The 50,772-nt window shown below is 65.0% G+C and carries 48 protein-coding genes, 1 tRNA gene and 1 pseudogene (1 of these 50 cut by a window edge); 26 read left to right on the forward strand and 24 right to left on the reverse strand.

Features of this window, described 5'->3' with window-relative positions:
• Both GPJ75_RS22700 and GPJ75_RS22705 read left to right on the forward strand, forming a co-directional pair.
• Nucleotides 1-358, forward strand: the final stretch of a protein-coding gene (locus GPJ75_RS22700; RefSeq protein ID WP_425483184.1) for a lytic transglycosylase domain-containing protein. 1,700 nt of this gene lie to the left of the window's left edge; 358 of the gene's 2,058 nt are visible here — the last part of the coding sequence; the start codon falls outside the window, past its left edge; the stop codon is at nucleotides 356-358.
• A gap of 150 nt (nucleotides 359-508) precedes the next feature.
• Nucleotides 509-1,396 (forward strand): alpha/beta fold hydrolase, encoded by an 888-nt coding sequence (locus GPJ75_RS22705; RefSeq protein ID WP_163271625.1) that lies wholly within the window; start codon nucleotides 509-511, stop codon nucleotides 1,394-1,396.
• Nucleotides 1,397-1,451: 55 nt separating this feature from the next.
• Here GPJ75_RS22705 and GPJ75_RS22710 read toward each other — a convergent pair whose 3' ends face one another.
• The gene (locus GPJ75_RS22710) at nucleotides 1,452-2,600 is read right to left on the reverse strand and encodes a porin (protein WP_163271627.1); all 1,149 of its coding nucleotides are present in this window, start codon (nucleotides 2,598-2,600) and stop codon (nucleotides 1,452-1,454) included.
• A gap of 500 nt (nucleotides 2,601-3,100) precedes the next feature.
• On the opposite strand from GPJ75_RS22710, the gene GPJ75_RS22715 reads away from it, so the two are divergent.
• The 4 genes from GPJ75_RS22715 to GPJ75_RS22730 all read left to right on the forward strand — a co-directional run bounded on the left by GPJ75_RS22715 (nucleotide 3,101) and on the right by GPJ75_RS22730 (nucleotide 7,137).
• A tRNA-Ser gene (locus GPJ75_RS22715) sits at nucleotides 3,101-3,191 on the forward strand.
• Between the two features lie 210 nt (nucleotides 3,192-3,401).
• Nucleotides 3,402-4,367: a porin gene (locus GPJ75_RS22720; protein ID WP_163271629.1), complete on the forward strand. Its 966-nt coding sequence runs from the start codon at nucleotides 3,402-3,404 to the stop codon at nucleotides 4,365-4,367.
• Nucleotides 4,368-4,759: 392 nt separating this feature from the next.
• Nucleotides 4,760-5,719, forward strand: coding sequence for a tyrosine-type recombinase/integrase (locus tag GPJ75_RS22725; protein ID WP_163271631.1), 960 nt, complete (start codon nucleotides 4,760-4,762; stop codon nucleotides 5,717-5,719).
• Nucleotides 5,720-6,024: 305 nt separating this feature from the next.
• The gene (locus tag GPJ75_RS22730; RefSeq protein WP_163271633.1) at nucleotides 6,025-7,137 is read left to right on the forward strand and encodes a pyridoxal phosphate-dependent aminotransferase; all 1,113 of its coding nucleotides are present in this window, start codon (nucleotides 6,025-6,027) and stop codon (nucleotides 7,135-7,137) included.
• Nucleotides 7,138-7,341: 204 nt separating this feature from the next.
• Here GPJ75_RS22730 and GPJ75_RS22735 read toward each other — a convergent pair whose 3' ends face one another.
• Nucleotides 7,342-8,463: an AI-2E family transporter gene (locus tag GPJ75_RS22735; RefSeq protein WP_163271636.1), complete on the reverse strand. Its 1,122-nt coding sequence runs from the start codon at nucleotides 8,461-8,463 to the stop codon at nucleotides 7,342-7,344.
• Nucleotides 8,464-8,586: 123 nt separating this feature from the next.
• Between GPJ75_RS22735 and GPJ75_RS22740 the strand changes: the two genes are divergently transcribed.
• Entirely contained in the window at nucleotides 8,587-8,892 is a 306-nt protein-coding gene (locus tag GPJ75_RS22740; RefSeq protein WP_163271638.1) for an ElaB/YgaM/YqjD family protein, read from the forward strand.
• A gap of 11 nt (nucleotides 8,893-8,903) precedes the next feature.
• Complete coding sequence (locus tag GPJ75_RS22745) at nucleotides 8,904-9,356, forward strand: hypothetical protein (RefSeq protein ID WP_163271640.1); 453 nt, start codon at nucleotides 8,904-8,906, stop codon at nucleotides 9,354-9,356.
• Between the two features lie 285 nt (nucleotides 9,357-9,641).
• Here GPJ75_RS22745 and GPJ75_RS22750 read toward each other — a convergent pair whose 3' ends face one another.
• Entirely contained in the window at nucleotides 9,642-9,878 is a 237-nt protein-coding gene (locus GPJ75_RS22750) for a hypothetical protein (protein WP_163271642.1), read from the reverse strand.
• A 146-nt stretch (nucleotides 9,879-10,024) separates the two neighbouring features.
• On the opposite strand from GPJ75_RS22750, the gene GPJ75_RS22755 reads away from it, so the two are divergent.
• From GPJ75_RS22755 to GPJ75_RS22770, 4 genes are all read left to right on the forward strand, one after another.
• Nucleotides 10,025-10,621, forward strand: a complete 597-nt coding sequence (locus tag GPJ75_RS22755; RefSeq protein ID WP_163271645.1) for a TetR/AcrR family transcriptional regulator — start codon at nucleotides 10,025-10,027, stop codon at nucleotides 10,619-10,621.
• A gap of 16 nt (nucleotides 10,622-10,637) precedes the next feature.
• A complete protein-coding gene (locus GPJ75_RS22760) occupies nucleotides 10,638-11,801 on the forward strand; it encodes an isovaleryl-CoA dehydrogenase (protein ID WP_163271647.1) in 1,164 nt (387 codons plus the stop codon).
• Nucleotides 11,802-11,861: 60 nt separating this feature from the next.
• Nucleotides 11,862-13,469 carry a carboxyl transferase domain-containing protein gene (locus GPJ75_RS22765; protein WP_163271648.1) on the forward strand — a complete coding sequence of 536 codons (1,608 nt, stop codon included), beginning with the start codon at nucleotides 11,862-11,864 and terminating at the stop codon, nucleotides 13,467-13,469.
• Between the two features lie 104 nt (nucleotides 13,470-13,573).
• A complete protein-coding gene (locus GPJ75_RS22770; protein WP_163271650.1) occupies nucleotides 13,574-14,326 on the forward strand; it encodes a DUF5131 family protein in 753 nt (250 codons plus the stop codon).
• Here the strand turns inward: GPJ75_RS22770 and GPJ75_RS22775 are convergent.
• The 6 genes from GPJ75_RS22775 to GPJ75_RS22800 all read right to left on the reverse strand — a co-directional run bounded on the left by GPJ75_RS22775 (nucleotide 14,281) and on the right by GPJ75_RS22800 (nucleotide 20,019).
• Complete coding sequence (locus GPJ75_RS22775) at nucleotides 14,281-15,198, reverse strand: three-Cys-motif partner protein TcmP (protein ID WP_163271652.1); 918 nt, start codon at nucleotides 15,196-15,198, stop codon at nucleotides 14,281-14,283. The genes GPJ75_RS22770 and GPJ75_RS22775 overlap by 46 nt on opposite strands.
• A 156-nt stretch (nucleotides 15,199-15,354) precedes the next feature.
• The gene (locus tag GPJ75_RS22780; RefSeq protein ID WP_163271654.1) at nucleotides 15,355-15,966 is read right to left on the reverse strand and encodes a DUF922 domain-containing Zn-dependent protease; all 612 of its coding nucleotides are present in this window, start codon (nucleotides 15,964-15,966) and stop codon (nucleotides 15,355-15,357) included.
• A 98-nt stretch (nucleotides 15,967-16,064) separates the two neighbouring features.
• On the reverse strand, nucleotides 16,065-16,499 hold the full coding sequence (locus GPJ75_RS22785) for a hypothetical protein (protein ID WP_163271656.1): 435 nt from the start codon (nucleotides 16,497-16,499) through the stop codon (nucleotides 16,065-16,067).
• Nucleotides 16,500-17,193: 694 nt separating this feature from the next.
• Nucleotides 17,194-18,006, reverse strand: a complete 813-nt coding sequence (locus GPJ75_RS22790; RefSeq protein ID WP_163271658.1) for an ABC transporter ATP-binding protein — start codon at nucleotides 18,004-18,006, stop codon at nucleotides 17,194-17,196.
• Complete coding sequence (locus GPJ75_RS22795; RefSeq protein ID WP_163271660.1) at nucleotides 17,999-19,039, reverse strand: FecCD family ABC transporter permease; 1,041 nt, start codon at nucleotides 19,037-19,039, stop codon at nucleotides 17,999-18,001. Before GPJ75_RS22795 ends, GPJ75_RS22790 begins: the two co-directional genes overlap by 8 nt.
• Complete coding sequence (locus GPJ75_RS22800) at nucleotides 19,036-20,019, reverse strand: FecCD family ABC transporter permease (RefSeq protein ID WP_163271662.1); 984 nt, start codon at nucleotides 20,017-20,019, stop codon at nucleotides 19,036-19,038. The genes GPJ75_RS22795 and GPJ75_RS22800 overlap by 4 nt, the downstream gene beginning before the upstream one ends.
• Nucleotides 20,020-20,134: 115 nt before the next feature.
• Between GPJ75_RS22800 and GPJ75_RS22805 the strand changes: the two genes are divergently transcribed.
• Nucleotides 20,135-21,043 (forward strand): ABC transporter substrate-binding protein, encoded by a 909-nt coding sequence (locus GPJ75_RS22805; RefSeq protein WP_205602613.1) that lies wholly within the window; start codon nucleotides 20,135-20,137, stop codon nucleotides 21,041-21,043.
• Nucleotides 21,044-21,157: 114 nt separating this feature from the next.
• Here the strand turns inward: GPJ75_RS22805 and GPJ75_RS22810 are convergent, their stop codons facing one another.
• Nucleotides 21,158-24,958 carry a TonB-dependent receptor gene (locus tag GPJ75_RS22810; RefSeq protein ID WP_246249213.1) on the reverse strand — a complete coding sequence of 1,267 codons (3,801 nt, stop codon included), beginning with the start codon at nucleotides 24,956-24,958 and terminating at the stop codon, nucleotides 21,158-21,160.
• Between the two features lie 460 nt (nucleotides 24,959-25,418).
• Here GPJ75_RS22810 and GPJ75_RS22815 point away from each other — a divergent pair, with 460 nt between their 5' ends.
• Nucleotides 25,419-27,374 (forward strand): acetyl/propionyl/methylcrotonyl-CoA carboxylase subunit alpha, encoded by a 1,956-nt coding sequence (locus tag GPJ75_RS22815; protein WP_163271664.1) that lies wholly within the window; start codon nucleotides 25,419-25,421, stop codon nucleotides 27,372-27,374.
• A 102-nt stretch (nucleotides 27,375-27,476) separates the two neighbouring features.
• Here the strand turns inward: GPJ75_RS22815 and GPJ75_RS22820 are convergent, their stop codons facing one another.
• On the reverse strand, nucleotides 27,477-27,743 hold the full coding sequence (locus GPJ75_RS22820) for a sel1 repeat family protein (RefSeq protein WP_163271666.1): 267 nt from the start codon (nucleotides 27,741-27,743) through the stop codon (nucleotides 27,477-27,479).
• A gap of 414 nt (nucleotides 27,744-28,157) precedes the next feature.
• On the opposite strand from GPJ75_RS22820, the gene GPJ75_RS22825 reads away from it, so the two are divergent.
• Nucleotides 28,158-28,499 carry a DUF2147 domain-containing protein gene (locus tag GPJ75_RS22825; RefSeq protein ID WP_163271668.1) on the forward strand — a complete coding sequence of 114 codons (342 nt, stop codon included), beginning with the start codon at nucleotides 28,158-28,160 and terminating at the stop codon, nucleotides 28,497-28,499.
• A gap of 12 nt (nucleotides 28,500-28,511) precedes the next feature.
• On the opposite strand, the gene GPJ75_RS22830 is transcribed toward GPJ75_RS22825, so the two are convergent.
• Nucleotides 28,512-29,267 carry a pyridoxine 5'-phosphate synthase gene (locus GPJ75_RS22830; RefSeq protein ID WP_163271670.1) on the reverse strand — a complete coding sequence of 252 codons (756 nt, stop codon included), beginning with the start codon at nucleotides 29,265-29,267 and terminating at the stop codon, nucleotides 28,512-28,514.
• A gap of 139 nt (nucleotides 29,268-29,406) precedes the next feature.
• On the opposite strand from GPJ75_RS22830, the gene GPJ75_RS22835 reads away from it, so the two are divergent.
• Nucleotides 29,407-29,814 (forward strand): SpoIIAA family protein, encoded by a 408-nt coding sequence (locus GPJ75_RS22835; RefSeq protein WP_163271672.1) that lies wholly within the window; start codon nucleotides 29,407-29,409, stop codon nucleotides 29,812-29,814.
• 129 nt (nucleotides 29,815-29,943) lie between these two features.
• Here the strand turns inward: GPJ75_RS22835 and GPJ75_RS22840 are convergent, their stop codons facing one another.
• The 7 genes from GPJ75_RS22840 to GPJ75_RS22870 all read right to left on the reverse strand — a co-directional run bounded on the left by GPJ75_RS22840 (nucleotide 29,944) and on the right by GPJ75_RS22870 (nucleotide 34,936).
• On the reverse strand, nucleotides 29,944-31,071 hold the full coding sequence (locus GPJ75_RS22840) for an ATP-dependent DNA helicase (RefSeq protein WP_163271674.1): 1,128 nt from the start codon (nucleotides 31,069-31,071) through the stop codon (nucleotides 29,944-29,946).
• Between the two features lie 53 nt (nucleotides 31,072-31,124).
• Nucleotides 31,125-31,460, reverse strand: coding sequence for a type II toxin-antitoxin system PemK/MazF family toxin (locus tag GPJ75_RS22845; protein ID WP_163271676.1), 336 nt, complete (start codon nucleotides 31,458-31,460; stop codon nucleotides 31,125-31,127).
• Nucleotides 31,438-31,746: an AbrB/MazE/SpoVT family DNA-binding domain-containing protein gene (locus GPJ75_RS22850; protein ID WP_163271678.1), complete on the reverse strand. Its 309-nt coding sequence runs from the start codon at nucleotides 31,744-31,746 to the stop codon at nucleotides 31,438-31,440. The genes GPJ75_RS22845 and GPJ75_RS22850 overlap by 23 nt, the downstream gene beginning before the upstream one ends.
• A 64-nt stretch (nucleotides 31,747-31,810) precedes the next feature.
• Nucleotides 31,811-32,383 (reverse strand): acetolactate synthase small subunit, encoded by a 573-nt coding sequence (ilvN, locus tag GPJ75_RS22855; RefSeq protein ID WP_163271680.1) that lies wholly within the window; start codon nucleotides 32,381-32,383, stop codon nucleotides 31,811-31,813.
• A 21-nt stretch (nucleotides 32,384-32,404) separates the two neighbouring features.
• Complete coding sequence (locus GPJ75_RS22860; protein WP_163271682.1) at nucleotides 32,405-32,803, reverse strand: type II toxin-antitoxin system VapC family toxin; 399 nt, start codon at nucleotides 32,801-32,803, stop codon at nucleotides 32,405-32,407.
• Nucleotides 32,784-33,074: an AbrB/MazE/SpoVT family DNA-binding domain-containing protein gene (locus GPJ75_RS22865; protein WP_163271684.1), complete on the reverse strand. Its 291-nt coding sequence runs from the start codon at nucleotides 33,072-33,074 to the stop codon at nucleotides 32,784-32,786. The genes GPJ75_RS22860 and GPJ75_RS22865 overlap by 20 nt, the downstream gene beginning before the upstream one ends.
• A 59-nt stretch (nucleotides 33,075-33,133) precedes the next feature.
• On the reverse strand, nucleotides 33,134-34,936 hold the full coding sequence (locus tag GPJ75_RS22870; protein WP_425483182.1) for an acetolactate synthase 3 large subunit: 1,803 nt from the start codon (nucleotides 34,934-34,936) through the stop codon (nucleotides 33,134-33,136).
• 320 nt (nucleotides 34,937-35,256) lie between these two features.
• Here GPJ75_RS22870 and GPJ75_RS22875 point away from each other — a divergent pair, with 320 nt between their 5' ends.
• On the forward strand, nucleotides 35,257-35,811 hold the full coding sequence (locus GPJ75_RS22875) for a GNAT family N-acetyltransferase (RefSeq protein ID WP_163271686.1): 555 nt from the start codon (nucleotides 35,257-35,259) through the stop codon (nucleotides 35,809-35,811).
• Between the two features lie 91 nt (nucleotides 35,812-35,902).
• Nucleotides 35,903-37,669: an ATP-binding protein gene (locus tag GPJ75_RS22880; RefSeq protein ID WP_163271688.1), complete on the forward strand. Its 1,767-nt coding sequence runs from the start codon at nucleotides 35,903-35,905 to the stop codon at nucleotides 37,667-37,669.
• Nucleotides 37,670-37,705: 36 nt separating this feature from the next.
• Here the strand turns inward: GPJ75_RS22880 and GPJ75_RS22885 are convergent, their stop codons facing one another.
• The gene (locus tag GPJ75_RS22885; RefSeq protein ID WP_163271690.1) at nucleotides 37,706-38,407 is read right to left on the reverse strand and encodes a glutathione S-transferase family protein; all 702 of its coding nucleotides are present in this window, start codon (nucleotides 38,405-38,407) and stop codon (nucleotides 37,706-37,708) included.
• 172 nt (nucleotides 38,408-38,579) lie between these two features.
• Between GPJ75_RS22885 and GPJ75_RS22890 the strand changes: the two genes are divergently transcribed.
• Both GPJ75_RS22890 and GPJ75_RS22895 read left to right on the forward strand, forming a co-directional pair.
• Nucleotides 38,580-38,774, forward strand: a complete 195-nt coding sequence (locus GPJ75_RS22890; RefSeq protein ID WP_163271692.1) for a hypothetical protein — start codon at nucleotides 38,580-38,582, stop codon at nucleotides 38,772-38,774.
• A gap of 46 nt (nucleotides 38,775-38,820) precedes the next feature.
• Nucleotides 38,821-40,317: an AMP nucleosidase gene (locus tag GPJ75_RS22895; RefSeq protein WP_163271694.1), complete on the forward strand. Its 1,497-nt coding sequence runs from the start codon at nucleotides 38,821-38,823 to the stop codon at nucleotides 40,315-40,317.
• Between the two features lie 900 nt (nucleotides 40,318-41,217).
• On the opposite strand, the gene GPJ75_RS22900 is transcribed toward GPJ75_RS22895, so the two are convergent.
• Entirely contained in the window at nucleotides 41,218-42,633 is a 1,416-nt protein-coding gene (locus tag GPJ75_RS22900) for an FAD-binding oxidoreductase (RefSeq protein WP_205602614.1), read from the reverse strand.
• Nucleotides 42,634-42,738: 105 nt separating this feature from the next.
• On the opposite strand from GPJ75_RS22900, the gene GPJ75_RS22905 reads away from it, so the two are divergent.
• The 3 genes from GPJ75_RS22905 (at nucleotide 42,739) to GPJ75_RS22915 (ending at nucleotide 45,947) form a co-directional block, all read left to right on the forward strand.
• Nucleotides 42,739-43,437 carry a winged helix-turn-helix transcriptional regulator gene (locus tag GPJ75_RS22905; RefSeq protein ID WP_163271696.1) on the forward strand — a complete coding sequence of 233 codons (699 nt, stop codon included), beginning with the start codon at nucleotides 42,739-42,741 and terminating at the stop codon, nucleotides 43,435-43,437.
• A 549-nt stretch (nucleotides 43,438-43,986) separates the two neighbouring features.
• The gene (locus GPJ75_RS22910) at nucleotides 43,987-44,889 is read left to right on the forward strand and encodes a LysR substrate-binding domain-containing protein (protein WP_163271698.1); all 903 of its coding nucleotides are present in this window, start codon (nucleotides 43,987-43,989) and stop codon (nucleotides 44,887-44,889) included.
• Between the two features lie 62 nt (nucleotides 44,890-44,951).
• A complete protein-coding gene (locus tag GPJ75_RS22915) occupies nucleotides 44,952-45,947 on the forward strand; it encodes an endonuclease/exonuclease/phosphatase family protein (RefSeq protein WP_163271700.1) in 996 nt (331 codons plus the stop codon).
• A 73-nt stretch (nucleotides 45,948-46,020) separates the two neighbouring features.
• On the opposite strand, the gene GPJ75_RS22920 is transcribed toward GPJ75_RS22915, so the two are convergent.
• Both GPJ75_RS22920 and bluB read right to left on the reverse strand, forming a co-directional pair.
• Nucleotides 46,021-47,703, reverse strand: coding sequence for an electron transfer flavoprotein-ubiquinone oxidoreductase (locus tag GPJ75_RS22920; RefSeq protein ID WP_163271702.1), 1,683 nt, complete (start codon nucleotides 47,701-47,703; stop codon nucleotides 46,021-46,023).
• 277 nt (nucleotides 47,704-47,980) lie between these two features.
• Nucleotides 47,981-48,655, reverse strand: coding sequence for a 5,6-dimethylbenzimidazole synthase (gene bluB / locus GPJ75_RS22925; RefSeq protein WP_163271704.1), 675 nt, complete (start codon nucleotides 48,653-48,655; stop codon nucleotides 47,981-47,983).
• 198 nt (nucleotides 48,656-48,853) lie between these two features.
• Between bluB and GPJ75_RS22930 the strand changes: the two genes are divergently transcribed.
• Nucleotides 48,854-49,444 carry a hypothetical protein gene (locus tag GPJ75_RS22930; protein WP_246249217.1) on the forward strand — a complete coding sequence of 197 codons (591 nt, stop codon included), beginning with the start codon at nucleotides 48,854-48,856 and terminating at the stop codon, nucleotides 49,442-49,444.
• A gap of 204 nt (nucleotides 49,445-49,648) precedes the next feature.
• Here the strand turns inward: GPJ75_RS22930 and GPJ75_RS22935 are convergent, their stop codons facing one another.
• Nucleotides 49,649-49,822 carry a hypothetical protein gene (locus GPJ75_RS22935; RefSeq protein ID WP_163271707.1) on the reverse strand — a complete coding sequence of 58 codons (174 nt, stop codon included), beginning with the start codon at nucleotides 49,820-49,822 and terminating at the stop codon, nucleotides 49,649-49,651.
• A 32-nt stretch (nucleotides 49,823-49,854) separates the two neighbouring features.
• Between GPJ75_RS22935 and GPJ75_RS22940 the strand changes: the two genes are divergently transcribed.
• Both GPJ75_RS22940 and GPJ75_RS22945 read left to right on the forward strand, forming a co-directional pair.
• Nucleotides 49,855-50,460 carry a DUF1194 domain-containing protein gene (locus GPJ75_RS22940; RefSeq protein WP_163271709.1) on the forward strand — a complete coding sequence of 202 codons (606 nt, stop codon included), beginning with the start codon at nucleotides 49,855-49,857 and terminating at the stop codon, nucleotides 50,458-50,460.
• A gap of 88 nt (nucleotides 50,461-50,548) precedes the next feature.
• A pseudogene (locus GPJ75_RS22945) lies at nucleotides 50,549-50,772 on the forward strand (uracil-DNA glycosylase); the annotation flags it as partial.

A 50,772-nucleotide genomic window follows, 5' to 3' on the forward strand; every position in this document is an offset into this window, starting at 1 on the left:
CAAGGCCATGGCGCGGAAGGCGGGCCTTGCCTACTCCGCCCCCCGGCTCACCACCGACGCCGGCTACAACGCGACGCTCGGCTCGGCCTATCTCAGCGAGCAGCTCGGCCGCTTCGACGGCTCCTATATCCTCACTTTCGTCGGCTACAACGCCGGCCCGCGCCGCGCCGAGGACTGGATGGAACGCTACGGCGACCCGCGCGGCGCACCGCTCGACGAAGTGGTGGACTGGATCGAGCGCATCCCCTTCACCGAAACGCGCACCTATGTGCAGCGCGTGATGGAGAACTACCAGGTCTACAAGATGCGGCTGACCGGCCGCTTCGACATCGAGGAGGATCTGGTGAAGGGACGGTGAGGCGGGGATTTCAGGAAACCGCCTGAAATGCCTGCGCCCCATCGCCATCCGCAAGTATCAGAATATCGCGCGCGAGAGGACTTGCCCTCCACCATATTTCCCATGAAGCTCCACACCTCTTGAAAGACCAACACGGGCGGGAGCGAGGCTTTGCAGGACGGTTTTTCCGACTTCTTCTACACCTCCAGCGATGGGCTGAGGCTCCACGCGCGCGTCTACGGCAAATCGCGGGACGGCAGGCTGCCTGTCGTCTGCCTGCCCGGCCTCACCCGCAACGCCGGCGATTTTCACGCGCTTGCCCTGCTCCTTGCGGGCGATGAGAAGACGCCGCGCCAGGTCATCGCCTTCGATTATCGCGGCCGCGGCCGGTCGGCGTATGACCGCGCCTGGCGCAACTACAATATTGCGACCGAGGCCGCCGACATCTCGGCCGGGCTGACGGTGCTGGGCGTGGAGCATGCCGCCTTCATCGGCACCTCGCGCGGCGGGCTCATCATCATGGCGCTGGCGGCGATGCGGCCGGCGGCGCTGGGGGCCGTGGTGCTGAACGATATCGGCCCGGTCATCGAGGGGGCGGGCTTGGCGCATATCCGCAGCTATCTGGAGAACGCGCCGAAGCCGCAAAGCATCGAGGAGGCCGTCCGCCTGCAGAAGGCGGCGCACGGGCAGGCCTTCTCCGGGCTTTCTAAGGCGGATTGGGAACGCCAGACGCGGGCGCTCTACCGCATCGAGGACGGCCGCCTTACCGCCGACTTCGACCCGCGCCTCGTCAAGACGCTGAGAACGATCGACCTCAGCCTGCCTCTGCCGGCCAACTGGCCGCAATTCGAGGGGCTGGGAGGCGTCCCGCTGCTGGCGATCCGCGGCGCCAACTCGGCGCTGCTTTCGGCCGAGACCCTCGCCGAGATGGCACGCCGGCATCCGCGCCTCGATTCCATCACCGTCGAGGGCCAGGGCCACGCCCCGCTTCTGGAGACCGGCGATCTGCCGCGCCGCATCGGCGCTTTCCTGACGCGCGCTGAAAGGGCGCGGATATAGAAAAACCCGGCGGGCAAGCCCGCCGGGTCCTTTCAAGCTGCTCTTCCAACCGCGATTAGAAGTTGCGATCGAAGCGCAGGAAGCCGTGCCACTGGTCGGGATTGTGCAAGCTGCCCGCCACGCCATCGACGACAAAAGGAACATCGCCATCGAACTTGGTGTAGTTGATGGCCAGCTTGGCGTTGAAGTTCTCGACGATCTCGTAGTCGATGGTAGCGCCAACCTTGATCGCGTCGAGGTCATCCCCGAAGAGCGGGTCGTGCCCGACATTGCCGAAGTACTGCGCACCGATCGAGGCCTTGAGACGCGGGTTGATGTGGTAGCCGACGAGACCGCCAGCGCTCCACTCGGCACCGACACGCGGGTGGTCGTCGAGATCATCCGTGAAACCGTGGCCGATACCGCCGAACGGATCAACCGAGTAGTAGCTGATGCCGCTTTCGTAGGTCGCGATGGCCTCGGCGAAGAAGGCGGTGCCGGGATCGTACGCCACGATCGCCTTGGCGGCCCACTCTTCGGCCGTGGCGTCGTAAGCGCCCCACAGGTTCGCGCTGCCCCAAGCCTGGGAGACACCGACGTTGCCGACCACGTTCGGCGTCCAGTCGTAGGCGTCGTCCACCTCTTCGAGCGCCACCGACACGAACATACCGTTGGCGGTATCGAAGGTGTAGCGGACGAAGTTGACGCGGTCGCCGCCGCCCTGGTCGAACTCACCCGAAAGACCGGCGTCATAGAGCGTGTCGGACACACCCATAGAGAGGCCGCCGAGCGAGAGGATCGCCTGCTGGACTCGAGACGTCGAGGAATTAAGGCCCTGCGAAAGGTGATCCCCCTCGTTGATCCCCGGGATAAAGACCGGATCAGTGCCCGTCGACTGCAGACGCAACTCGATGAAGCCGCCGAGCGTGCCGTATTCGGTCTCCGAGCGGGCGTCGAACGTGACCGTGGCACGGGCAAGCTTATCCCAGCCATCGGCGTCGCCGAAGTCACCGCTCGTGTAGCCCATCTCGTAACGGACATAGCCGCCGATCTTGAGGCAGGTCTCGGTGCCGGGGATGTAGAAGAAGCCGGCGCCGTAGACGTCGCAGACGCGGACATATTCCATCGGCTCCGGCTCGGGAACGAAGATGGCGTCGGCCGCCTGGGCGCCCGTAGCGGCGACCGTGGCGGCCGCGGAGCCAATGAGAAGGCTCTTAATGTTCATTTTCTGACCTCCAGTCAAAAGTTCTAAATACGGGTCTGGGTATTTTGCTGAAGGACAGCTTTCCCTGCCCCATCCCCACGGTACGAAAAAGTTGCGCCCCCGGCGCTCCTTCTTCCAAGCCGACATTACTCACGCCGGGCCGGGGATCAACCGCGATTGCCGCACCTTCGCCGTCACGCACACGCTATCGACGGCACCTGTTGCACAAAAGCCACGATTGAGCGGGCTACGGTAATGGATCGTTAAGGTTACGGGGCGGCTACGGTAGGAAACGCCGGAGATTTTTTCTCTTTTCCACACCGCAGCTCGGCGCGAAAGGGCGAATCGTGCGCATTGAATTCACGTTTGCCGGCGCCCATCTGCGCCTTTATGGCCGGCGCGATTCGTGGCGCGGCCGGACAGTGGAGGAGGCGCCTTGCGCGCTACGGTGTCATTAGTATGCGCGAAGCATGCAAGACATGTTGATTGTGCCGCCGCTTTTCTTTATCCAGCCTTGCCACGGAGAGGTGGCCGAGTGGTCGAAGGCGCTCCCCTGCTAAGGGAGTAGGCCCCAAAAGGGCCTCGTGGGTTCGAATCCCATCCTCTCCGCCAGCCTTCGCCCTGCGGGCTTCGGCTTGCAGGCCACCCGTCTCCCGAAGCCATGGCGAAGGCGGCTGCCAGACCGTTCCGCCGTTCGCGAACGCTCTTTTTCCTCGAGACGCAGTCTTCCCCTGACAGCGCGGAATCTTCATTCCGATTCGCTTTCCAAGCAAAATCAACCACTTCCGCCCTCCGGCCGCGATTCAGACTGGAGGTCAGAAAATGAACATTAAGAGCCTTCTCATTGGCTCCGCGGCCGCCACGGTCGCCGCTACGGGCGCCCAGGCGGCCGACAGCGTCTGCGACGTCTACGGCGCCGGCTTCTTCTACATCCCCGGCACCGAGACCTGCCTCAAGATCGGCGGCTATGTCCGTTACGAGATCGGCTTTGACGAGGACGACGACGGCTGGCGCAAGCTCGCCCGTGGCACGCTGACAGTCGACGCCCGCTCGGAGACCGAGTACGGCACGCTCGGCGGCTTCATCGAGCTGCGCGGCGACGTCAAGAGCGGCAGCGTCGGCAACCCCGACGACAACAACTGGATCCGCGTCCAGCAGGCGATCATCTCGCTCGGCGGCTTCTCCATGGGTCTGTCCGACACGCTGTACGACGCCGCCCTTTCCGGCGAGTTCGACAACGGCGGCGGCGACCGCGTCCACTTCATGCGCTACACCTTCGATGCCGCCAACGGCGTCTTCGTCACGATCGCCCTCGAAGAGGCCGATTACAACGAGGACTACACGCCGAACGTGGTCGGCAACGTCGGCATCGCGCAGGGCTGGGGCAGCTTCAACGTCTGGGGCGCCTACGACGCCACGGCCGAAGAGTGGGCCGCCAAGGCGATCGCCAAGATCAAGGCCACCGAGCAGCTCACGGTTGAGCTCATGGGCACCTACGAGTCCGACGAGAGCTTCTACTCGGTCTCGAAGGACGGCTTCGGTGGCTATGAGTGGACGGCCGGCGGCTACCTGAAGTACGCCGCGACGCCGAAGCTGTCGGTCGGCTTCGGTGGCCAGTACTTCGCCGACGCCCACTTCGATAGTGCCGACAACTACGCCCTCGGCGCTGTGGTCGATTACGAGCTGGTCGAGAACTTCAACACGAAGCTCGCGGTCAACTACTTCGACGGCGACAACTACGACGACGGCCACGTCGGCGGCTTCCTGCGCTTCGACCGCAACTTCTAAGCGGTCAACTCTTGCGCCCGGTGACTTCGGTCACCGGGCGTTGCATCTCCGTTCAATCCCAAGTAAAGCCCTCTTATCGAATATAACCACACATCATATTGTGTGACCGGGGCTGGCGCTAAGGGGGGACTGAATGGTGGTTCAGGGCGAAAAAGGGTGGTCTGTATTTTTCCCGTTGGGGAAGGGTGTAAATGCAGAAGAGCACAGCCATAGCTCATCAAAAAACTTCAGGGCTGGTGCCTTTGAAATAGCGGCTTTTATGGCCGGCAAGGCCAGACGAACGGTTCTATGGCTGCAAGGGATGGAGATGCATCGCATACCGCGGACACGGTCCGTGGCGGCGATAAACTGCTGATAAAGTTTAGTTTCTACAGCAGAGCGTCTCGATCGTTATGCCTCATGATCTGCATGCCGTTGGCAGCAACAATGATGAATGGGTCACGAGCCCGGTAGCCGAGTATTCGGTGACGTTCGGCACCACGCCGTTGCGGGTTGTCGATACGTTCAGCCTCAAGGAACTCTTCGCCAAGTTCGGCGACGTTCTCTGGGAACCCGGACGACACAAATACAACGTCACCTCATTCATCGGCGAACTGGATGAACTGCTGCTAGCCAGGCGCTTCAGCGCCTTCGATCAGGAAACGCTCGACGACCTGATCGGAAAATTACGCTCCCGCGGGAACAGCAACGCGACCATCAACAGAAAGATGGCGGCGCTGAGCAAGTTGCTGCGGAAGGCATATAAGATGGGATGCATCCACAGTCTGCCGGAATTCCGGCGGCAGAAGGAGAGAGCGGGGCGGATCCGTTTCCTCGACATGGAGGAGGAGACGAGGCTGTTCACCGCCATCCGCGCGCGCAGCGAAGACGCCTACAGGCTGTGCATTTTCCTGGTGGACACGGGCTGCAGACTGGGCGAGGCGATCGGGCTGACCTGGAACGACGTGCAGGGCGGGCGCGCCAGCTTCTGGATCACCAAATCCGCGCGCAGCCGCACCGTTCCCATGACCGCCCGCGCGCAACGCGCCGTGAAAATCCCGAAAAACGGGCATAAGGGCCCCTTCGCCATGCTGCAGCAGGCGCCTTTCCGCGCCATCTGGAACGAGGCCAAGGCCGAGGTCGGCCTCGGGACCGACACCCAGGTGGTGCCGCACGTCCTGCGCCACACCTGCGCCTCCCGCCTGGTGCAGGGCGGGATCGACATGCGCCGCGTGCAAATGTGGCTCGGCCACCAGACCCTGCAGATGACAATGCGCTACGCCCACCTGGCGACAAGCGACCTCGACCCCTGCGTCGACGTACTGGAAATGACCTGCCGCAAGCAGGCAAAGAGGGCGGGCGCGGCGGCATAGGGCGAGCGTCTTTGGGGCGCCCGCGCCCTTCGCGCCCCCCTCTGTCCTGCCGGACATCTCCCCCACGAGGTAGGAGATTGCGCCGGCCGCTTGCGCCGGCACCTGTTCTGCGATGTCAGCGATTGGCGAAAGTCGCCGCGGCAGCCAATCTCCCCCCGTGTGGGGGAGATGTCCGGCAGGACAGAGGGGCGCGAAAGGGCACCGGCATCTCCATCCCTTCCAAGTAAGCAACACCCCACCCACTTTGCACCAGGCGCCCGCGGCCTTAAAGAAGACCGACGACACCTTCAAAAGCCGAAACGCCCATGCCCCAGCGCCCTCCCCTCACCCCGCTTGTCGACAGCCTTCCCGCCACCGTGCCCTTCGTCGGACCGGAAACGCAGGAGCGCAATCGCGGGCGGCCCTTCCGCGCCCGGCTCGGCGCCAACGAGAACGGCTTCGGCCCCTCGCCCAAAGTGGTCGAGGCGATGCGGGCGGCCGCGCCCGAGATGTGGAAATATGGCGACCCGGAGAGCCACGACCTCAGGCACACGCTCGCCGCCCTTCACGGCGTGGCACCGGAAAACATCGTTGTCGGCGAAGGCATCGACGGGCTGCTCGGCCTCATCGTGCGGCAGTATGCGGAGCCGGGCACGCCGGTCGTCACCTCGCTCGGCGCCTACCCCACCTTCAACTATCATGTGGCCGGCTTCGGCGCGCGGCTCGTCACCGTACCCTACGAGGACGACCGGGAGAGCCTCAACGGGCTGCTTGAGGCCGTGCGGCGCGAGAAGGCGCGCATCGTCTACCTCTCCAACCCGGACAATCCCATGGGCACCTGGTGGGAAGCGGACGAGATCGCCCGCTTCATCGCAGCGCTCCCCGAGACCACTATGCTGGTGCTCGACGAGGCCTATTGCGAGACCGCGCCCGCCTCCGCCCTGCCGCCGCTCGAGCCGGCGCGGCCCAACGTCCTGCGCATGCGCACCTTCTCCAAGGCCTACGGGCTGGCGGGGCTCAGATGCGGCTATGCGATCGGCGAGGCGGAGGCGATCCGCGCCTTCGACAAGGTGCGCAACCATTTCGGCATGACGCGCATGACGCAGGCGGCCGCCCTTGCCGCACTCAACGACCGGGCGCATCTTGAGTGGGTGGTCGAGGCCGTCGACGCCTGCCGGCAGCGCCTCACGGCGGTCGCCGGCGCGCACGGGCTTGCCGCCCTCCCCTCGGCGACCAATTTCGTCACCATCGACTGCGGCGGCGACGGCGCCTTCGCCATGCGGGTGCTCGAAGCGCTCGGCGCGCGCGACGTCTTCGTGCGAAAGCCCATGGCCCCCGGCCTCGACCGCTGCATCCGCGTCAGCGTCGGCCCGGAGCCCGAGATCACCGTCTTCGAGGCAGAGCTGGGGGCAGCGCTGGAGAAGGCACGGCGAGGCTGACACTTGGAGCCTGACCTAAAAGGCTCCGTCTCTAGAGTATGATCTCCAAAAACGGATACCGGTTTTTGGAAAAGATCATACTAAAACAAATAGTTAGATCATGACGACAATTCAACGAAGCGACATCATGACCTAGGGACTGTTGAGATTCAGGATATGGCTGTGGCGATAGCCCACTCCGCGCCTCATGAATCTCAACACACCTTAGGGCAAGCGCGAATACTGCTGGCGCCTTTCTTTCGGAAAGCCCCATTCGAAGCCGGGGACGATGTTGCGAACAATGGCGAGGAGTGTGAGGAGCGCTGGTATGGCGATGAAGCCTCCCACCGGTCCCCAGAGCCACAGCCAGAACGCCACTGCCAGGAACACCAGGAAGGGATTGAGTGTCATCCGGCGGCCAATCGTCATGGGAGTGACGAACTGAGCCTCGACGGCGTTGAGCGCAAGATAGGCGACCGGCGGCAGGAGGCCGCCTAGAAAGGTGTCGAAGCTCGCAAGTCCTACGCCGAAGAGGATCGCGGCCATCACCGCCGGGCCGATATAGACGATGAAATTCAGGATGCCGGCCAGCGCTCCCCATAGCGGTGCCGAAGGCACGTCCAGGAACCAAAGGGCGATGCCGACGGAAAGACCGAGCATGGCATTGATGAGGGTGATCGCCGCGAGATAGCTGGAGATCAGATCCTCGACATCGCGAAAGATGTGGGCGACGCGCCAGCGCAGCCGCCGGCCGGTGCACAGCTTCAGAGTCACCAGCCGTGTGTCGTGCCGCGTGGCGATGAAGAAGTAGAGGCTGGCGAGAAAGATCAGGACCTGCGCGATCAGTGCCGGTGCCAGGGTGGCCACGTTCTCCATCGCCGAGCCCTCTTCGACCGAGACGGTGACGCCCGAACCGCCCGCTGCGGCGCGGATTTCCTCGCGCACGCTCCTGATGATGGCAAGGGGTTCCGAGAGGCTTGTCAGCTGAAGCTGCAACTTGTTCCAGATCTGCGGCACTTGGCCGGCCCAGGATGCGAGCGGCGTCGCGATCGCGGCACCAAGAGAGCTGACCACCACGATGAAGATGGCCACGGCTGCAGCCGCGGAGAGGCTCGGAGGCACGCCCCGCTTCTCCAACTGCAAGGCGGCAGGGCTCAGCATTAGCCCGATGGTGACGGCAAGCGCGACCGGAGCGAGCAGGAAGCGTCCTGCCTGGAGCGCAACCACGAGGCCGAGGAAGCCAAGGAACAGGATGGCCACCTGCGCGCCACGCGTCAATGCGAGTTCCAGGTTGGATTTCGGCGGCAGGCGTATGACGGGTGGTTCTTTCAGGCCTTTGATGCGCATCAATCGGCTTTCCGGGTGGAAAGCGTATCAACGGGTACGGCGCACGTCAGTTCCTGGGCGGTGCCGAGAACCTTACCCCCCGATCTCGCGTTGGGGGAGTTGCAATGAAACGAGGAGAAGATCATGGCCACGACCCGCGCAAAGGCAACGAATAAGGATGCGGACCCGCAGTCGGGCGCACCGGATCTGACGGCCGACATCCGGCAGTTGCGCGAGGACATCGCAAGGCTCGCCGATGACTTGCGCAAAACCGGAAGCCGGTCCGTGTCGCGGGCGCAGCAGGCAGCCAGGGAAAGTGCGGAAGACCTGCGCGGCAGCGCCGAGGAGTGGCAGGACGACGTGGCCAAGACGGTGCGCGAGAAGCCGTTCACCGCTCTTGCGCTGGCTGTCGGTGTGGGCTGGCTTCTCGCCATGATGACGCGCCGCTAGCGGGCGGGGAGATGTTTTCCCGGTTCATCGCGCTGCTCGCCGCCGGCGAGGCGGCGAACGTCAAACGGCGCGTCAAGGCCGCCGTCGTCGGCTATGTTCTGGTGGCGGCGACGGGACTTCCGGCACTTGCGTTCCTGCTTCTAGCCGCCTATCTCGCCGTCGCCGCCCGCTGGGGCCCGCTCGCGTCGGCGTTGTGGTTCGGCTCGGGCCTCGCCGTGTTGTGCGGCCTCACCTTTGTCGTCTACCGGACCGTTGCCGGGGCTCAGCGGCGCAAGCAGGAGCAAAAGCGGGCGGCGGATGCCGGCCTGCTCATGGGGGCATCGGCTCTGACCGTGCTGCCTGCGCTCCTCGGACGGCGGCGCGGCGCGGCCGCCCTCCTCCTGGCGCTTGCCGGACTGGCGGGCTACGCCGCTTACCGCGAGCATGAACGCGGTGATACAGACGAACCGCATCCGGCTGAGTGAACCTTCAGCGCAGAACCAGTAGGTGCTGCCCATGAATGACAAGCTGCCACCCGAGAAGGCGCGTCAGGGCCGCAAAGGCTTTCCGGGTTGCGGCAGTCGAGCGATGTTCCCGTCACAGAGGATGGCGCGCCGCGCACGCCCGGCGGTGAGGCGACGGCGGAATGAGGATCATGCCGCCTTCCGTAAGATCGCCGCCGCCTGGCGGGCGGGCAGCCGCCGGCGGGGTCACCTCGCTGTCGCGGTCGCGCTCCACTCAGCCAGGCCGCCGGATGCCTTCTTTCGGCCCTAGCCCATATCCTCCTCGCCGCCCGGGCCGAACTGGCGATGCAGGATCTCCACCAGCTCCGCCACCTTGCCCTTGGGCATCGGGCGGAAATCGTTCACCAGCGCCTCGTCGTTCATCACCCAGGCATGCGCCTCGGCCAGTTCGCGCTCGCTGGCGCCGGTGGCGGCAAGCTCGGCCAGAAACGCATTGTCCACCGGTCCCAGGATCCGGTGCACCCCTTCCCTGGTCAGTGCCATGGCGATCTCCCCATTCTGCCTGTTGAACCCGAGGGAAATGCCGTCGATGCCATGTGGTTCCCGAGCTGCCAGGCGAGGCGCGCCCAAGCGCCGCCTTGCCATAATTAAACGTACGTTCTATTAATTAATGCGGAGGAGCATCGGCCATGGCACGCACCGCGGGTTCCGACGGGGAGAAGACCGAGGCTGCCATCCGCGCGGCGGCCCTGCGGCTCATGGCGCGGCACGGTTTCGAGGCGGTGTCCATGCGCCAGCTCGCTGCAGAGGTGGGCGTGCAGGCGGCCGCCCTCTACCGCTATTTCCCCACCAAGGAAGACCTGCTCTACACGCTCATGCGCGCGCATATGGAGGGGCTCATCGCCTCGTGGGAGGCGGCGCGGCCTGCCTCCGGCAATGCCGCCGCGCAGCTTTCCGCGTTCGTGGAAAACCACATCCGCTTCCACGTGGCACGGCGGCACTCCACCCATGTCAGCAACATGGAGCTCAGAAGCCTGTCGCATGAGCGGCTCACGCATATCCTGCGCCTGCGCGGAGCCTACGAGAAGGAGCTGCGGCAGATCCTGCGCTCAGGCGCAGACGCCGGCACCTTCCACATCGAGGATACGGCGCTGACGGCGATGGCGATCATCCAGATGATCACCGGCGTCATCGTCTGGTTCCGGCCGGGCGAGCGCCTTTCCGTCGAGGAGGTGGCCGATACCTATCACACCATGACCCTGCGCCTTGTCGGCGCGCCAGCCTGACGGGAGGACCTTTACAATGTTCACGCAGACACTTTCCTTCGGCCTCGGTGAGGAGATCGAGGCCCTGCGCGACATGGTGCACCGCTTCGCAAAGGAGAAGATCGCCCCGCTGGCGGGGAAAATAGACGAGAGCAATGAATTCCCCGCCCATCTGTGGGCGCAGATGGGGGCGCTCGGCCTCCTCGGCGTCACCGTCGAACCTGAGCATGGCGGCTCGGGGCTCGGCTATCTCGCCCACGTGGTGGCGATGGAGGAGATCTCCAGAGCCTCCGCCTCCGTCGGCCTTTCCTACGGCGCCCACTCCAATCTCTGCGTCAACCAGATCCGCCGCTGGGGCACGCCAGAGCAGAAGGCCAGATACCTGCCGCCCCTGTGCACCGGAAAGACCGTCGGCGCGCTCGCCATGTCGGAGACCGGGGCCGGCTCCGACGTCCTTTCCATGCGCCTTAAGGCCGAGAAGAAGAACGACCGCTTCGTCATCAACGGCTCGAAGATGTGGATCACCAACGGCCCGGAAGCCGGCACGCTGGTGGTCTACGCCAGGACGGACCCGCAGGAAGAGGCCCGCGGCATCACCGCCTTCATCGTGACAAGCGGGATGCCCGGCTTTTCCGTCGCCCAGAAGCTCGACAAGCTCGGCATGCGCGGCTCCAACACGGGCGAGCTCGTCTTCGACAACGTCGAGGTGCCGTTCGACAACGTGCTCGGCGAGGAGGGCCGCGGCGTCGAGGTCCTGATGTCCGGCCTCGACTACGAGCGCGTGGTGCTCGCCGCCGGCCCACTCGGCATCATGGCCGCCGCGCTCGACGTCGCCGTTCCTTACGTGAAGGAGCGCAAGCAGTTCGGCCGGCCGGTCGGCGCCTTCCAGCTCGTCCAGGGCAAGCTTGCCGACATGTACACGGCGCTCAACGCGTCGAGAGCCTATGTCTACGCCGTGGCGGCGGCCTGCGACCGCGGCGAGACCACCCGCAAGGACGCCGCCGGCTGCATCCTCTTTGCTGCGGAGAAAGCCACCCAAACCGCCCTCGACGCCATCCAGCTCCTCGGCGGCAACGGCTACGTCAACGAGTTCCCGACCGGCCGCCTCCTGCGCGACGCCAAGCTCTACGAGATCGGCGCCGGCACGTCCGAGATCAGGCGCTGGCTGATCGGCCGGGAAATCGTCGGAGAAGCGGGCTGATCCGGCGCGCGAAATGCCCTATGCATTAATCCCGCCGCCCACCGCCGAGCACAGGAAGCCATGGCCGTCATAAAATCCCAGCTCTCCCCCGCCTCCGACGCCTTCAAATCGAACGCCGCGCGCATGAAGGCGCTCGTCGCCGAGATGGCCGAGAAAGCCGCAACGATCGAGCGCGGCGGCTCGCAGGAGGCGCGCGCGCGCCACACCGCCCGCGGCAAGCTCCTCCCGCGCGAGCGCCTCGCCCGCCTCCTCGACGTCGGCGCCCCCTTCCTGGAGATTGGCCAGTTCGCCGCCTGGGGCATGTACGAGGGCGACATCGCCTCTGCCGGCATGATCGCCGGCATCGGCCGCGTCGAAGGCCGCGAATGCGTCATCGTCGTCAACGACGCCACGGTGAAGGGCGGCACCTACTATCCGCTGACCGTGAAAAAGCACCTGCGCGCCCAAGAGATCGCGCTCGAAAACAACCTCCCTTGCATCTACCTGGTCGATTCGGGCGGCGCGAACCTGCCCAACCAGGACGAGGTCTTCCCCGACCGCGAACATTTCGGCCGCATCTTCTACAACCAGGCCACCATGTCGGCTTTAAGAATCCCGCAGATCGCCTGCGTCATGGGCTCGTCCACGGCGGGCGGCGCCTATGTGCCGGCGATGAGCGACGAGACCGTCATGGTCAAGGGCCAGGCGACCATCTTCCTCGGCGGCCCGCCGCTCGTCAAAGCCGCCACCGGCGAGGTGGTGACGGCGGAGGAGCTCGGCGGCGCCGAGGTCCACACCCGCCAGTCGGGCGTCGCCGACCACTACGCCCTGAACGACGAGCACGCCCTCGCCATCACCCGCCGCATCGTCAAGAACCTCAACCGCACGAAGACCATAGCCCTGGACCTTGCGCCCCCCGCCCCGCCCCTCTACGACCCGGCCGAGATCTACGGCCTCATCCCGGAAGACACCCGCCAGCCCTACGACGTGCGCGAGGTGATCGCCCGCCTGGTCGACGGCTCGCAGTTCGACGAGTTCAAGCAGAACTACGGCACCACCCTCATCACCGGCTTTGCCCGCCTCTACGGCATCCCCGTCGGCATCCTCGCCAACAACGGCGTCCTCTTCTCAGAATCCGCGCTCAAGGGCGCCCACTTCATCGAGCTCTGCTGCCAGCGCAAGATCCCCCTCGTCTTCCTGCAAAACATCACCGGCTTCATGGTCGGCAAAAAATACGAGGCCGGCGGCATCGCCCGCGACGGCGCCAAGCTCGTCACCGCCGTCGCCACAGCACGCGTCCCCAAGGTCACGGCCATCATCGGCGGCTCCTTCGGCGCCGGCAACTACGGCATGTGCGGCCGCGCCTTCTCCCCGCGCTTCCTGTGGATGTGGCCGAACGCGCGCATCTCCGTGATGGGCGGCGAACAGGCGGCAACGGTGCTCGCCATCGTCAAGCGCGAGGGCATCGAGCGCAAGGGCGGAACGTGGAGCGAGGAGGAGGAAGCCGCGTTCAGGGCGCCGATCCTGGAGAAATACGAGCGCGAGGGGCACCCGCTGTATTCGTCGGCGCGGCTGTGGGACGATGGGATTGTCGATCCGGCGAAGACGCGGGAGGTGTTGGGGTTGAGCCTGTCGGCGGCGTTGAATGCGGAGGTGGAGGAGACGCGGTTTGGGGTGTTTCGGATGTGAGTCTGCTGTCCACCAATATTTTCCGACGGCGTACCCCTAATTTCGTCTTATCAAGATGTTTACGATAATCGTGCAGTTGGAGCACCGACAAGATGGGGTGGGCCATGGCTGACACTACGATCGAATGGACGGACGCAACTTGGAATCCGGTCGCTGGCTGTACGATCATGACCGCCGGCTGCACAAACTGCTACGCAATGCGAATGGCAGCTCGCCTAGAGGCGATGGGCGTTGAGAAATACGCCGGCCTGACTCGAAAGAGCGGTGGTCGAGCAAAGTGGACCGGCAAGATCAGACTCGATCATTCATCCTTAGTATTACCTACTTCTTGGAAGAAACCACGGCGGGTGTTCGTCAACTCCATGTCTGACTTGTTCCATCCGGATGTACCTCTGGATTTCATTAACGCCGTCTGGCTCGTGATGGAGGAGACCCCGCGCCACACTTACCAAATTCTGACCAAGCGCCCAGACCGCATGGCTGAAATCCTTTCGACCTCAGCATTTAAGGTCTTGCCGAATGTGTGGCTCGGTACGAGTGTCGAGGACGGTCGGGTCTTACATCGCCTTGACGAACTGCGTTCGGTGCCGGCGGTAGTTAGGTTCGTATCTTACGAACCGTTAATCGGCTCCGTGGCCGGCGGCGACTTGACCGACATTCACTGGGTGATCGTCGGGGGAGAGAGTGGTCCAAATGCACGACGGATGGACCCTATGTGGATTGATGAAATATTTGATCAATGCACTGATGCTGACGCCGCGTTCTTCTTCAAGCAGTGGGGCGGAAAGAACAAGAAAGCTGCAGGTCGGTTCTATCGGGAGCGACTTTGGGACGATCTACCTTCATTGACAATATAAGAGGCGATGTCAGTCGCTAGCCTGACCGCTGTAGCGCTGGTATTCGAGACGGCGAAGAATAGCGATGCGAGAGGCGCGCCATTTCGATGATGAAGGCGGATCGGATCGAGAACAGCGCCTTTGAATACCGTTTCAAGCCGCTCTTTTACATACGCCTCGATCGCATCCACATCAGTTCGTCGCACTGCCAGCTCCTTCGTTTCAAACATATCGGCTGGCGACGTTTCATGCTGGTACCACCGCTCGCGCCAGTCCGTTGCGCCGAGAACGCGATCTAAACTCGCCTCCTTGCCAGCATCGAGCTTCGTCGGATCATGGGGTGCGTTCCGATAGAGCCCGGACAATGGAAAGAAATACCAGCAATCGAGTGCTCGGGTCTGGGCGATTGCCTCAACCGTTTGCCAGGAAACTTCCATTCCATAGGGGTCGAGGAATATAACCCCCCTGACGCCTCGCCATTCTCCGTGTGACGAACGCCACTTCAAACGCTTGCAAAGTCGCCTAACGCGCTCATTGGCATCGCCGTTCCGCAGTATAATGCGGCGGTCAGGATAGCCGGCAGCCAGCTGTTTGAGTTCAGCGAAGCGATTCGCATCCCGCTCGATTAAGATTATTGCATCGAACGCCGGTTCCGTTTCGATTGCGATCCGCGCCGAACCAGGCGTTGTTACCTCAATCGGCTCGGCAAACTCTGGCCCCAAAAGAGGAAAAGCGGGCTGGACTTCAGTTCGGCTTCCAGAACCGGCAAACGCATCAATATATATACAGGCGAAGCGCTGATTGCGAAGGGCAATCGTGAAAGCCTGAAGATAATCCTGCAAGCAGCGCAGCTTTTTCGTGGTGTCTGGTCCACCAAAGATATGAGCAGCCATTCGCCGGTCGTCCCCCCACAGCCACGTCCGAACCGGTTACAAGTTTTGCTAGAGATTATGCGGCATATCGCCGTCACTGCAATAAGATTTGGGGATAGATGCTTGCTATACGTGATACCAAGCACCGGTTGTCTTTGATGACTCGCGACATCACCCCTACTCCCCATTCACCAACCCCAACACCAGCTGGTGCACGTTCCCGCCCTCGCTCATCTCCACCCGGTCGAACTCCCGGCTCCGCCGCCTCAGCTCCTCCGCCAGCGGCGGCAAGCGGCGCTGCAGTTCGGCGCGGGTCTTCGTGCAGTCGGGGTCGTCGGCCACAGTCAGCCCCACCGACAGGGCCTCGATCTTCTTCGTGATGTCGAGGATGATCTCGCCGTGCACCCGCTCGTGCTTCTCCACCCCGTCGATGAACCGCTCCCACAGCCGGCGCGTTGCGGCCGGCAGGTCGCCGGCCGGCTCCGGCAGGCGGTAGGTGATGACGAGGTTGGGCCTGGCGGCGGCGAGCACGCAGCCGCCGCCCTGCGGCCGGTAATCGCGCCGCCAGGTGAGCTTGTAGTCCGTATAGGCAATGGCGCGGCCGATACCCGCCTTCGGCCCGTTTTCGCCGATCGAGCGGTAGAGCGCGATGCCCGTCTTGCCGGAGATTGCGTAGGTCTCCACCCGCTCGACAGCCCGCCACCCGGGCTGCCCCGCCGCATCGAGCGGGGCCAGCAAGGGCGCGACCAGACAGGCCGCGCCCAGCACAATCCGCAAACCCGCCTTCATCGCGCTCCTCGTCGTCCGCTGCCGCGTCCGAACTGAAAAGGCCAAATTGCCGGCGGGTCAAGTGCGATCGGCCAGGGAGGCCGGGTGAGGCGCGGGCGTCAGCCGTCCACGGTCGCCTCGGCGGCTTCCGGTTCGGCCGCGACGGGGATCTGATCCATCGCCACCAGCCGGTCGGCGCAAAGATCGGCTGCGCCGGAGACCTGCTCTTTCAGGAGGTCGAGCGTTGCCCAGCCGCCCTCGTTGATGAAGTCGTCGCGCTGCCAGGAGCTTGCATCCTTCAGCGCCTGCAGGTTCTGCTGCGCATCGGGGGCGGCGACGAACCGGTCGACGCAAATGGAAGCCACAAGCGCTTCGCGCGCCTCTCGTCCGGCGCCGGCCGCCATCGATGCCGCCGTGCCGCCGGTTACCCATCCTCCCGCGGTGAACCCGACGATCATCGTCAGCACGATCGAGGCCGCGCACGACCAGAGCCACATTGCCTTCGATGGACGGTATTCCTCCCAGCGTTGAAACAGGCTTTTGGATTCTGCCATCGTTCTTCCTTTCGTTTGTCACGAAGCTTAACCGTTCGTAACAATTCGAGACTATAGCATCGCCCCCGCCCTGTGAACCGCCGCCGCCCGTTTTTCCGTCATCCCCACCCCACGCGCGCTGGAAAGGCGGCCGGCGCCCTTCACCTCAGCCGCGATGCCTTGCCCGCGCGGGGATAAAATGTGGCGACAAAGAATCTTTCTTTCCCTCTAACCCATTGTTTTCGCTCACTGCAGAAAAATTTCTCCAACTTTTTCGCGGGAAAATACGCCCCCCTCCCCAGCCTGCCCTTAAAATCCTCCCCATCGCCCTTACGGGAACCGGGTCCGGACCGGGGATCAGGGAGGGCGGCGGAGACCTCCACCTGCGGGCTGCCGGTGCCCGGAGGCGAGAGGGCCCGCGACAGGCCGGCGGTGCCGGAGGCGCTACAGACAGCGTCGCCGGCATTGCGGAGAAGCCGCCAGGCTTCCCGTCCGCCCCGGCTCACCCCCAATCGGGTGCGGCCGGGAAGGGCGGGGGGCCGGGTGACCGGCCGACCGTCGGGACAGCCTCCGGCGGGGCGCGTTGGACGCGCCTAAAAAATAAATAGAGTGGCTCGGACAACGCGCCCCGCTTCCCAACCTCACCTCATGGTGAGCTTGTCGAACCAAATGGCCAGACGGTGAAAACCGGGCGTGGCGAGGATGAAACGCGCCCCTACCTGCCCCTTGCCGCAAGCGGGATGCAGAAGGGCCGCCCCGTCTCCTCGTCTGAGAGCACGCGGCAGTGGATGCCGAACACCTCGGCGATGCTTTGCGCATGGAAGATGCGGGCAACCGGGCCGGCGGCGGCCACGCGGCCCTCCTTCAGGAAGACGATGTCGTCGGCAAAACGCGCAGCGAGGTTCAAATCATGCAGCACCACCACCACCGTCTTGCCCTCCTCGTGGCTCAACCGCCGCACCAGCGACAGCGTGTCGAGCGCGTGGGCGATGTCGAGGTGGTTTGTCGGCTCGTCGAGCAGGATCACCGGGGCCGCCTGGGCGATCACCATGGCAATCCACACGCGCTGCATCTGCCCGCCCGACAGCGTGCCGATGGGGCGGTGGGCAAGGCCCGCAAGGTCCGTGGCGGCAAGGGCGGCCGCAACCGCCTGGCGGTCGGCCGTCCCCTTTCGCGCAAGCCCGCGGCGGTGGGCGTAGCGGCCGAGGTTGACGAGGTCGGCGACGGTCATCTCGTCCGGCGCGCTCGGGCTCTGGCTCAGCATGGCGATCTCGCGCGCCAGCGCCTTCGGCGCCCATCCGGCAAGAGGCTTGCCGTCGAGGAACACGCCCCCCTCGCGCAGCGGCAGCATGGCGCGCATGGCCTTGAGCACGGTCGACTTGCCGCAGCCGTTCGGCCCGCAGAGCGCGGTCACCCGGCCGCGGGCGATGGAAAGATCGAGATCGGAAAAGACCAGCCGCTCGTCATAGCCGGCGGCGGCGGCGCTGAGCTTAAGGGCCTCCTCGTTGCTGCGTGACCGGTCATGCATGGGCGCGGCCCGTCCTGAAAAGGATGAAGAGGAAATAGGGAGCGCCGATGAGCGCGGTGGCCGCCCCCGTCGGCACCTCGAGCGGCGCGAAGGCGAGCCGCACGGCGATATCGGCCAGGACCACCATCGCCGCGCCGGCGAGCGCGCTGGCGGCGATCGCCGGCAGCGCGCGGGCGCCGATGAGAAGGCGCGCGGCATGGGGCGCCACCAGGCCGACGAAGCCGATGGCGCCGACGAAGGAGACGGCCGAGGCTGTCAGCACCACGGCAAGCGCCATCAAAAGCGCCTGCGTGCGCCTGACGGGCAGGCCCGAGGCCTCGGCGCTGTGGTCGTCGAGGAGGAGCTGGTCCATGCGGGCCGTGAGAACGAGGAGCATGGGCAGGACGAGCGCCATCAGGCTTGTCAGCACCGCGACGTCGCTCCAGCGCGCCTCGTGGACGGAGCCGGCAAGCCAGATGGAGGCCTGGCTCGCCCGGTAGACCGGGCCGGCGATCATCAGAAGCGTCACGCCCGCCTTGGCAAGCGCGCCCAGCGCGAAGCCGTGCAGCACCAGGCCCACCGGGCCGCCGCCGGCGCCGCGCGCCAGGACGGCCACCAGCACGGCGAAGACGGCCGCCCCGCAGCTTGCCGCCACCGGCTGCCAGTAGATGCCGACGGTGAGCGCATTGGCGGCATCGCTGAAAAGGAAGAGAAAGCCCACCGCGCCGAGCGCCGCGCCGTCGGAGATGCCGAGAACGGCGGGCGCGGCGAGCGGGTTGCGCGTGGCGCGCTGGAGGAGGAGGCCGGCGAGCGCCAGCGCCATGCCGGCAAGGGCGGAAAGCAGAACGCGCGGGGCCCTCAACCCCCAGACGATCAGCCGGTCCGTCTCCGCCCCCTGCCCCACCAGCGCCGGCAAAAGCCGGTCGAGCGGCATCGAGGAGCTGCCGAGCGCAATGCCGGTGACCGCCGCCGCGACAAGGAGCAGGAGAAGCGCCGCGAGCCTGCCCGCCCGGCCATGCGCCGGCGCGCGCGGTATCTCCGCCACCGCCGTCATGCCGCCGCAAGCCGCGGCCGGCGGCGCAGCAGCGCCAAAAGCACGGGCACGCCGATGATGGCAAGCACGGAGCCGACCGGCACCTCTGTCGGATAGACGACAAAGCGCGAAAGAATATCCGCCAAAAGCGCCAGAGCAGCGCCGGCGAGCATCGAAATGGGGATCAGCGCCACATGCCCGCGCGCGCCCAAGCGCCGGGCCACATGCGGCGCGGCAAGGCCGACAAAGGCCACCGGCCCGGCAATGGCAACGCAAACGCCCGCAAGAAGCGCCGCGCCTGCAACCGCCGTGCTGCGCGCCGCCGCCACCGGCAGGCCCAGCGCAGCCGCGGTGGCGTCGTCGGCGGTCAGAACGTCGAGAGACCGTGCAAAGAAGAGGCTGAGAAGGGCGATCGCGGAGATGACCGTAGCGGCCGGCACGACCGTCCACAATTCCCCATAGCCGAAGGAGCCGGAAAGCCAGAACAGAAGCTCCTCCATCGAGCGCTCCTGCGAGACAAGCACAATCTGCGTCCCCGACATCAAGAGCGCGGCGATGACGAAGCCCGCCAGGAGGAGATGCAGCGGCGCGGCACCGCCGCCGAGGCGCGCCACGCCGTAGACGGTTGCGGCGGCGAGCATGGCGCCGCCGCAGGCGGCAAGCATGACCGGCAGCATGAGCTGCTCGCCGGTGAACGTGACCAGAAGAACGGCGGCGAACGCCCCGCCCGCGTTCACGCCCATCAGCCCCGGCTCGGCCAGCACGTTGCGCGTCGCCGTCTGCATCAAGAGCCCTGACAGCGCCAACCCCGCCCCCACGGCGACGGCGATCAGCGTGCGCGGCAGGCGCAGCGTTGTGACGATCAGCGCCGCCTGGTCCGTTCCGCCCTGCGCCAGCGCACGCCACACCTCCCCCGGCGGCGTAAAGCGGACGCCAAGGTGCAGGCTGGCAAGGGCCAGAAGCGGCAGTGCGAGGAGGAGCGCGAGGGTCGAGCGTGTCATGGGTGGTCTCCGCCCCCGTCGTTTTCATAAGATGATTTGCAAAGTCAACTTCTAACTTGACTCCGCCAGTCAGTATTTGCATCACCGGCCGACCGTTCTCGAAGGGGAAGAAGCGATGCACAAGCTGATGAAACTGGCACTGGCGGCGGTGGCCCTCCTGCTCGTCCCGGCCGCCGCGCAAGCGGCCGAGATAACCCACGCGATGGGAACGACAAAGGTGCCCGACGAGCCGAAGCGCATCGTCGTTTTGACCAACGAGGGAACCGAGGCGCTTCTTTCGCTCGACATCCAGCCGGTTGGCGCGGCCAATTCGTGGACGGGCGACCCATGGTATCCGCACATCGAGGAGCTGGTGGGGGACGCCGCGCCGGTGGGCAAGGAAAGCGCGGTCAACCTGGAGCTCGTGGCGGCGCTTCAGCCCGACCTCATCCTCGGCAACAAGATGCGCCACGAGGCGATCTACCCGCATCTTTCCGCCATCGCGCCGACCGTCTTCTCGGAGCGGCTGCGCGGCGACTGGCGCGAGAACTTCGTGCTTTACGCGGAGGCCGTCGGCAAGGCGGAGGAAGGCGCGCGGCAGCTCGAGGCCTTCGATGCCCATGTGGCCAACGTGCGCGAGAAGCTGGGCGAGAAGACGCAGGAGCGCATCAGCATCGTGCGCATGATGGCGGGCCAGATCCGCATCTACCAGAAGGACAGCTTTTCAGGCTTCCTCCTCGATCAGATCGGCTTTCGCCGGCCGCCAAACCAGGATGTCGATGAATTCGCGCTCCGCGTCGGCAAGGAGAGCATCCCCGACATGGAGGGCGACCGGCTGTTCCATTTCACCTATGAGACGGGCGACGGCGAAGGCGAGAAGGCGACGCGGGAGGTTCTGGGCGATCCGCTCTGGCAGAGCCTTGATGTGGTGAAGGCCGGCAAGGTGCACGCCGTTGACGACGTCATCTGGAATACCGCCGGTGGGATCCTCGCTGCCCACCTCATGCTCGACGACATCGCCCGCATTTACGGTGTGGCGGATTGAGGCTTTATCTTCCCTCCCCACGAATGGGGAGGGAAGAAGGCGGCGCCGCCATCCCCCGCCCAGACCAGTTCATCGTTTCATGAAATCGATGAACTGGCCCAACTCATTGTCTTGTCAGAACTTGCCGACGATGTTCAAGAACGGCCCGCGGTCGTCCAAGGTGAGGTCTCTTAGGTCGTCGGAGAAGCGGCCGAAATTATAGCCGGCGCCGACCTTGAAGTTGTTGCCGACATGCCGGTAAAGGGCGGCAAGCAGGCCGTAGTCGACGGTCTCCACATCCGGCGTGAAGAAGGCACGGCCTTCCAGGAGTGCATCCCACTCCTTCACGATGTGAAGATCGGTGCGCAATATGCCCAGATGTGCAATCGAATCCTGCCAGTCGTCGTCGAGCGTCTTGGAATCGCTGTTGCGATAGCGGATCTGGCCGAAGCGGGCGCCGTATTTGCCGCCGATCGACAGCCAGGGCAGAACGTCGTAAGTCACATCCGCCGAGACGATGTGACTGCGTTGCAGCGGCCCGTTGGTGGCACTGCCGGACAGCAACGACGATATCTGGTCGTTGCCCGGCAGATCGTAGAGGAAGGTATAGCGGACCAACGCGTTGAGGCGGTCGTCGAGAGCCGGCCTGTAGGCATAACCGAGCGAGGCCTCCACGTAGTCACCGTCGTAGAAGACGCCGGCATCCGAGTCGGAGACCACCGCATCGACACTGGCAAGCAACCGGCCGCTCTCGTGATGGCTCCACGTGCCGCCGCTCGACAACAGGTAGGTGTTGCGGTCGCGCGTTTTGTCGTCGGAGCGCTCGAAGCGCGCTTCGCCGCGGATGCGGCCCTTCAAGCCCAACTCCTCGTCGTTGTACCCGGCGGCAAGCGAGACGGCATAGCGGTCGAAGTCGGAGCGCTCCTTCCCTGTGTTGGGGTCGAGGCGGTCGTCCATCACGCGGCCAACCTCGACGCCGCCATCCACGGTCCACATGGCGTCGGGCGTGTAGACCACACCGTAGGTCTGTGCCAGCGAACGGCGGCGACCGAACAGGTCGTAGTTGTTCTCCGCATAAGCGGAGGTGACGTCGTCAATGCGCTTGCGCACGCCGCCGACAATGGAGCCGCGATCCACGCCATCGAGCACGTCGCTGCGGGCGAGGTCGAAGGAGCGGTCCGGGTCGAGGCGGTAGCCGATGTAGTAGTGGTCCTCGACCGTCGGACTGTAGGTAAGGTTGGCAAGGCCGCCGAAGCCGCGGTTGCCGTGGGAGACCTCGCCTTCGACGCCGATCTTCTCGGTCAATCTGACCTGGGCGCCGAGGCCGTAACGGTCATTCTTGTAGATGTCGCCCTCACGCTCCACCGTCGATTGGGCGAAACCGTAATAAAGGTAGTCGGCGTTCTGGCGGTAATCGATGCGGACGCCGGCGTCCATGCGCTTGCCGTGATACCCTCTCTTTCCCGACATGGCGGCCTGCGGCGAGTAAAGCTTGGTGTAGGAAACGCCGAAGGACGCCTTCCAGTAGTTGTCGAACTGCCAGCTTATTGTGAGGTCGCTGTCGCGCTTGTTTTGACCGCCATCGTCTTCCAGTTCGTCGTAGGAAGCACCGATATCGACGTCTCCCGTGATCGGCAGCGAGACGTGCCCGCCCCAGGTACGGCGGTCGTGCCTGATCTGCTCGGTGATGCTGGCGAAGTTGGCATCCTTGGATTCGTAGTAAGCGCCGACCTTGCCGCCGACGCCGAAGCGGTTGAAGTCCGCGAGATCGGCCTGGCCTTCCACCATCCATGCCCTGGCCGAACGGCCACCGGAAGCCGATCTGTCGTCGATGGTCAGACCGCCGTCGGTCGAATAGGTGGAACCGAAGCCAGGGCCTCTCGACTGTGCGATCTCGGCTTCCAGATAGGTCGTGTCGGAGCGGCGCAGCAGGAAATCGGCGCCGATGGCCTGCTGGTCGGCTTCGCCGGTCTTCTCGTTCATGCCGGTGACGCCGATGCGCAGCCGGTCGCCCAGCCAGCGCTGGACGCGGCCGCCGTATACATAGCCGTCCAGATCGCCGGCTTTCGGCTCGTATTCGTATTGAACGATGAGATACTGATTGCTCTCGCCGAGTGCGCCGTCGCGTACCGGGCCAAGGCCCAGCGCACTTGAGGACAGGGGCCGCTTAAGGATGATGACGCCCTGCAGATAGTCGAAGGTGTAGTCCTCGCCATCCTTCAGAAAGCGCCGCTCTATGAGGCGGCCCGTCACCCCGTCACGCGTCTCCACCGAGACCGTTTCGGAGCCGATGGTGATGTCCTGCCGCTTGAGGAAATAGGCGGAGCCGCCGGTGCCCAGGAACTCGTCACGCTGGGGCAGCGTGTCCGGCAAGGCGGCATAAAGGTCCACCCTGCCCTTGCGCTCGCCGAAGGAGGTCGTGCCCTGCGAGCGGTAAACGGCGTTGGCGCCGTAGAGCCCGCGGTCGGAGGAGAGGAACCGCGAACCCTCGATGCGGGTCTTGTAATTGCCCCACATGATGTGACTGTCGCCACGCTCCAGGCGCACATAGAACTTGCCCTGCGTGGGCGCATCCTCGACCGAGGTCGAATCGTCGCCGTAGACCGGGTAGTACTTGTCCGGGTCGATGCGGCGCAAAAGCTCCCGCGCGTCCTTGGCGTCCATGTGGTTGAACAGGCCCCTGATATCGTTTTCACCGGTGTCGGCGGCGGCAGTCAGAAGAAATTTTCCCTTGATCTTGCCCTTCAGATAGAAGGCCAACCGACCCTTCTTGTAGTACTTGTCGTACTCGTCGGCGCGCACGTCCTCGATGCCGGGATCGCCGGTCCGCTTGCCGACGGTGAAATCGGCCAGAGCCACGTAGAACCACTCGCTGTCGGGGATGTTGACGTCCCGACTGAAATAGAGGCCGCCGGCCTTCATCGGGCCGTCGACGGCGATGTCCACCACATGGTCGCCCGGCGGCAGGATGCGCTGGGTGACGAAGGCGCCCTTGGGATCGATCGGGACGGGCTCGTTGAAGACGTGTATGCCATAGCCCTCCGGCACGTTGCGGCCGTAGACAGTGACGGCGCCGCCGTGAATGGGAATGTTGCGGAAGGCGGTGCGGTCCTCGGCAAGGCCCGGCGCCACGGCGTCGCCGGAATCCCGCTGCAGGTCGCTGTCGGTGCGGGCGATCGTCAGTGGCACCGTCTCGTCGAACCGTCCCTCCTCGTCGTAGACGCGCAGCACGTAGCTGTATTCGCCGGCGCCGCCGGCCGGCATGACCCAATCGGCCAGGCTGTTTGGCTGCGTGGGAATGATGTCGATCGGTTTCTTCGAGGGGTTGGGGCCCTGGCGGAAGATGCGGATCTCCGCCCGGCCGATGAAGGCCGGGTAGTTGGTGGTGGAAACGAAGGTGATGGCCTCACCGGCCTTGAATGTGTGGCTGACGGGCACCGTCGACACGTTCAGAAGCGGCTTCTGGTCGAGGCCGTCGAACTTGAGCTGGATATCCACCGCGCTCAGGTCGACATCCGTCTTGCGCTGCCGTTCGACGGAGCGGGCCATGGGATCGACGCCGAAGGCACCCCCGTCCTGGATGGCTCCGGACTCGTCGACGACCTGACCATCAACACTGATCTTGAAGGGGATACCTATCTGATCGGCCAGGGACTCCTGCTCGAGATTTGGCGTGATGGGCAGGCGTCCGACGGCGCTGCGGTCGAGCATCTTGCCGCGCATGAGCGAGGGGCAATCCTCTTCGACGCACTCGGCCTCCATGCCCTCGGTGGCCGCCGCGGCATTCTCGTCGTCCACCAACCAGTCGGCGGCGAAACCCGGCTGACTCACCAACATGACGGCGACGATCGCGCTCGTCGCCCGGAGAAATTGATCGCGTGCATAAGTCATGATGTGGTACCCGCTGTTCTTGCTCGTGTTGATGGTCGGTCCCATTCCGGTGTCTCTAATGCTGGTTTCAGTTTCGATCCGGCAGCAGCGGCCGCTTTCAGGTGTTTGCGGCCAGTGGGCGGCCGACGGCCGCAACTGGCGAACCCGAGCGCCAACCCTCTCCTGTGTGGCTCGGTTTACACATGCGGTGTGGCAGCACCGCCCGACGTATAGAAAGGCGGGATATGATTCCGTCAGTTGCGATGGGGTAGGGATACGGTAAACGCACACTCGCCATTCTGGGGCGTGCGCTTGCGGTGTCGCCGACGTCGACCTGGGCCGGCGGCGGGGGTCACGCCATCCCTATGTTTACTTCATATCCGCCCGTAAGCGCTTCCCGTACTCCGGCCGATCGGCACACGCGCGCGCCGGCGGAGGGAGCGTGGCGCAAGGCCCGCGGGCGGGCTATAAGGGCAGCGGCATCGCCTTGCGCGTTGCCTGAAGCGGAGACGATCCGGGAGGTTGGATGTTCGGAAAAATCCTCATCGCCAATCGCGGCGAAATCGCCGTGCGTGTGATGGAGACGGCGCGTCGTCTGGGCATAGCCACGGTGGCCGTCTATTCGGACGTGGATGCCGGGGCGCTGCACGTCGCCATGGCCGACGAGGCTGTTGCGATCGGCCCTGCGCCAGCGGCGGAGAGCTATCTCGACGGTGCGCGCATCATCGCGGCGGCCAAGGCACGCGGGGCCGAGGCTATCCATCCGGGCTACGGCTTCCTGTCGGAGAACCCGGATTTCGCCGAGGCCGTGGAAGCGGCAGGGCTCGTCTTCATCGGTCCCTCGGCCGAGGCGATCCGCGCCATGGGGCTGAAGGACGCGGCCAAGCGGCTGATGGAGAAGGCCGGCGTGCCGGTGGTACCCGGCTATCACGGCGAGGCACAGGAACTGGTGGTACTGGCCGGGAAGGCGCGCGAGATCGGCTATCCCGTGCTCATCAAGGCGCGCGCCGGCGGCGGCGGCAAGGGCATGCGGCGCGTCGACGAGCCGGAGAAGTTCGCCGAGGCGCTGGCCGCGGCCAAGCGAGAGGCGAAGGCCGCCTTCGGCGACGGGCGCGTGCTTGTGGAAAAGCTGATCGAGAAGCCGCGCCACATCGAGGTACAGGTATTCGGCGATCGGCACGGCAATGTCGTGCATCTTTACGAGCGCGACTGCTCGGCCCAGCGCCGCCACCAGAAGGTGATCGAGGAGGCGCCCGCGCCGGGCATGACCAATGCCATGCGCTTGGCGATGACGGATGCGGCGGTGAAGGCGGCGCGGGCGATCGGCTACAGCGGGGCCGGCACGGTCGAGTTCATCGTCGATGCATCGAAAGGGCTCAGGCCCGACCGCTTCTGGTTCATGGAGATGAACACGCGGCTGCAGGTCGAGCATCCGGTGACGGAGATGACGACGGGCATCGATCTGGTGGAGTGGCAGTTGCGCGTGGCGGCCGGAGAGGCCCTGCCCCGCGCGCAAGCCGCGATCGCCCTTGCCGGCCACGCCGTCGAGGCGCGGATCTACGCCGAGGATGCCGCGCGCGGCTTCCTGCCGGCCACCGGCACGCTGCACCATCTGCGCTTTCCGGCACGTGTCGCGGGGGCGAGCCTGCGCGTCGACACGGGCGTGCGCGAGGGCGATGCCATCTCCCCCCACTACGACCCGATGATCGCCAAGCTGGTGGTGCATGCCGGCGACCGCGCCAGCGCGCTTTCCGCGCTCGCCGCGGCGCTGGAGGAGACGGAGATCGCCGGCTCGACCGTGAACACGGCCTTCCTGGCGCGGCTGGCGCGCGATGAGGCTTTTGCATCCGGCGATGTCGACACGGGGCTCATCGAGCGGCGGCAGGAAGCGCTGACACGCACCGCGGAGCCGGACACCAGGGCCATCGCCGAGGCGGCGCTTGCAGCCTCCGGCGCCGTCCACCGGCCCGAGGCGCCCGAGCCCTTCGAGGCGATCCAGGCCTACGGCCACTTCCACCCGCCGGTGCATCGCAGCACGATCCACCATGGCGAGCGCGCGGTGCCTTATGCCATCACCGGGCTCGGCGACGGGCGCTTCGCCGTGCAGCTCAAAGGGCCGGACGGGGCGGAGGAGACGGTGGTGCTCATGGCGGGCGCAAGCCGGCGGCTCGCTTCATGGCCGGGCCACGTGACGCTCTTTGACGGCGCCGACAGCCATACATTCCGCCTGCACGACCCGCTGGCACTTGCCGAGGAGGCGGCCGTCGGGGGCGACGGCCTGCGCGCGCCGATGCCGGGGCTTGTCAAACTGGTGCGGGCGGCGGCGAAGAAGCCGGTGAAAAAGGGCCAGCCGCTGCTCGTTCTCGAGGCCATGAAGATGGAGCACACCATCGCCGCCCCCCATGACGGCGTCATCGCCGAAATCGCCGCCGAGGGCACGCAGGTGAACGACGGAGCGGTGCTGGTGCGGTTTGAAGAATGAATAGTGAGTAGTGAGTAGTGAATAGAGAGTAGTGGAGCGACCGGCAGGTTCTTCTCTACTCACTACTCACTACTCACTACTCTCCACTCACTTCCCCTCACCTCACTGCATTGTCATCCACTCGCGCGCCTCGCGCAGGGCCCGGGCGATGTCGGCTTTCGACATGTTGGCCGCCAGTTCCGAGCGCATCTCGGCGGCGCGGTCCGATCCCTTGATGGCGGCGATGTTGAGCCATTTGTGGGCGGCCACAAGGTCCATGTCGCAGTCGCGGCCGGTCGCATACATCATGCCGAGCTGAAGCAGAACGTCCGGCTGGGCGTTGCCGCCCGCCGTGGCTGATCCTGTTCCCTGAAAATCGAAACGTGCCATTTTACAAATCCCCGTTTTACACCCTGAGAGCCGCCCGCCTTCTCTTTTCCGAGGCGGTGCTGCGATAGGTCCCGAGGATGGAGGCGAGGATTGAAATCGCCGTTAAACAGCTTGATTAATTTGCAGAAAACAAAGTTCAAACATTCGGTAAAGGGCTGGATTCCGTTAAGGATAGGAACGCCTGAAGCACAAGACTTTCAGCCGCGCGGACGGGAAAAAATGTAACCGACGCGACAACCCTTTCCTAACCATCCGAGAAGGCGCGCTGGAAAAACACCGCCGTCTCCGCTTCCCCATGGGACCCCGTGGAAGCCTGCTTTCAGCATCTTCCACAGACACGCGGAATGCATTACGCTTACGTTCGCGTAACTGGCGGAACCAGAGGCCCGCCAGCGTCAGGGAGGAAAAGACACAATGCGCAGGATGTTCTTTGCGGGCGCGGCATTTCTTGCCGCGATGGGGCCGGCGCTGGCCGATCCGATCGAAGGGAGATGGAAGACCGGCTCGGGCAACACGGCGGAGATTTCCGCCTGCGGTGGCGCCTACTGCATCACGCTGAAGACCGGTCCGCACGCCGGCAAGCAGATCGGCCGCTTCGAGCCGCAGGGCGAGGGCAGCTACGCGGGCACGGTGACGGATCCGAACAAGGACAAGACCTATAAGGGCAAAGGGAGCCTGGAGGGCAATGTCTTCACCATGGGCGGCTGCGTGCTTGGCGGCCTTATCTGCCGCAACGAGGCCTGGTCGCGGATGTAGGGTGAAGGGGGATTACCCCCTCCCCGCCCCGCAGGCCCTCAAGAACCGCCGCACCGTCTCGGCCATGCCGAACTCCAGCGCGTCGGCAGTCAGGCTGTGCCCGATGGAGACTTCCGCCAGCGCCGGGATGCGATCGGCGAGCGCGGGCAGGTTGGCGACGGTAAGATCGTGCCCTGCATTGACGCCGAGGCCGAGCGCGGCCGCCGCGTCTGCCGTTTTCCCAAGCTTTTCCAGTTCCTTGGCGGCCTTCCTCGGATCATCGTATGTGGCGCCGTAAGGGCCGGTGTAAAGCTCGATGCGGTTGGCCCCCGTTGCCTTGGCGGCGATAAGCGCCGCCTCGTCGGCATCGGGATCGCTGAAGAGCGAGACGCGCATGCCGCGCTGCTTGAGCCGGCCGACCATCGGTCTCAGGAGATCGACATCCCGCTTGAAGTTCCAGCCGTGATCGGAAGTTGCCTGCTGGGGATCGTCGGGCACCAGTGTCACTTGGTCCGGTTCAGTTTCCAGAACCAGTTCCAGAAATTCCTCCGTCGGGTAGCCTTCGATATTGAACTCCCGATCGGGAAACTCGTCGTCGATCAGGGCGCGGATTTCCGGCACATCGGAAAAGCGGACGTGGCGCTGGTCGGGCCGCGGGTGCACGGTCAGCCCGTTGGCGCCGGCGGCAAGCGCGATGCGGCCAAGCCCTGTCACGCTCGGCCACGGCAGATCGCGCCGGTTGCGCAGCATGGCGATCGCGTTAAGATTGACGGAGAGCTTGGCCGGCATGGCGAATCCCGTTGCAAGGAGAGCTTTTCTCTCCACCCTATACCGGCTTTCGGCGGAACCGACAGGGCCAATTGCGCTTGTCGGGAGGGACAGGAGAACGGCCCGCGGGCGCGCCGATGAGCGCCCAGGAGACGATGCGATGCTGATCAACGAGACGCCGCCCCATGTGCGCCGCATCGATACCGACCGCGAGGACGCTTATGCCTTCGAGATCACCGGCCACATCACAACCGCCGACGTGGAGAACATGTACGGCCTTTTGGAAGGCGCCTATGAACTGCACGAGCGGATCGACCTGATCGTCACCATCCGCGATTACGAGGGCTTCGACTGGAGTGCGGCGTGGAAGGATCGGGTCATGTTCGGCAAGACCCGCGCGTTCGAGCACATCCGCAAGTGCGCCGTGGTCGGCGGGCCGGGCTGGGTCGGCACCGCGGTCGCTCTCTTCCGGCCGTTCTTCTCCGTGGAGATGAAGCACTTCGAGGCAACGGAGATGGATGCGGCGTGGGCATGGATCGACGCCAACCCGCTTCCCGGCCCGGCTTGAGCCCTACCGCATCGGCCCGAAAACCGGAATCGGTTTTCGGAAAGCACGATGCGTAGATTCAAAGGCTAACGCTGTTGTTTTGTCGCAATTCCGGACGGAAAACCGGCTTCCACTTTTCCTGAAATTGCTCTACCGCACCACCGTCAGCCGCTCCGCCGCGCGCGTGATCGCCGTGTAGAGCCAGCGCTGGCGGGTGTCGCGGAAGGCGAAGCTCTCGTCGAACAGAACGACATCGTCCCATTGCGAGCCCTGCGCCTTGTGCACCGTGAGCGCGTAGCCGAAGTCGAAATCGTCGTAGCGCTTCTTCGTCTGCCAGGGGATTTCGGATTCCGGGTCCTCGAACGCCCCTTTCAGGAGCTTGATCTTGGCCACGCCGCGGTCCGGATCATCCTCCTCGGGCGAGACCAGCAGGTTGATGCCCGGCTTCACCGTCTCGCGCGAGGCCGTCATGACCTTCCACAGCGAGCCGTTCAAAAGCCCCTTGTTGGGGTCGTTCCTCAGGCACACCAGCTTGTCGCCCGCCTGCGGGAGAAGCCCCTCGAAACCCTTCAGTTGGCGCAGGCGCTGGTTATAGCGCCGCCGCGTGCGGTTGATGCCGACCAGCACCTGGTCGGCGGAAAGCACCAGGTCGCTGTTCACGTCGGCTTTCGAGATCACCTTCGCGGTGCCGTAATCGCCATACATGAACTCCCGGCCCTCGCGCACGTCGAGCGCCAGGCGGATGATGGGATTGTCGCGCGCCTGGCGGTGGATCTCGGTCAGGAGATAGTCCGGCTCGTGCTCGGTGAAGAAGCCGCCGCCGGATATGGGCGGAAGCTGGCCGGGGTCGCCCAGAACCAGGATGGGCGTACCGAAGGACATGAGATCGCGGCCCAGTTCCTCGTCCACCATGGAGCATTCGTCGATGACGACGAGCTTGGCGCGCGAGACCGGGCTTTGCCGGTTGAGCGAGAAGGTAGGCGACATGGAAGTCTTGCCCGTCGCCTCATCCTCCACCTGCTCCTCGCCGCGCGGGCGATAGATGAGCGAATGGATGGTGCGCGCGTTCACCGCGCCCTTGGAGCGCAGCACCTGGGCCGCCTTGCCGGTGAAGGCGGCAAACTGCACGCCGCCGTCCACGTGCTCCGCGAAGTAGCGCGCCAGCGTGGTCTTGCCCGTGCCGGCATAGCCGAACAGCCGGAAGAGCTGCGACTGCCCCTCCTTCAGCCAGCGCGATACGGCCTTCAGCGCCTCGTCCTGTTGCGGCGAAAACTCCATCTCCGCCAGAAATCAGATTCTGCCGGGGATGAACAGGCCTTCTTGCTGCCCACTCAGCCGATCTGCAAGAGCGCTGCAAGGATAGCGCGGACTTGCACCAGCACGCTCTCCGGCACGCGCTCGATGAAGCGGAAGCCGCGATGGGCGCGGTGCATCGTTCGTGGCTGATCAGCCATGACCGCACCACGCGTCTTCATCCCCTCCGGCAAGATGACCTTGGTGGGCCACGGTGTCGCGTTTCTTGTAATCGGACAGACGATCGAGCGGGGATAGAGCGTATTGAACTCGCGATCGGTCAGAATAAGAGCCGGGCGCACGCCCTGCTGCTCCGTTCCACGAACGGGATCGAAATCCACCCAGGCGATGTCACCTGCCTCTAAGGAGGTCATCGAGTGTGATCTCGCCTCTGGAATATTCGTCGTCGATAATTTCCTCACCGCGATCCGGACCCCACTCGACCGTTTCCGGGGCGTTTTCCGGTCCGAGTCTCTTCGTTTCCGAGATGATCCACTCCAGCGTGATCTTCTTCGGCTCTTTGGGCTCGATCACGCCCTTGCCGTCCTTGACGGTGAACTCGACGGCCTGGCCCGGCTGCAGGCCAAGCTCGTCAAGCGCCGCCTTGGGAAGGCGGATAGCGGCGCTGTTGCCCCATTTTGCGATGCGAAGTTCGGTCATGGCGTACTCGCAGAATTGTATATCCAAAGTATATACGCCACCCGAGCCCTGGCTTCAAGGAGGCCTACATCCCCTCCGGCCCGCGGTTCATCGCCGCCACGCCGGTACGGCAGACTTCGACGAGGCCGAGCGGCTTCATGATGGAGATGAACTGCTCGATCTTCGACACGCGGCCGGTGATCTCGAAGATGAAATGCTCGGTGTTGGCGTCGATCACCTGGGCGCGGAAGGCGTCGGCGAGCCTCAGCGCCTCCACCCGGTCCTCGCCCTTGCCGCTGACCTTCACCATGGCCAGTTCGCGCTCCAGCGGGCGGTCATGGCCCCGCTCAAAAGCTGTCGACGTCAGGTCCACCACCCGGTGCACCGGCACGATGCGCTCGAGCTGGTGTTTGATCTGTTCCAGAACATGCGGCGTGCCGCGGGTGACGATGGTGATCCGCGAGAGATGCCGCTCGTGCTCGGTTTCGGAGACGGTGAGGCTGTCGATATTGTAGCCGCGGCCGGAGAAGAGGCCGATGACACGGGCCAGAACGCCCGGCTCGTTGTCGACCAGCACGGCAAGCGTCCGCTTTTCGTCCGTCTCGGTTTCCTTGGTGATGAAATAGGCGGAGCCTGTCGGCTTGAGCTGGGCGTTCATGAGGTAAGACTTCCTTGGGCTTTATGGTTCTCGGACCGGTAACAGGCCTGGTACATTGGCGGCGCGCCGTGCAAAGTCGCGATCAAAGCTCAGCAGCGCCTCGCATCCTTGCGCATTGAAGAGATGCAGGGCATCGGCAAAGTCAAATCCCTCTCTATGCGCAACCACTGCTTCCGCGACCTTTGCCTTGTCCTCAAACAAAACGTTCGGCCGCGTAAGAAGTTTGGAAAAGAGGTCGTTGACCGCCGAGCGGGGAAGCTTCAGGCGGCTACGCAAAAGCCACTCGGTTTCAAGCAGAACCGTCTCCAACACCAGCACCTGATTGTCCCTTAAGCACTGTAGCGCTCTTGCGGTCTGGTCCGATCCGTCCTCGACGAGCGCGCGCGCAAGCACGTTTGTGTCAACGGCGAGTGGCGGCATCGAACCTCCGTACCGCCTCGGCGAGCATCGTCTCTTCTATCTTCTCGTCGGTCGGGAATGGACGGTCGATCTTGATCCTGCTTGCAAGGAACTCTTCCCAGGTGGCAGGCGGAAAACGCGGATCGTATTCCTGGACAGGGTGGAGAGTGACCCCACCCTGGCCCGCATCGACCACTTCAAGCTCCGTCCCCTCCTTCCATCCATGCGCGTCGCGCACCGACTTTGGAATGACGACCTGCCCCTTGCTCGACAACTTGACCCGAACATTCATGGCCGCTCTCCAAGTAAGACAGAGGTAAGACTAGCGCTTGCCGGCGTCTCCTGCAACCTCTACACCAGGGCCCTGCCCTTGGCGTCGATGGCATTGGCCACCGCCTCGTCGGTCGCCTCATCCGGCAGGAGCATCTCGTTGTGCGCCTTGCCCGAGGGGATCATGGGAAAGCAATTGGCAAGGTTCGCCACCCGGCAGTCGAAGATCACCGGCTGGTCGGTCTCGATCATCTCCCTGATGGCCTCGTCGAGATCGCCCGGCTTCTCGCAGCGTATGCCCTTGCAGCCATAGGCCTCCGCCAGCTTGACGAAGTCGGGCAGCGCCTCCGTGTAGGAATGCGACAGCCGGTTGCCGTGCAGGAGCTGCTGCCACTGGCGCACCATGCCCATGTACTGGTTGTTGAGGATGAAGATCTTGATCGGCGCCCGATGCTGCACGGCCGAGCTCATCTCCTGCATGGTCATCAGCACCGAGGCATCGCCTGCAATGTCGATCACGAGCGCGTCCGGGTGGGCGATCTGCACGCCGAGCGCGGCCGGCAGGCCATAGCCCATGGTGCCGAGCCCACCCGAGGTCATCCAGCGGTTGGGCTTTTCGAAGCCGAAGTGCTGCGCCGCCCACATCTGGTGCTGACCGACCTCGGTGGTGATGTAGACATCGCGGTCCTTGGTCAACTCGTAGAGCCTCTGGACCGCGTATTGCGGCATGATGACGTCGTGATTGGGCTTGTAGGCCAGTGAATCGCGCGCCCGCCACTTGGCGATCTCACCCCACCAGGGTTTCAGCGCCGCCTTGTCCGCGTGCGCGCTCGCCCGCCACAGGCGCACCATGTCCTCGAGCACCCGCCCCGCGTCGCCGATGATGGGAATGTCGACATGCACGTTCTTGTTGATCGAAGAGGGATCGATGTCGATGTGGATCTTCTTCGAATCGGGCGAGAAGGCGTCGATGCGGCCGGTGATGCGGTCGTCGAAGCGCGCGCCTATGCACACCATCACGTCGCAATCGTGCATGGCCATGTTGGCTTCGAACGTGCCGTGCATTCCCAGCATGCCGAGCCAGTTCTTGCCGGAGGCCGGATAGGCGCCGAGCCCCATCAGGGTGGAGGTGATGGGAAAGCCCGTGAGGTCCACCAGCTCGCGCAAGAGGTGGCTCGCCTCCGGCCCGGCGTTGACCACGCCGCCGCCCGAATAGATGACCGGGCGCCTGGCGGCGGCCATCAGCGCGATGGCCTCCTTGATCTTGTCCTGGTCGCCTTCGATGCGCGGGTTGTAGCTCGTGCGCGGGGCGGTCTGCGGCGGCGTGTAGGTGCCCTTGGCAAACTGGACGTCCTTGGGGATGTCGACCACGACAGGGCCCGGCCGCCCCGTCTGGGCGACGTGGAAGGCCTCGTGAAGGACCGCCGCGAGCTGATTGACGTCGCGCACCAGCCAGTTGTGCTTGGTGCAGGGGCGGGTGATACCCACCGTATCGCATTCCTGGAAGGCGTCGGAGCCGATCAGCGTCGTCGGCACCTGGCCGGTGATGCAGACCAGCGGAATGGAATCCATCAGCGCATCCTGCAACGCGGTGACCGCGTTGGTGGCGCCGGGGCCGGAGGTGACCAGCATGACGCCGGCCTTGCCCGTCGAGCGGGCATAGCCTTCGGCGGCATGCCCTGCTCCCTGCTCGTGGCGCACCAGGATGTGCTGAACCTCTTCCTGCTGGAAAAGCTCATCGTAGATCGGAAGCACGGCGCCGCCCGGATAGCCGAAAATATGCTTGACGCCGTTGTCCCTCAGCGCCTGCACCACCATCTCGGCGCCCGTCATCTCCTGCATGCCCGTTTCCTGCCCCAAGGGCCCCGGCGCTTGTGCGTTCATCGCTTTCGTGTCCCGTCTCGATCCATCGTCTTTTCTGTCGTTCGGCCAATAAAAAAGGCTCCCGGAGGAGCCTCATTTCGCACATGAGCGGCTGTCGCCCGGCGGCTACGCCGCCCTGCCCATGTGCGTTCCTACTACGAGAATGCCTGTCGTCATCATGGCCGCGGACAATAAGGGGCAACCATGCACGGTGTCAACGCATAAAGCGCGGCGTAACTGCCGAGCGCTGAAACTCGCGAAGGCGCGACAGGGTTGACCTTCCAGAAGGGCAGACTTACCAACGCGCTTCCCTCCAAACCCACCCGAAGACATCGCGCTCAATGGAACTGACGACCGAACGTCTCATACTGCGCCCGTGGGAGGATCGCGACCGTGCGGCGATGGCCGCCATCCATGGCGATACGCATGTGCGGCGTTTCTTTCCCAAGGTGCTGACGCCCGAGGAAACGAATACCGACATCGACCTGGCGATCGAGAGGGCGCGGGTCAACGGGTTTCATTTTCAGGCTGCCGAGCTGAAGGACAGCGGCGAATTCATCGGGCTGATCGGGCTGGGGTATGTTCCGGACATCATACGCGCTGCCATCCCCAGCCATCCGCGGGTGGAGATCGGCTGGGTGATAGGGAAGGCGTTCTGGGGACGGGGGCTCGCCCCGGAAGGGGCGCAGGCGTGGCTCAACTACGCGTGGTCCATCGGCCTGCCCGAAGTTGTCGCCTTCACCGCGCGGGTGAACGCTCCGAGCCAGCGGGTGATGCAGAAGATCGGCATGGTGTACGACCCCACAGACGACTATCGGCATCCCAGGATCGCAGAAGGTCACCCCTTGCGCCCGCATGTGGTGTACCGAAAACGGAACCCGGCACTCCAAGGGTAAGGGTTAACCCCGCCTCAACCATCCCCCCTCATCCGGCCTTAACCTTGCCGCGGTAGCTTGGCGTGATCCGAGGGGCATATGGGGCGGGCGAATGTATAGCGACGGCGATGCCATGCAGGGCGAAATGACATCGCGGGAGCGCCGGACCGCGGGCCAGCCGGCCGCCCGCGTGCTGGGGCACGTCGTGCAGTGCGACGGGGCGCGTGCAGTCATCGCCGCCACCATCGGCAAGGACGAGGCGACTATTGCCGGCACCTGGACGGTCGGCAAGCTGATCTCCATCAATCTCGGCACCACGCGCACGGTCGGCCTCATCTACGCCATCGAGCGCCCGCAGCGGCGCTGGGAGGACGAGGGGGGCAATCCCATCATGGTGTGCGTCGAACTGATCGGCGAGGTGCGCGACGGCGACGGTGCGCCTATCTTCGACCGCGGCATCACCGAGTATCCGTACATCGGCGCGCTTGCCCACCGCATCCGCGCGCGCGATCTGCGCGCCATCTACGACCTCGGCGGCCGGCGCTCCGTCACCATCGGCCAGCTCTCGCAGGACAACGCCATCGATGCGTGCCTGGCGGTGGACGAAACGCTCAGCCGCCATTTCGCCTTCGTCGGCACCACGGGCGTCGGCAAGTCGACGGCCGTCTCGCTGCTCCTGCGCAAGACCATCGAGGCGCGACCGGACTTGAGGGTGCTCATCCTCGACCCGCATAACGAGTTCGCCGCCGCCCTTCCCGAACACAGCGTGCGCGTCGACACCGGCTCGCTCGACCTTCCCTTCTGGCTGTTCCGGCTGGAGGAATTCGTCGAGGTGCTTTATCGCGGGCGCGAGCCGGTGATGGAGGAGGTGGAGCTTTTGCGCGACCTGATCGCCAGCGCCAAGCATCTTTACCGCAATTCGGGCGCCGGCGTGCTCAAGCGCGGCGGGGACAGCGGGATCACCGCCGATACGCCGCTCCCCTACCGCATGGCCGATCTTGTGCATGAGATCGACGAGCGGATGGGGCAACTGGAGACGAAGAACGACCGCCCCTACTATCGACAGCTGCGCGCGCGCATCGAAGCGGCGCTGAACGACCCGCGCTACCGCTTCATGTTCTCCTCGCATCTGATCGAGGATTCCATCCACGAGACCATCGGCCGTATCTTCCGCATTCCGAGCGGGGGGCGGCCGGTGACCTGCTTCGAGATGGCGGGCCTGCCGTCGGAGGTGGTGAACTCGGTCTGCTCGGTCCTGGCGCGGCTCGCCTTCGACCTGGCGCTTTGGAGCGAGGGCCGGCTGAAGCTTCTCGTCCTGTGCGAGGAGGCGCACCGCTACATGCCGGCCGACCCCAGGCTCGGCTTTGCGCCGACGCGCCATGCGCTGTCGCGCATCGCCAAGGAGGGGCGCAAATACGGCTGCTATCTGGGGGTCGTCACGCAGCGGCCGGGCGATCTCGACCCGACGGTGCTTTCGCAGTGCTCCACCGTGTTCGCCATGCGGCTTGCCAACGAGCAGGACCAGTCGATCATCCGCTCGGCGATCGCCGATTCCTCGGCCTCCACGCTCGCCTTCCTGTCGGCGATGGGCCAGCGCGAGGCGATCGCCTTCGGCGACGGGGTGGCAACGACCATGCGCATGAAGTTCGAAAAGCTGCCCGACGAGCGCCTGCCCGGGATCAAGGACAAGCTCGGGGACGCCGCGCCGGTATCCGACGGCCGCCAGGTCGACGATGTGGACCTTGTGCGGATCGTCGAGCAGATGCGCAACCCCGGCAAGCGCACCCGCACGACCTCCGGCGTCTTCGGAGCCGGCTCGGTGCGCGAGGTGTCGGGCGAGGAGGGGATTGCCGCTCCCCATAGCCGCTTCACGCGGTAGGGCCACGTGGTCTGACCCAAACAATTGGAATCGCCCTCAGCGTGCGCGCTGGCCGAACAGCACCTTCTTTGCTTCCTCGTCCTCGGCGATGTTGCGGCGGTGCTCCTGGCCGACGGCCAGACCGCGCGCAACCGCGGGGCGGGCCGTGACCGCCTCGAACCAGCGCTTCAGGTTCGGGAAGTCGTTCAAATCCTGCCCCTGGTTCTGGTGCGGCTTGACCCAGCCGATAGAGGCCATGTCGGCGATGGAATAGTCGCCCGCCAGATAGTCGCGGTCGGCCAGACGCTTGTTCATGACGCCGTAGAGGCGGTTCACCTCGTTGGTGTAGCGCTCGATGGCATAGGGCACCTTTTCGGGCGCGTACTGACGGAAATGATGGGCCTGGCCGGCCATCGGCCCGAGCCCGCCCATCTGCCAGAACAGCCACTGGTCGACCTCCACCCGCTGGCGCTCATCCGTGGGATAGAAGCGGCCGAACTTGCGCCCGAGATACTGCAGAATGGCGCCCGATTCGAAAATGGAGATGGGTTTGCCGTCCGGCCCCTCGGGATCGACGATGGCGGGCATCCGGTTGTTGGGCGCGATCTTCAAAAACTCCGGCCGGAACTGCTCGCCACGGCCGATATTGACGTAGTGCACCGCGTAGGGGACCCCGAGCTCCTCCAGCATGATGCTGATTTTCCAGCCGTTTGGCGTCGGCCAATAGTGCAACTCGATGGGGCGGGTCTGTTCGGTCATGGGCATCTCCCTGGTCTACGCCTTTTGACGTAGGGGCAAAGCGCCGGCTGCGCAATTCAAGACCTCGTCAATAATCTTGAACGCACCATGAACGGCCATCTCAGCGGCCATTCAGCCGTGCCGGGGCATTCTCGCGGAAGGATGAAGAGATGCCCCTGGGAAGAGGTGACCAATGCCGAACATGACGACGACAATCGCTCACTTGCGCCGCGCCGCGCCGCGGGCGCTGATCCTTCTGTGCCTTTTGGCGCTGCCCATCGTGGCGGTCGGGCTCGTGCACCACGGCAACGACGGGAAAACCTTTGAAAGCGCGTACCGGGCGCCGGGCGGCGGCGGGCCCGCGGACGGAATGTTTCGCGTCCGGTGAGGCGATCACATCTCGAAACCGCCACGGGAAATACCTATAATGGGTCATGGACAAGCGAATCTATCCTCAACCCATTGAAACCATATCGAGCCCGGAAGCCGTCACCCGGAAAAGCTTCAGCGATGCTGGGAAGGCCGTCGAAGCGCTGAAGGCGATCTACGAGCGCAATACCGCCTTTCTGCGCGAGGCCTTCGCCCAGGTGTCGACCACCGGGGCGAGCGACCACCGCTACCGCGCCTTCTATCCCGAAATCAGTGTTTCCACCTCCTCCTTCGCGCAGATCGACACGCGGCTGGCCTTCGGCCACGTGCCGACGCCGGGCACGTATTCCGCCACCATCACGCGGCCGGATCTTTTCGAGACCTATCTGACGGAACAGCTCGACCTCATCATCCGCAATCACGGCGTCGAGGTGACGGTGGCCGAATCGGAGATGCCCATTCCCCTCCACTTTGCGTTCACCAAGGACACCTATGTGGAGGCGTCCATCCCGGACCGGCTGAAGCGGCCCCTGCGCGACCTTTTCGACGTTCCCGATCTCAGCGCCATGGACGACGACATCGTCAACGGCACCCACGAGACGGCGCCGGGCGAGCCGATGCCGCTGGCCCCCTTCACGGCGCCGCGTATGGACTATTCCCTGCACCGGCTGTCGCACTATACGGCGACGGCGGCGGAGCACTTCCAGAACTTCGTGCTTTTTACGAACTACCAGTTCTATATCGACGAGTTCTGCGCCTTCGCGCGGGAGACGATGGCGGCCGGCGGCGGGGGCTACGAATGCTTCGTGGAACCCGGCAACATCCTCACGCGCGCCGGCGAGACGCCGCCGGAAACCGCGCTTCAGCGCCTGCCGCAGATGCCCGCCTATCACCTGAAGAAGGGCGACCACAGCGGGATCACCATGGTCAATATCGGCGTCGGCCCGTCCAACGCCAAGACCATCACCGACCATATCGCGGTCCTGCGCCCGCATGCCTGGCTGATGCTCGGCCACTGCGCGGGCCTGCGCCATACCCAGGCGCTCGGCGACTACGTTTTGGCGCACGCCTATGTGCGCGAGGACCATGTGCTGGACGACGACCTGCCCGTGTGGGTGCCGCTGCCCGCGCTTGCCGAGGTACAGGTGGCGCTGCAGGAGGCGGTGGCGGAGATCACCGGGCTTTCGGGCTATGAGCTGAAGCGCATCATGCGCACGGGGACTGTCGCCACCATCGACAACCGCAACTGGGAACTGCGCGACCAGCGCGGGCCGGTGCAGCGGCTTTCGCAGTCGCGGGCGATCGCGCTCGACATGGAATCGGCGACGATCGCGGCCAACGGCTACCGCTTTCGCGTGCCCTACGGCACGCTTCTGTGCGTCTCCGACAAGCCGCTGCACGGGGAGTTGAAGCTGCCGGGCATGGCGACGGATTTTTATAAGCGGCAGGTGGCCCAGCACTTGAAGATCGGCATCCGCGCGGTGGAGAAACTGGCCGCCATGCCGCCGGAAAGGCTGCATTCGCGGAAGTTGCGGAGTTTTTCCGAGACGGCGTTTCAATAGGGACGCTCCTGTTCGCGGTGGGCGAGACGGACTGCGCGCGGGGTCGTTGCCACGCCCGCTTTCGCGTCTGGCCATTGAGTAGGTGGGAAGCGGGGCGCGTCTTCGGCACCGTACGAGGCGCTTTGGGGGCGCCTCAAATAAGGCGCGTCCGACGCGCCCCACCGGAGGCTGTCCCGACAGTCGGCCGGTCACTTGGGTTCCATCTTTCCCGGCTGCACCCAATTACGGGGTGGTCTTAGCCAGGCCATGCGAAACCCTAGCGGCTTCTCCGCGGTCTCCGTGGCGCTGTCTCTCACCCAGCACCCCGGCACCGCCGGCCTGTCGCGGGCCCTCTGGCCTGCGGGCACCGGCAGCCCGCAGGAAGAGGTCTCCGCCGCCCTCCCCGTGTCCCCGGTCCGGACCAAGGTTCCCGTGAGGGCGATGGGGAGGATTTTAAGGGCGGGCTGGGCAGGGGGGATAAAATCCCGCGAAAAAGTTGGAGAAATTTTTCGGAAGGGAATGAAAACAATGGGTTGGTGGGAAAAAAGATTCTTTGTTGCCAGGTTTTATCCCCGCGCAAGCATCATCCCGGAAGTCGGAGCGAAGCGGAGACTGTCCGGGACCCATTCCGGAAGGTAGACTGGTCACGGAATGGGTCCCGGACAAGCCTTCGGCTTTCCGGGATGACGCGCGCGGGCGGGCTTCTTGAAATGCCGGAAATGGCGGCGCCCCTTCGCGCCCCCCCTCTGTCCTGAGCTTGTCGAAGGGGCCGGACATCTCCCCCACGAGGGGGGAGATTGTGCTGGCCGCTTGCTCTGGCGCCGGTCATGCACCCGCCAAGCGCCTCCGGCGGCATCGCCCATCCAACACCGCCGACATCGATCGAACATTGCGCGCCATCGGAACCGCCCACACCGTTACTCAAGACGGGTGGATGTTCTGGTTATGGTGGAAGACGTTGTTGGGGTCGTACGTGGTCTTCACGTCCACAAGCCGGTCGTAGACGGTATCGCCGTATGCCTCGCGGACCCGGCCCGGGTCTTCGTCGCCGCCGAGGAAATTGACATAGACGCCTTCGCGGAAGCTGCCGAGGGCGGCGAAGAACTTCCTCGCCCATGCGGTTTCCTGGTCGCCGAAGTCCTCGCCGGGCCGCCACGCGGCGTGGTGGATGATCGCGTGCGAGGCGTGCCGGTTCGCGAACGCCGTCCTGCCCGCGGCTATTCGGCCCACCGCCCCCTTCAGATGGAACATCGCCGTGTACGACCGCGGCGACGAGAACGAGAACGCGCGCGCGGCGATGACGTCGATGATGTCGTCGCTGAGCTCGGGGAGGTGGGATGCCTTCCAATAGTAGTTCCAGCCGTGGAGGACGGTCGAGTCGAGCGCGCTCTGGAGTTCCAGGTACGGCTTGGGCCCGACCAGGTCGTGGAGGGGAGTCCCGCATGCGCGGAGTGGGCGGAGCGCCTGCTCACCGTCCTCCACGGGCCCGGCGTAGCAGGCGCCGACCATCACCACCGGGCGCCAGTGCAGATTCTCGGGGATGACCGGGAGCGGCGGCGCGGTTGTGAACTTCACGATCGTGCCGAGCTCGTCGGGCGCGTCACGGATGAAGTCGCGGTAGAAGCGGAGGACCTCGCCGGCCTCGGCCGCGTCCCAGAGGACTGGTCCGGCGAGGATGGTGGGCCCGACAGGGTGGAGGCGGAATTCGAACGCGGTGACCACGCCGAAGTTGCCGCCGCCGCCTCGCAACGCCCAGAACAGGTCTGGGTGCTCCTCTTCGGACGCCCGCATCAGCTCGCCTTCGGCCGTTACGACATCGGCGGCGAGCAGGTTGTCGACCGTGAGGCCGTGCTTGCGCATCAGCCAGCCGATGCCGCCGCCAAGGGTGAGCCCGGCGACGCCGGTATGGCTCACGATCCCGCCGGTGGTGGCGAGACCATGCGCCTGCGTCTCGCGGTCGACGTCGCCCCACAGCGCACCACCTTGCACCCAGGCCTTGCGGGCAGCGGGATCGACCCGCACGCCCCGCATCGCCGAAAGGTCGATGACGATCCCGTCGTCGCAAACGGCGGTGCCCGCCACGTTGTGGCCTCCGCCCCTTATGGCGATCTCCAGATCGTGGTCGCGGGCGAAACGCACGGCCGCGACCACGTCGGCGGTCCCGATACATTGGGCGATCAGGCGTGGGCGCCGGTCGATGGCGCCGTTCCAGACCGCACGGGCGATGTCGTAGTCGGCGTCACCGGCGCCGATCAGCCGGCCTCGAAAGCCGTCGATCTCCATGACGGTCGGCTTCTTGCTCCCGTGGCCGACTTCCGCGATCAATGAAGTCATCATCGTATCCTCCCTTTTTCCACGGCCACATCGGACTACGGCGGGCGGCGGCGGTATAGTCAAAAATCTGGACTTCAAAGCCGACGGCGGGTGTGGGACACTTGCGGCATGAGGACATACGGCCAATATTGTCCTATCGCCCGCGGCGCCGAGATTTTCGCCGAGCGCTGGACACCGCTGATCATCCGCAATCTGTACCTTGGCTGCGGAAATTTCAGTGAGATACTGGAGGGCGCGCCCGGGCTCTCGCGGACGCTGCTCTCACAGCGGCTGAGGCAGCTCGAGTGGGTCGGTGTCGTCACGTCGGCTCCCAAACCCGGCGGGCGCGGGCACCACTACGAGCTCACGTCGGCGGGCCGCGACCTCTTCACGGTCTGCCAGTCGCTCGGCGAGTGGGGGGCGCATTGGCTCGAGATCGCCCCCCAGCACCTCGACCCCTTTGTGGCCCTGTGGTCGATGTGCAACGCGCTCCGCCGGGACCTGTTGCCGGATCGACGCGTCGTCATCCGCTTCGACTTCACCGGCCGCCCGCGCCGTGAGCGCTACTGGCTGCTCATCGAGCTTGGAGACACCGAGATCTGCAAGACATACCCTGGCTTCGAAGAGGACCTCTACATCACTGCGGAAGCCGAAGCCTTCGTCAAATGGCATGCCGGCCAGCTTACCTGGGCCCAGGCCACCCGCGAGGACCGCATCCAACTCGACGGCGACCTGTCGCTGGCAAGAGCCTTCCCGACCTGGAACGCCCGCAGCATGTTCGCCCACATCAGGCCTGTCTCGCACGCTGCCATACACCCTGCAGGCTGATCTCCGGGATGGCCTCCCGTTGTGGCACCGTACCGCTGTCGAAGTGATGCCGAGATGGGGGCGACGCGCACGGGGAGTGGGGATGGCGCGCGGGTGGGCCTTTTGAAAATGCCGGCGCCCCTTCGCGCTCCCGGCGGTCCTAGAGCGCCGTGCATTCACTTACGTTCATGCAAGGCGCTCTATCTGTTTGTTTCGCCGCATTTGTGCGGACGTCAGGTGATTCCACCTGACTGCAAAATGCTTTAGCCTCGGCCCCGCCTTCGCCGCGTCGGCCCATGGCCATGCCAGCCCGGTGGCCCCTTCAGGAGCAATGACCACAGGGCGTGGTCGGCGGCGCCCGGTGGGCCGGGGATCAGCAGGGTGGTGAGCTTGCGGGAAAGGTCCGGGGTTTCGCCGGTGGGCGGAAAGTCTGCCGGCGGACAGCGCTTCGGCAAGCCGAGTCTCTTGAAAAAAGCTCTATACATGGAGGCAAGGTCGGGCCAAAATTACCGCTAGGCAAACGCGAAGATTTCAGCGCACAGTTGAGGTTTTCTCAACCAGGAGCGGGCGATGCGGCGACTTCCTTCCCTGCGCGGGCTGCAAGCCTTCGAAGCGGTGGCGCGGGCGGGCAATCTGGCGGGTGCCGCGGAAGCGCTGCGCATCACGCCGAGTGCCGTAAGCCACCGGATCCGCGGTCTGGAGGAGGAACTGGGCCTGCAGCTGCTGCGACGGTTGCCGAACGGGCTCAGCCTGACCGAGGCGGGGCGGCGCTATCGGACGGGCGTCGAGGACGCCTTTTCCCGGCTCGCCCAGGCCACGAGCGACCTGCTCGGCCCTGACCTTTCGCGGCCGCTGACGGTGAGCCTCACCTCCGAGGTGGGCATCCGCTGGCTGATGCCGCGGTTCCACCGCTTCCGGGAGCTGCACCCGGACATCGATATCGCTATCCTCAGCACTTACAAGCCGGTGGATTTTTCGGCCGGTGAGGCGGACCTGGCTCTCCGCTGGGGTACGGGGGACTGGCCCGGCCTGCGGGCCGAGCCGGTCTTGCATTTCAGCGTGACGCCTCTTTGCGCGCCGGACCTCAGGCACGAAATAAGCGGCCTTGCGCCAGCCGAGATGGTGGCGGGATGCGTCCTGATAAGGGATATCCACGACAGCTATGACGACTGGGATATCTGGCTGGAAGCGGCCGGTGCCGCTGAGGTCAGGCCCGCGCGGCAGTTGCGGTTCGAGGATTACTCGATGGCGATAAAGGCGGCGATCGACGGACAGGGCGTCGTTCTCGGCTATCTCGGTTATGTCGAGGCCGAGACGAGCGCCGGAGCACTGGTGCAGCCGTTCGACCTGACGGTGCCGGTGAAGAAGGGCTACCATCTCGTCTACCCGGAGGAGCGCCTTTCCGACCCCCGCGTCCGCGCTTTCAGGGACTGGGTGATCTCGGAGAGGGAGCCGGCACTGCGGGAGCGATAAAGGGCGGCTGCCCGCCCCATGGAACCTTGCTACCGCCGCAATCGAGCCGTTACAAACGCCTCATGTCCGACAAACGCCACCGCCTTCCCACTCTCCTTGCCCTTTCGGCGACGCTCCTCACCGTGCCGCTGGTGATGGGGTACTGGGGGACGGTGCACCCGGCTTTCGATTCGCTGGCGCATTTCCGGGTGCATCTGGGGGCGCTGGTGGTGGTTTTGGCGCTGCCTTTGCTTCTTGTTCAAGGCTGGCGAGGCATCGGGCTGACGGCGGCCGTGCTGGGGGGTGCGGCGGTCGCCTCGGTGACGGCGCTGCCGGCGGGGGAAGTGCATGCGGAGGGGGAGATGGGCGCGGCGCGCTATCGGCTGCTGCAGCTCAACCTGCGCTACGACAACCGCACGCCGAGAGAGGTCCTCTCGCTCATCGGCCGCGAGCAGCCGGACGTGGTGACGCTGAACGAGGCCTCGTCCGCGTGGCTGCCGGAACTGGAACTGATCGAGGGCGCCTATCCGCACCGCATCGTCTGCCAGCCGCCCTCGCCCATCGGCGGCGTGGCGATCCTGTCGCGCAGGCCGTTTCTGCACCCGTCCAGGGCGCAATGCTTCGACCGGGGCTCGCTGGCGATCGCCACGGTGAACTTCGGCGGCGCGGCGGTCGATATCGCGGCGATCCATCTTGGCTGGCCGTGGCCGTTCGAGCAGGCATGGCAGATAGACGATGTCGTTCCCGTTCTCGAGCGGCTGTCCTCGTCGGCCATCGCGGTGGGCGACCTCAACGCCGCGCCATGGAGCCTGACGGCGCGGCGCGTGGCGGCGGCGGGCGGGCTGACCTCGGCCGGCAATCTCGGCCCGACATGGCTGGTGCGGTCGGCGCCGGATCTCCTGCGGCGCTTTGCCGGCCTGCCCATAGACAACGTCTTCACGAAGGGCCGCGTGGTGCCGATCGCCACGAGGCGGCTCGAAAGCGTCGGCTCCGACCATCTGCCGGTGCTGCTGGAGTTTGCGGTGAGGCCGGAGAAAGAGGCGGCGGAGGTGATGCAGGCGAGGATTGCGGGGGAGTAGGCGGCGGCCTTCGGCTTTGTCCGTTTGTCTATCGGAACGGATCCATGCCCGAACTGCGACGCGCCACCTGCCCTCACATATTCTGATAGACCGGCCCCTCACCGCCCTGCGGCGGCACCCAGTTGATGTTCCTGTTCGGGTCCTTGATGTCGCAGGTCTTGCAGTGCACGCAGTTCTGGGCGTTGATGACGAAGCGGGCGTCGGGGTTCTCAATGGGGGCGCCGGCGGTGAGGGCGTTGCCGTCGGCATCCACCCATTCATAGACGCCGGCCGGGCAGTAGCGTGCCGAGGGGCCGGCGAAGACGGCGTATTCGGAGGCTTTCTGCAGGTCCATGTCCTTCACCTTGAGGTGCACCGGCTGGTTCTCCTCGTGGTTGGTGTTGGACAGGAACACCGAGGACAGACGATCGAAGGTGAGGACGCCGTCGGGCTTCGGGTAGGCAATGGGCGTGTGCTTTTCGGCGGGCTCCAGGGTCTCCGAATCGGGCTTGCCGTGCCGCAGGGTGCCGAACGGGGAAAAGCCGAACAGGGTGTTGAACCACATGTCGATGCCGCCGACGGCGACGCCGGCATAGGTGCCGAAGCGCGACCACAGCGGCTTGACGTTGCGCACCTTCTTCAGGTCCCTGCCGATGTCGGAGGTGCGCCAGGCTTCCTCGTAGGAGGTGAGCTCGTCATTGGCGCGGCCGGCGGCAACCGCCTCGGCCACGTGCTCGGCGGCCAGCATGCCCGACAGCACCGCGTTGTGCGAACCCTTGATGCGCGGCACGTTGACGAGGCCGGCCGAGCAGCCCATGAGGACGCCGCCCGGAAACGCCATCTTCGGCACGGACTGGAAGCCGCCCTCGGTGATGGCGCGGGCGCCGTAGGAGAGGCGTTTCCCCCCCTCGAAGGTGCCGCGGACGGCCGGGTGCGTCTTGAAGCGCTGGAACTCCTCGAAGGGGGAGAGATAGGGGTTCTTGTAGTTCAGGTGGACGACGAAGCCGACGGCCACCAAGTTGTCGTCGAAATGATAGAGGAAGGAGCCGCCGCCGGTCCTGGCGTCGAGCGGCCAGCCGAAGGAGTGCTGCACCAGGCCGGGCTTGTGGTTCTCCGGCTTCACCTCCCACAGTTCCTTCAGGCCGATGCCGAATTTCTGCGGCTCGCGGCCTTCCGAGAGCTTGTATTTGGCGATCAGCTCCTTGGCGAGCGAGCCGCGCGCGCCCTCGCCGATCAGCACGTATTTGCCAAGAAGCTCCATGCCCGGCTGATAGCCGGGGCCGTGGGTGCCGTCGCGCTCCACGCCCATATCGCCGGTGGCGACGCCGACGACGGCGCCCTCCTCGTTATAGAGCACCTCGGCGGCGGCGAAGCCGGGATAGATCTCGACGCCCAGCGCCTCGGCCTTTTCGGCGAGCCATTTGCAGACATTGCCGAGGGAGACGATGTAGTTGCCGTGGTTGTTCATCAGCGGCGGCATGAGAAGGTTGGGCAGGCGCATGGAGCCCGCCGGCCCCAGAAGCAGGAACTGGTCGTCCGTGACCTTTGTCCTGAAGGGATGACCGGCCTCCTCGCGCCAGCCGGGCAGAAGCCTGTCGATGCCGATGGGGTCGACCACGGCGCCGGAGAGGATGTGGGCGCCGACCTCGCCACCCTTTTCGAGCACGACGACGGAAAGCTCCGGATTGAGCTGCTTCAGCCTGATCGACGCCGCCAGCCCCGCCGGCCCGGCGCCGACGATCACGACATCGAATTCCATGCTCTCGCGTTCGCTCATCCAATCCTCCACGGGTCGCCATGATCGGCTGCCTAGACCGGTTCATCGTTTCACGGAACCGATGAACTGGCCCAACTCCTTGTCTTGTCGCAATTCCGGACGGAAAACCGGTTTCCACTTTTCCTGGAATTGCTTTAGTCCGGCCCGGCTATAGCGCATCGTACCAAGCGGTTAAACCGCTGCGGCCACATGGGAAAGCAATTCCTTGCGCCCGCCGCGGGCACGCCTTCCGATTATTCTTACTCTCACGTAAAAGTAAATAGGTGCGAACGGCGCTTCACCGCTCCGTCCGGAACGTAGCGGCGGGTGCCCGCGCCTCCCACCCTGCCCTCTCGAGCGCTGGAATGCCGTCTTCGGCCGCCGGGTATCCGAGGCAGAGGTAGCCGATGAAGGTCCATGTGCGCGGAACGTCGAGTGCGGCGACGACGTCCGCCGGCTCCAGGATCGAGACCCAGCCGAGGCCGACCCCCTCCGCGCGGGCGACGAGCCAGAGCGTGTAGACCGCCATCACCGCCGAATATTCGATCATCTCCGGCATGGTGCGGCGCCCCAGGCCGTGGCCCTTTCCGGTCGACCGGTCCGCGAAGACCGCCACGTGGCAGGGCGCCTCGTCGAGGCCGGCGAGCTTAAGGCGCGCATAGCGGCCGGCGCGCTCGGACGGCTCCGCGGCAAGGGCCTCGGCGTTGCAGCGCGCGAAGTTCTCCCTGATCCTGGCGCGCCGCTCGTCGCTCGTCACGATGACGAAGCGCCAGGGCTGGCTCAGCCCCACGGACGGCGCAAGGCAAGCCGAATCGAGGAGACGCTCCAGAAGGCCGTCGGGCAGCTGCTCGGGGCGGAAGCGCCGCACGTCGCGGCGCCAGGAGAGAAGGTCCCCGAGCTTTTCCCGGAACGCCGCGTCGAAGGCCGGCGCTTCGACCGGGGGACCGGAATTGAAGGACGCGGCCTTGTTCATCGTTCTGTTCCTTGCATCAGCATCCGGGGCTCTGGCATCCGTTCGTCCGGCAACGCACCGAATAGCTTCGAAACAGCGCGGCGGCAAATCCCCTCTTCTCGACGGGCCAGCAGCGAATTCCAGCCGGGCGCTACGGTTGGGGGCCGTTATGCGGTATAGTCGCCCCATGCCCGCTGGGCGGGCATGGGAGGCACGGCAATGCGAGGCACTGCGCGATGGGCAGCGGCCATCGCCGCGTTTTTTCTGCTGGGCGCAGGCCCGACGGATGACGGGCGCTGGCTTGCCGGCGGCTATTCCTTCTCCGACGAGAACGGCGGCTTCCGCATCCGGGGCATTGCCGGCGGCGGCACCAAGGACGACCCGGTGGTGCTGACGCAGGAGCTTTACTCGGCGAGCTCGGTGGTGCTCGTCATCCGCGCGGTCGCACTGCCCCCGCCGGCCCCTAACGCCGCGCGCCATGCCGGCACGCGGCTTTATCTCAGGCTGGAGACGGTGAATGCGAGCGCGCTTGCCTGGATCGAGTTCGCCTACGAACTGCAGGAAACGCGCGGCCTGCCCAGCACCTATGGCGACGGGCTGTCCTTCGATCAGAGGCAGACGGAAAGGGGCACAATCTCCTCCGACGCATTTTCCGTGCACAACCGGGACTTCGAGCCGCACGACAGGCTTCTGTTCAGCGAAGGCAAGGTCGACCCGGACGAGACGGCATCCTTCTCGTTCCTCGTCACCGACCTGACGCCGGTCGCCACATTCTACCTGGTGCAGGACCCGCGTATTCCCTTTTCGTGAGGAGAGGACGGGGAGCGCCTTTATGTTGACCGCTGGTGGAGTGTCGATGTTCAGGCATAAGGTGTCCAGTGCCGGCGGGCACCGCGGCAGCGGCGGAGGAAGTCTTCTGAAACTCATCTCCCACAATCGGCACAAAAATAAAGTCTCCTTCCCTTTCCGTTGAACTAAAATTCTGAAATCCTCTCAATACATTGTTTTGAATGTTTAACGTGCGCGATCCATATCCGTGATGGTGAAGCAGGAATATTTTCTGCTTGAAAGGCGACCCTTTAAGTTGGCTTTCGCAAAAGAGTATTGCGTCATGGAACGCTTTCTCAGGACAGTGCGCTCAATCGTGAAGGACACGATCATCGTGGCGGCCATCATGGTTGCCTTCATGTCCTTTCTTCGGATGGCGGAGGCGCGGGGGCATGGGCGAGGGTGTGGATACGGCCCTGGTGTTCGTCATCGACGCTTCCTCTTCGATGGATCAAGGGCAGCTGCAGCTGGCACGGGAAAGCCATGCCGAGGCCATCATGTCGCCCGAGGTTCTGGATGCAATCCGATCCGGCCATTTTCGCCGCAGTGCCTTCGCTTTCGTCGAGTTCTCTTCGCAAAGTGCCGCGGTCGTTGAGTGGATGATCATCGACAGTCCGGAGACCGCCGCCACATTCGCATGGCAGATCCTGCACAACGAGCGCGCCAACCTCGGCGAGCTTACCGGTATCGGCGAGGGGCTTGCCAAGGCCCTCGAGCTTATGAACGCGCTGCCGGCCGAGCCGCTTTACCGCGTCATCGATGTCGTTGGCGACGGCAAGCCGAACACCGGGGTCGATCCCGCCCCCGTCCGGGAGCTCATCATCGCGATGGGGGTCACGATCAACGGCATGCCCATGCTCGACAGCACATACGAGGACATCGAAGAGTATTACGCGCGGGAGGTTGTCGGCGGCGCCCGGGCATTTTCCATCCCGCTCGACAAGATACAGCACATGCCGACGCTTCTGCGGCGCAAACTCATCATCGAAATCGGGTGAGACGTGCGCGGGCCCGCGGGGCCACAAGTACACCGGCCTCTCGTGCTCTCCCCTTGCATTGCGCGCGGCGGCGGACGACATTGGCGCCATGATGGCCATCCGCGACCCAGCGCAACTGCGCGACATCCTCTCCTTCTACGCCGATTCCGGCGCCGACGAGGCGCTGGCCGAGGAGGCGCAGGACCGCTTTGCCAAGGCGAAGGAGGCGCCGGCACCCACCGAGGAGAAGAGGCCGGCGCGGGAAGCGCCCCCTGCCCCGCCCCGGCCGGCGGTGCGCGCCGCCGTCCCCGACGAGGCGCAGGCCGCGCGGGC

It is taken from the genome of Chelativorans alearensis (assembly GCF_010993735.1).
Classification (GTDB): Bacteria; Pseudomonadota; Alphaproteobacteria; order Rhizobiales; family Rhizobiaceae; genus Chelativorans; species Chelativorans alearense.

Bases quoted from the DNA above. Each gene is read 5' to 3' on its own strand.
- GPJ75_RS22730 (WP_163271633.1), top strand. From the start codon at position 6,025: ATGCCCCAGCGCCCTCCCCTCACCCCGCTTGTCGACAGCCTTCCCGCC.
- GPJ75_RS22720 (WP_163271629.1), top strand. From the start codon at position 3,402: ATGAACATTAAGAGCCTTCTCATTGGCTCCGCGGCCGCCACGGTCGCC.
- GPJ75_RS22785 (WP_163271656.1), bottom strand. From the start codon at position 16,499: ATGGCAGAATCCAAAAGCCTGTTTCAACGCTGGGAGGAATACCGTCCA.
- GPJ75_RS22895 (WP_163271694.1), top strand. From the start codon at position 38,821: ATGGACAAGCGAATCTATCCTCAACCCATTGAAACCATATCGAGCCCG.
- GPJ75_RS22770 (WP_163271650.1), top strand. From the start codon at position 13,574: ATGGCTGACACTACGATCGAATGGACGGACGCAACTTGGAATCCGGTC.
- GPJ75_RS22910 (WP_163271698.1), top strand. From the start codon at position 43,987: ATGCGGCGACTTCCTTCCCTGCGCGGGCTGCAAGCCTTCGAAGCGGTG.
- GPJ75_RS22820 (WP_163271666.1), bottom strand. From the start codon at position 27,743: ATGGCACGTTTCGATTTTCAGGGAACAGGATCAGCCACGGCGGGCGGC.
- GPJ75_RS22875 (WP_163271686.1), top strand. From the start codon at position 35,257: ATGGAACTGACGACCGAACGTCTCATACTGCGCCCGTGGGAGGATCGC.
- GPJ75_RS22825 (WP_163271668.1), top strand. From the start codon at position 28,158: ATGCGCAGGATGTTCTTTGCGGGCGCGGCATTTCTTGCCGCGATGGGG.
- GPJ75_RS22800 (WP_163271662.1), bottom strand. From the start codon at position 20,019: ATGACACGCTCGACCCTCGCGCTCCTCCTCGCACTGCCGCTTCTGGCC.
- GPJ75_RS22810 (WP_246249213.1), bottom strand. From the start codon at position 24,958: ATGGGACCGACCATCAACACGAGCAAGAACAGCGGGTACCACATCATG.
- GPJ75_RS22805 (WP_205602613.1), top strand. From the start codon at position 20,135: ATGCACAAGCTGATGAAACTGGCACTGGCGGCGGTGGCCCTCCTGCTC.
- GPJ75_RS22750 (WP_163271642.1), bottom strand. From the start codon at position 9,878: ATGGCACTGACCAGGGAAGGGGTGCACCGGATCCTGGGACCGGTGGAC.
- GPJ75_RS22840 (WP_163271674.1), bottom strand. From the start codon at position 31,071: ATGGAGTTTTCGCCGCAACAGGACGAGGCGCTGAAGGCCGTATCGCGC.
- GPJ75_RS22775 (WP_163271652.1), bottom strand. From the start codon at position 15,198: ATGGCTGCTCATATCTTTGGTGGACCAGACACCACGAAAAAGCTGCGC.
- GPJ75_RS22935 (WP_163271707.1), bottom strand. From the start codon at position 49,822: ATGAAGGCAACCATGATGGCCGCCACGATGATCGTGTCCTTCACGATT.
- GPJ75_RS22745 (WP_163271640.1), top strand. From the start codon at position 8,904: ATGTTTTCCCGGTTCATCGCGCTGCTCGCCGCCGGCGAGGCGGCGAAC.
- GPJ75_RS22740 (WP_163271638.1), top strand. From the start codon at position 8,587: ATGGCCACGACCCGCGCAAAGGCAACGAATAAGGATGCGGACCCGCAG.
- GPJ75_RS22920 (WP_163271702.1), bottom strand. From the start codon at position 47,703: ATGAGCGAACGCGAGAGCATGGAATTCGATGTCGTGATCGTCGGCGCC.
- GPJ75_RS22905 (WP_163271696.1), top strand. From the start codon at position 42,739: ATGAGGACATACGGCCAATATTGTCCTATCGCCCGCGGCGCCGAGATT.
- GPJ75_RS22930 (WP_246249217.1), top strand. From the start codon at position 48,854: ATGCGAGGCACTGCGCGATGGGCAGCGGCCATCGCCGCGTTTTTTCTG.
- GPJ75_RS22940 (WP_163271709.1), top strand. From the start codon at position 49,855: ATGGGCGAGGGTGTGGATACGGCCCTGGTGTTCGTCATCGACGCTTCC.
- GPJ75_RS22860 (WP_163271682.1), bottom strand. From the start codon at position 32,803: ATGCCGCCACTCGCCGTTGACACAAACGTGCTTGCGCGCGCGCTCGTC.
- GPJ75_RS22870 (WP_425483182.1), bottom strand. From the start codon at position 34,936: ATGAACGCACAAGCGCCGGGGCCCTTGGGGCAGGAAACGGGCATGCAG.
- GPJ75_RS22865 (WP_163271684.1), bottom strand. From the start codon at position 33,074: ATGAATGTTCGGGTCAAGTTGTCGAGCAAGGGGCAGGTCGTCATTCCA.
- GPJ75_RS22755 (WP_163271645.1), top strand. From the start codon at position 10,025: ATGGCACGCACCGCGGGTTCCGACGGGGAGAAGACCGAGGCTGCCATC.
- GPJ75_RS22885 (WP_163271690.1), bottom strand. From the start codon at position 38,407: ATGACCGAACAGACCCGCCCCATCGAGTTGCACTATTGGCCGACGCCA.
- GPJ75_RS22790 (WP_163271658.1), bottom strand. From the start codon at position 18,006: ATGCATGACCGGTCACGCAGCAACGAGGAGGCCCTTAAGCTCAGCGCC.
- GPJ75_RS22710 (WP_163271627.1), bottom strand. From the start codon at position 2,600: ATGAACATTAAGAGCCTTCTCATTGGCTCCGCGGCCGCCACGGTCGCC.
- GPJ75_RS22830 (WP_163271670.1), bottom strand. From the start codon at position 29,267: ATGCCGGCCAAGCTCTCCGTCAATCTTAACGCGATCGCCATGCTGCGC.
- GPJ75_RS22835 (WP_163271672.1), top strand. From the start codon at position 29,407: ATGCTGATCAACGAGACGCCGCCCCATGTGCGCCGCATCGATACCGAC.
- GPJ75_RS22880 (WP_163271688.1), top strand. From the start codon at position 35,903: ATGTATAGCGACGGCGATGCCATGCAGGGCGAAATGACATCGCGGGAG.
- ilvN (WP_163271680.1), bottom strand. From the start codon at position 32,383: ATGAACGCCCAGCTCAAGCCGACAGGCTCCGCCTATTTCATCACCAAG.
- GPJ75_RS22900 (WP_205602614.1), bottom strand. From the start codon at position 42,633: ATGATGACTTCATTGATCGCGGAAGTCGGCCACGGGAGCAAGAAGCCG.
- GPJ75_RS22725 (WP_163271631.1), top strand. From the start codon at position 4,760: ATGCCTCATGATCTGCATGCCGTTGGCAGCAACAATGATGAATGGGTC.
- GPJ75_RS22890 (WP_163271692.1), top strand. From the start codon at position 38,580: ATGCCGAACATGACGACGACAATCGCTCACTTGCGCCGCGCCGCGCCG.
- bluB (WP_163271704.1), bottom strand. From the start codon at position 48,655: ATGAACAAGGCCGCGTCCTTCAATTCCGGTCCCCCGGTCGAAGCGCCG.
- GPJ75_RS22915 (WP_163271700.1), top strand. From the start codon at position 44,952: ATGTCCGACAAACGCCACCGCCTTCCCACTCTCCTTGCCCTTTCGGCG.
- GPJ75_RS22850 (WP_163271678.1), bottom strand. From the start codon at position 31,746: ATGACCGAACTTCGCATCGCAAAATGGGGCAACAGCGCCGCTATCCGC.
- GPJ75_RS22845 (WP_163271676.1), bottom strand. From the start codon at position 31,460: ATGACCTCCTTAGAGGCAGGTGACATCGCCTGGGTGGATTTCGATCCC.
- GPJ75_RS22735 (WP_163271636.1), bottom strand. From the start codon at position 8,463: ATGCGCATCAAAGGCCTGAAAGAACCACCCGTCATACGCCTGCCGCCG.
- GPJ75_RS22815 (WP_163271664.1), top strand. From the start codon at position 25,419: ATGTTCGGAAAAATCCTCATCGCCAATCGCGGCGAAATCGCCGTGCGT.
- GPJ75_RS22765 (WP_163271648.1), top strand. From the start codon at position 11,862: ATGGCCGTCATAAAATCCCAGCTCTCCCCCGCCTCCGACGCCTTCAAA.
- GPJ75_RS22760 (WP_163271647.1), top strand. From the start codon at position 10,638: ATGTTCACGCAGACACTTTCCTTCGGCCTCGGTGAGGAGATCGAGGCC.
- GPJ75_RS22780 (WP_163271654.1), bottom strand. From the start codon at position 15,966: ATGAAGGCGGGTTTGCGGATTGTGCTGGGCGCGGCCTGTCTGGTCGCG.
- GPJ75_RS22795 (WP_163271660.1), bottom strand. From the start codon at position 19,039: ATGACGGCGGTGGCGGAGATACCGCGCGCGCCGGCGCATGGCCGGGCG.